Here is a 54,110-nt window from a genome sequence, read left to right as displayed (position 1 = left end):
AGCTTCGCCGCCTTGCATCGCCAGCGCGTTGGCGATGCAAGGCAATCACCGGAGATCAAGTAGTCTCCACAACCTTGGACTCGCCAACTCAACACTGGCACGTCTAAAGGGGCAGGTCAGTGCGGGCGCAATCCGCGTCCGGTGCAAAGTAGCACCTGGGTAGCACCAATAAAAAAGCCCTACCCGATCTCTCAGGTAAGGCTCTGTTTTATATGGTGGGCCCCCTCGGACTCGAACCGAGGACCAAGGGATTATGAGTCCCCTGCTCTAACCGACTGAGCTAGAGGCCCGAAACGTTGCATTACATTATTCGATATCGAGGAAACTCTTCAGCTGTTCGGAACGGGAGGGATGGCGCAGCTTGCGCAGCGCCTTGGCCTCGATCTGGCGGATGCGCTCGCGCGTGACGTCGAACTGCTTGCCGACTTCTTCCAGCGTATGGTCGGTGTTCATGTCGATACCGAAACGCATGCGCAGAACCTTTGCCTCGCGCGCGGTAAGGCTGGCGAGAATCTGCTGGGTACTTTCCCGAAGACTGGCAACAGTGGCATGTTCGATTGGCGACATGACGCGGGAGTCCTCGATGAAGTCCCCGAGATGCGAATCCTCGTCGTCGCCGATCGGCGTCTCCATCGAAATCGGCTCCTTGGCGATCTTGAGGACCTTGCGCACCTTGTCCTCCGGCATTTCCATGCGCACGGCCAGTTCGTCGGGCGTCGGCTCGCGCCCCATCTCCTGCAGCATCTGACGGCTGATCCGGTTCAGCTTGTTGATGGTCTCGATCATGTGCACCGGGATGCGGATGGTGCGCGCCTGGTCGGCGATCGAGCGGGTGATGGCCTGACGGATCCACCAGGTCGCGTAGGTCGAGAACTTGTAGCCGCGGCGGTATTCGAACTTGTCCACCGCCTTCATCAGGCCGATGTTGCCTTCCTGGATCAGGTCGAGGAACTGTAGTCCGCGATTGGTGTACTTCTTGGCGATCGAGATGACGAGGCGCAGGTTGGCCTCGATCATTTCCTTCTTGGCGGCACGAGCCTGCGCCTCGCCGATCGAGACGCGCCGGTTGATGTCCTTGATGTCCTTGATGGAGATCAGGTTTTCCTTCTCGACCTGCGCCAAGCGCGCCTGCGCCGCCTTGATGTCTTCCGCGTGGGCTGCCAGTACCTTGCTGTACGGCTTGCCTGCCTCGCTCCAGGGCGTCAGCCAATCGGCATTGCTCTCGTTGCCGACGAAGGAGGCGATGAATTCGGCCCGGGGGACACGGGCTCGGCCGACGACGATGTCCTGAATCAGGCGCTCTTCCTCGCGGATGCGTTCGACCGTACGCCGCAGAATTTCGGTCAGCTCCTTGAAAAACAGCGGCGTCTTCTTGAATTCCATGAAGGTTTCGGCAAGTGCGTCGAAAGCTTTCTGGGTTTTCTCGTGATGGGCCCCGTATTTGTTGTGCGCGTTGGTGGCGGTCTTGAGACGCTTGCTGAAGATCGCCAGCTTCTCCTTGGCGACCTCGGGATCCGGACCCGTCTCAGCTTCCTCGACGGCATCGTCGGCATCACCCTCGTGTGCCGCCTGGGCCTCAACCGGAGCAGCCTCGTCCGCATTGGGGTCATAGAAGTCGGAAATCAGCTCGGACAGGCGAATCTCGCCTTTCTCGACATTCTCGAAAGCCGACAGGAAATGGTGCATGGAGGCAGGGAAACGAACCAGCTCGTTGGCGGCGAGATTAAGGCCCTCCTCGATGCGCTTGGCGATCTTCAGCTCGCCCTCGCGGGTCAGCAACTCGACCGTACCCATCTCGCGCATGTACATGCGTACCGGATCGGTGGTCCGCCCCAGCTCGGTGTCGACGGAGGAAACCAGCGCTGCCGCCACTTCGGCAGCTTCCTCCTCGTCATCCTCGGTGACCACCGCCGTTTCGGCGATCATGTCGGTATCGGGCCGGTCCTCGTGGACCTCGATACCCATATCGTTGATCATGCAGATGATTTCTTCCATCTGCTCGGGGTCGACCACATCGCCGGGAAGATGATCGTTAACCTCGGAGTAGGTGAGGTAACCCTGCATCTTGCCCTTGGCAATTAACTCTTTCAACGATTGCTGTTGCTCGAGATCCATCGGTCTACTCCCGTGTCTACCCAAAAGTCGGGAACTGCGCAGTATAGCGCATTCGAGCCTTCATTAGAAGAATGGCAGGCGACGTCAGGGACTGGGAGAGGCGCTGGTCAGGGCGCGGAGTTCGGCACGTTCGGCGTCGCTAAGCGGTTCCCGGCGGGATTTCTGGATCAGCCATTCGAGACGGCTGGCGCGCGGCAATTCCACCGTGAGATGGCGCAGATGATCGAGGAAGGTAGGCTCGATGCCGTCGGCACCGACCTGGGTATCCCAGGCCATGAGCTTCGCCAGAACCCGGTGTTCGGGCATATCCCGGAACCCTTCCAGCAGGCCGGCCGGGCTGACGTCGGGATGCTCGGCGAGGTAGGCGATCAACCGGCTGAGCAAGGCGCCATGGCGGTCGAGTGCCGCCAACCGGGCCGCGCTCGCGGTGTCGATATGCTCGACCAGCCGTGGATGCTGGACCAGCAGCGCCAGGAAGGTGCGGATGGCGGAGGGGTGCCCCGCGATTTGAGTGCGATCCCGGCGCAGACGGGGGTCGCGGGCGCCGGGCGGTGTCGCCGGGGCGGCTTGTGCCGGCGACTGGTGACTCAAAGCGGCCAGATGCTGCTCGACCATGTCCCGAAAGACGCCGCCCGGAAGCTTCTGGATGTGGGGTTGGGCTCTGGCCACCAGCGCCGCCCGTCCCTCGATGGTGGCGATATCGAGCCCCGACAGCAGGCGATCGAAAAAATAATCGGAAAAGGTCTGTGCGGCCTCGATGCGGTGCCGGAAACCATCGACGCCCTCCTCCCGCACCAGGCTGTCCGGATCGTACCCCTCGGGCAGCAGGAGAAAACGCAGTTGCCGACCCTCGCGCAGATGCGCGAGGCTGGACTCCAGGGCCTTCCAGGCGGCCTTGCGGCCGGCTGCGTCGCCGTCGAAGCAGAAGACCAGCGTGGGGCTGTAGCGGAACAGCAGGCCGACCTGCTCCGCCGAGGTGGCGGTGCCCAGGGTGGCCACGGCTTCCTGCAGGCCGAATTGCGCCAGCGCGATGACATCCATGTAGCCCTCGACGACCAGAATGCCATCCGGCTTGCGGCGGCTCTCCAGCAGTTCGTAGAGCCCGTAGACTTCGCGATGCTTGTGGAAAACGTCCGTTTCGGGCGAATTCAGGTACTTGGGTTGCCCCTCGTCGAGGATGCGCCCGCCGAAGCCCACGGTGCGGCCGCGGCGGTCGCGGATGGGAAACATCACGCGATCCCGGAACCAGTCGCCGCCCCGATCCCGGGTCAGGCCGGCGCGTTGCAGCAGCTCGGGGGGCCACTCCGGCGGCAAACCGCGCGGACCGGGTGGCGCGAAGCCAAGCCGATAGCGGCGCGCAATTTCGCCGCTGACTCCGCGGCGACGCAGATAGGCCACCGCCCTCGCCGCGTCGGGGTGGGTCTTCAGCTGCTGCTGGTAGTGACGACTGGCCCGCTCCAGGATGTCATAGAGCGGCTCGATCGCCGCCGCGCCCGGCGGACGCGGTTCCCCGGCGCCCGATTCCCGGGGCACCGGCAGGCCGAGGTGGCCCGCCAGTTCCTCGATGGCCTCGGGAAAGGTCAGCCGGTCATAATCCATCAGGAAGCTGATGGCGGTGCCATGTGCGCCGCAACCGAAGCAGTAGTAGAACTGCTTCTGGCGATTGACGGAAAAGCTGGGGGTTTTCTCGTGATGAAACGGGCAGCAGGCCATGAAGTTGCTGCCCGATCGCTTCAGGGGAACCCGCGCGTCGATCAGGTCGACGATGTCCGTGCGGGCAAGAACATCCTGGATGAACTGTTCAGGGATTTTTCCGGCCATGTTTCCCCAAACGATAGGCCCTGCGAAAGGTGCGCAATGGCCGGAGGCAACCGGCGCCTGTCCGATCGAGGATCACCCGGGCATCCTGGTGGCAGGAGGACCACCCGGATGGATGCGCTGACGGGACGAGGCGGTGGACATCCGGGCGGGCCTGACGCCCGCCTGCCGCGTGGAGCGCGGCCCTAGACGCCGAGCAGGGCCTTAACGCGCGCGCTGACCCTGGACATGTCGGCCCGACCCTGCATGGGCGCCTTGATGACCGCCATGACCTTGCCCATGCCGCCGATGCCCTCGGCGCCCGTTTCGGCGATCGCCGCCCGGATCAGGTCGTCGATCTCGGCTTCTGAGAGGGGTTGCGGCAGATATTGCTGGATGACCTCAATCTCGGCCTTCTCGACCGCGGCCAGGTCGTCGCGGCCGGCCGATTCGTACTGGGCGATGGATTCGCGGCGCTGCTTGGTCATGCGGTCGAGCACGGCGATAATCTCGGCATCGTCAAGTTCGATGCGTTCGTCGACCTCGCGCTGCTTGACCGCCGCCATGATCAGCCGGATGACACCGAGCCGGTCCTTCTCGCCGGCCTTCATGGCCGACTTCATGTCAGCCTGCAACCGCGCCTTGAGCTCGCTCATCGCGGCTCAGCGCTCGGTCTGCGGACGACCCTTGCGGAGGTTCTGCAGCGCGAAACGCTCGCGGGAAAGCTTCTTCAGATGCCGTTTGACTGCCGCGGCGGCCTTACGCTTGCGCTCTTCGGTGGGCTTTTCGTAGAACTCGCAGCGACGAACCTCGGACAGGACGCCCGCCTTCTCACAGGCGCGCTTGAAACGGCGGATTGCGATTTCAAAAGGTTCGTTTTCTCTGATTTTGATCGAAGGCATGTAAGCTTTCCAAGGATTCCTTAAGGAATTCAACAAGTTGTAGATCCGGTCAAACCGGGGCCAAATAAAAGCCGATAATTATACCCTCCCACGCTGAGATGGCAAAAAGCATTTGTGTTGACCCTGGGCATAGAAACCTCCTGTGACGAGACCGGCGTAGCGCTCTACAACCACGGCCAAGGCCTGCTGGCGCACCGGCTGTACAGCCAGGTCGAAACCCACGCTGAGTACGGCGGCGTGGTGCCGGAGCTGGCCTCCCGCGACCACATCCGCAAGCTGACGCCGCTGATCCGGCAGGTGCTGGGCGATGCCGGACGGACTTTGGCCGACCTCGACGGCATTGCCTACACCAGCGGTCCCGGCCTGATCGGCGCGCTGCTGGCGGGTGCGTCGGTAGCCCGCAGCCTGGCCTGGAGCCTCGCCATCCCCGCCATCGGGATTCACCACATGGAGGGGCACTTGCTGGCCCCCCTGCTGGAGGAGAACCCGCCGGCCTTCCCCTTTCTCGCCCTGCTGGTATCGGGTGGGCACACCCAGCTGGTGCAGGTCGAAGCCCTCGGGCGCTATGCCATTCTGGGCGAATCCATCGACGATGCGGCGGGCGAGGCGTTCGACAAGACCGCCAAGCTGCTGGGACTCGGCTACCCCGGCGGTCCCCGGGTCGCCCGGCTGGCGGAACAGGGCGATGCCGGCCGCTTCCGTTTCCCCCATCCCATGACCGACCGGCCCGGCCTCGATTTCAGCTTCAGCGGTCTCAAGACGCACACACTGGTGACCCTGCAGGCCACCGGGGGATCGCCACAGGACCGGGCCGACGTCGCCGCCGGTTTCCAGGCCGCGGTGGTAGACACGCTTGTGATCAAGACGCGCCGGGCGCTGCGCCAGACCGGCCTGAAACGGCTGGTGGTGGCGGGCGGTGTCAGCGCCAATCGCCTGATGCGGCAGCGGCTGGAGACAATGGCGCGGGAAGAGAACGGCGTCGCCTATTTCCCGCGTCTGGACTTCTGCGGCGACAACGGCGCCATGATCGCCTACGCCGGCTGCCAGCGCCTCCTGGCCGGTCAGCGGGAGCCCGCCGAAATCATCGCGCGGCCGCGCTGGCCGATGACCGAACTCTGCCCGGCGTGACCGGGATGAGAGCACCGGCCCGCGGTTTCCGGCGGAATGGCCGGCAGCCATGACCCTGGCCAGCTTTCACCCCGTCGTTCGCGACTGGTTCGAGGCGAGTTTCGCCGCACCCTCCGCCTGCCAGCGGGGCGCCTGGGAAGCCCTGCGGACCGGGCGCCAGGTGCTGATTGCCGCACCGACCGGGTCCGGCAAGACCCTGGCGGCGTTTCTTTCCGCCATCGACGAGCTGGTCCGGGAGGGCGAGACGTTCGGCCTGCCGGACGAGACCCGGGTGCTCTACATCTCCCCGCTCAAGGCACTCGGCAACGACATCCACAAGAACCTGGAAACACCCCTGGAGGCCATCCATGCGCGCCTGTTCGAGCACGGCGCCATGTCGTGCGCCATCCGCACCCAGGTCCGTACCGGCGACACGCCCGCCCATGTGCGCGCCGGCATGGGCAAATGCCCGCCGCACATCCTCGTCAGCACGCCGGAATCGGTCTACATCCTGCTGACCAGCGAGAGCGGCCGGCGCATGCTGGCCACCGTGCGCACCGTCATCGTCGACGAGATTCATGCCCTGGTCGGCAGCAAGCGGGGCGCCCACCTGGCGCTCTCGCTGGAGCGTCTGCAACGCCTTGCCGCCCGCCCGCTCAACCGCATCGGCCTATCCGCCACCCAGCGGCCGATCGAGGCAGTGGCCGACTTCCTGACTGGCGGCGGCGATTGCCGCATCATCGACACCGGCCATCGACGGGCGCTGGATCTGGCCATCGAGCTGCCGGATTCGCCCCTGGAGGCGGTGCTGTCCGGCGACGCCGCCGGCGACATCCACGACCGCATGGCGGCGCTGATCGAAACCCACCGGACCACGCTGATCTTCGTCAACACCCGGCGGCTGGCCGAGCGGCTGGCGCGGGCGCTGAGCGAGCGCCTGGGGGAGGCGCAGGTCACCGCGCATCACGGCAGCCTGTCGCGGGAGCAGCGCCTGTCCGCCGAGCACCGGCTCAAGACCGGCCAGCTCAAGGCCCTGGTCGCCACCGCCTCGCTGGAACTGGGCATCGATATCGGCGACGTCGACCTGGTCTGCCAGCTTGGCAGCACCGGTTCCATCGCCGGTTTCCTGCAGCGGGTCGGGCGCTCCGGCCACTTTGCCGGCGGCCTGCCCAAGGGACGCCTGTTCCCCACCAGCCGCGACGATCTCATCGAGTGCATCGCCATGATCGACGCCGTCCGGCGCGGCGAGCTGGACCGGCTGGAGATCCCCGCGCAGCCGCTGGATGTACTGGCCCAGCAGATTGTCGCCATGGTCGCCGGCGAGGATTTCGGCGAGGACGAGCTCTACGAGCTGGTGCGGCGCGCCTGGCCCTATCGCGACCTGCCGCGGACGACCTTCGATGCCGTCGTCCGCATGCTGGCGGAAGGCTATGCCACGCGGCGCGGCCAGCGCGGCGCCTACCTGCACCGCGACGGCATCCACCGGCGGTTGCGGGCACGCAAGGGCGCACGCCTGACCGCCATCACCTGTGGCGGCGCGATACCCGACAACGCCGAATACCGGGTGATCCTCGAACCGCAGGGAGAATTCATCGGCACCGTGGACGAGGACTTCGCTATCGAAAGCATGGCGGGTGACATCTTCCAGCTGGGCAATGCCAGCTGGCGGGTGCTGCGACTGGAGGGCGGCACCCTGCGGGTCGAGGACGCGCACCACCAGCCGCCGAGCATCCCGTTCTGGTTCGGCGAGGCACCGGGGCGAACCTGGGAGCTGTCCGGCGCAGTCGCGCATCTGCGCCAGACGCTGGCACCGCGCCTGCCGGAGCCAGCCGATGGCAACGCGCCGATCGACACCCGCGCCGCGCAGGCATGGCTGGTCGACGAGGTCGGCATCGATGCCGGCGCCGCCCGGCAGGCGGTGGATTACCTAGCGGCCGCCAAGCTGACCCTGGGCGTCCTGCCGACGCTGGACACGGTGGTGTTCGAGCGCTTTTTCGACGAATCGGGCGGCATGCAGTTCATCATCCACGCGCCGTTCGGCAGCCGCGTCAACCGCGGCTGGGGCCTGGCGCTGCGCAAGCGCTTCTGCCGCTCGTTCAATTTCGAGCTGCAGGCGGCCGCCACCGAGAATGCCCTGATCCTGTCGCTGGGTGGCTCGCAGAGCTTCGAGCTGGCCGATGTCGCCGCGTATCTCAAGGCCGGGACGGTGCGCGACATTCTCGTCCAGGCCCTGCTGGATGCGCCCATGTTCACCGTGCGCTGGCGCTGGAACGCCGTCTGCTCGCTGGCGCTGCGGCGCTTCCAGGGCGGCCGTAAAACGCCGCCCTATCTGCTGCGCATGCAGGCCGAGGACCTGGTGACGGCGGTGTTTCCCGACCAGCTCGCCTGCCTGGAGAACATCGTCGGCGACCGCGAGATTCCCGATCATCCGCTGGTCAACCAGACCATCCACGACTGCCTGACCGAGGCCATGGACATCGACCGGCTGACCCGCATTCTCGGCGCCATCGAGCGGGGCGAGATTCGCGTGGTCTGTCGCGACCTGACCGAACCGTCACCGCTGGCGGCGGAGATCGTCAACAGCCGGGTCTACAGCTTTCTCGACGGCGCGCCGCTGGAGGAGCGCCGCACCCGTGCCGTCGCCAGCCGCCGCTGGCTGGACCCGGCCGAGGCCGGCGACCTGGCCCGTCTCGATCCCGCCGCGATCGACCGGGTGCGGCAGGAGGCCTGGCCGGCAGCCGGCAGCCCGGACGAGCTGCACGATGCCCTGATGACGACCGGCTTCCTGGCGCCCGAGGAAGGCGGATCGGCTTGGCCGGCATGGTTCCAGGCACTCGCCCGGCAGGATCGGGCGGCGGAGATCCGCTTCGGCATGGGCGCGCGCCTCTGGGTGGCGGCGGAGCGGCTGCCGCTGTTCGGCGCGATCCATCCCGGCATCCGCAGCGACGCGCCCCGCGATCCTGGGCACGCAAACGGATCGCCCGGCGGGCCGCGGCTGGCGAACCCGGGGCTCTGGGCACACCTGCCAGCCGAATATCTCGCGCCATCCTGGACGCCCGAAGAGGCCTTGCGGGAAATCCTGCGGGGCCGGGTGGGCTGTTCCGGGCCGGTCGCGGCCGACGAACTGGCCACCCGCCTGCACCTGCCCGTGCGGCAGATCGAGCAGGCACTGCTGGCGTTGCAGGCCGACGGCTACCTGCTGCGCGGCGCCTATAGCGGAGCCGGAGCGGACCAATGGTGCGAGCGGCGCCTGCTGGCCCGTATCCACCGCTACACGCTCAACCGCCTGCGGCAGGAAATCGAGCCGGTCGCCACCGGTGACTTCATGCGCTTCCTGTTCCGCTGGCAGCGGGTACATCCCGAAACCCGGCAGCAGGGCGCGCAGGCCCTGGCGGCACAGCTGGCGCAACTGGAGGGGTTCGAGGCAGCCGCCAGCGCCTGGGAGGGCGACATCCTGCCGGCTCGCTTGCAGGACTACGACCCGGCCTGGCTGGACAGCCTCTGCCTGGCCGGCAAGGTGGTCTGGACCCGGCTGAGTGCGCCGGGCAGCGGCCCGGGTCCGATCAAGGCCTCGCCGCTGGCCTTCCTCGGCCGGCGTCATCTGGCGACCTGGCGGCGGCTCGCGACGACCGCCGGGCCACCCGGACTCGGCCCGGGCGCCCAGCGGGTAGCCGAGATTCTGGACCGGCGCGGCGCCCTGTTCTTCGAGGAGCTGGCGGAGGCCAGCGGAATGCTGAAGACGCCGCTGGAGGCCGCGCTGGCGGAGCTGGTGGCGCGCGGCCTGGCCGCGTCCGACAGCTTCGCCGGCCTGCGCGCCCTGCTGGTACCGGAACAGAAGAAGCAGCGCTACCGCCATCTGGCGCTGGGCATGGAGGAGGCCGGCCGCTGGACGCTGCTGCGACCGCTGGCGGAACTGGCGGCCGCAACGGATGCGGCGGCCCGCCAGGAGGCTGTCGAGCATGCCGCCGGCACGCTGCTGCGACGTTACGGCGTCATCTTCCGCGCCCTGCTGACGCGGGAGCCGACCGCGCCGCCCTGGCTGGAGCTGCTGCGCAGCTATCGCCGCCTGGAGGCCCGTGGCGACCTGCGCGGCGGCCGGTTCGTCGCCGGGCACTTCGGCGAGCAGTTCGCGCTGCCGGTAGCGGTCGAGCTGCTGCGCACGGTGCGCCGGCAGACCGTCGACGACACGCTGATCACCCTGAGCGCCGCCGATCCGCTCAACCTCGCCGGCATCGTCACCCCCGGCAGCCGGGTGCCGGCACTGGCCGGCAACCGGTTGCTCTACCGGGGCGGCACACCCGTCGCCGTGCTGGCCGGCCGGCAGGTCGACTTCCTGATGGAGCCGGGCGAGTCAGCCTGGGACTACCGCAACCGGTTGCTGCGGCGCCCCATCCCGCCCGGCTTGAAGGCCTACCTCGGCGGCTAGCGGGAGCGAAACCGCGGCCGTCACAGGCCCAGCTCGCCCAAGCCTGGATGGTCCGCCGGCCGTGGACCGGACGGCCAGTGGAACAGGCGTTCACGCTCCGCAATCGGACGGTCGTTGATGCTGGCATGCCGGTGGCTCATGAGGCCGTTGTCGGCGAAGGCCCAGTTCTCGTTGCCGTAGGAGCGGAACCATTGCCCGCCGTCATCGTGCCATTCGTAGGCAAAACGCACGGCGATGCGGTTGGCGGTGAACGCCCACAGCTCCTTGATCAGCCGGTACTCCCGTTCGCGCGCCCACTTGCGGGTCAGGAAGGCAACGATCTCCTCGCGCCCGCGGGGAAATTCGGCGCGATTGCGCCAGACGCTGTCGGCCGTGTAGGCCAGGGCCACGCGCTGCGGGTCGCGACCGTTCCAGGCGTCCTCGGCCATGCGCACCTTGCGCAGGGCGGTTGCCTCGGTAAACGGCGGAAACGGCGACCGGGGCTCGGCCACCAGGGACGGGTTCGGCATCATAGGCAGTCCTCCAGGCTGGGGTTGTCGGTGGCGCGCGAGGTATCCTGCGCCAGTCGTGCCAGATCCTCGGGCGTGTTGAGATTGGCCAGGGCACCGGGCCGATCCGAGAAGTCGGCCGTTGCCCAGGAGTGGCGCCGCATCCAGGACTCGACCTTGCGCTCGCCCGCCGCCAGGCAAGCGGCCAGATCGTCGGCCAGCCGGGTCTCCGCCAGCATGATGACCGGGTGCAGCCGCGCGCCGTCGCCGGCCACGACGATGGCCGCGCCGCTGGTCGAGGCCGCCCGGAGCAGGCGTTTCAGCAGCGCCCCGGTCAGCAGGGGCGTGTCGCAGGGGACGGTCAGGACATAGGGGGTCCGGGCGCTGCGCAGGGTGGCCAGGATCCCCGCCAGGGGGCCAGCGAAGGCGGGACCGGCATCGCGGATGACCGGACAGCCCAGAGTTTCGTAGTCGGCGAGGTTGCGATTGGCGCTGATCAGCTGGCAGGCCGTCACCTCGCGCAGGGCGGCCAGCAGGTGGCCAACCAGCGGCTGGCCGCGGAACGGCAGTAATCCCTTGTCCGCCCCGCCCATGCGCTGCCCGCGGCCGCCGGTCAGCACCACCCCGGTGATGGCGGCGCGCGGGATCGGCGGCGGCATCCGATCGATGGCCGGCCGGTCCATTGCCCTCCTCCGGTCGCAGGACATGTGTGCCGGGCGAGATCGCTAGGCGAGCGTCGCCAGCAACCGCCGGGCCTCGCGCTGCAGGGACCCGCGCATGAACAGCAGCTTCCAGCGGACGCCACCGGCCTGGCGCCACAGCAGCGCGGAACGCACGCCGGCCAGCAGCAGGGCGCGAATCCGGTCGCCGTTGCGGGCGTCGGCGAGGTGGGCCTGTTCGCCGGAGACGATCACCCGCGGCTTCAGCTGGCTCAGGGTCTGCTGATACCCGTAGGCCAGAGCGTCCAGCACCTCGTCGTCAAGCAGTTCCCCGGTCCGCTCGAAGGCGGCCTGGGCGCGCCGCAAGGCGACACCGATGGCCTCGACCATGCCGGGCTGGCGCATGACCTGGCGTTCCAGGAATACCAGGGTCGAGGCATAACGCGCCAGTTCGGGATCGACATGCCGAGGCTCGGACAGCTGCTGGACCAGCAGCTCGAGGCCACTCCTGATGGCCGTCAGGCCGCCATAGACATCGAGGATGTCGTCCGCGTCGACCTTGAGTGCGCTGTGGATGCTAGCCGCCATGGCGGCACGGTCAGCCTGGCCGCGGCGGGCGATTTGCTGGACCAGGGACACCGCCTGGGTCAGGCCGGCCAGGGCGATGGTCTGATGGGTCAGGTTCTTTTCCATTGCTATGTCTCGAAGGAACACGCGAGGCCGGCGGCAGACCCGCCGGCCGCTGTGCGCGGCGCGGGAGATCGGCTCAATACGGGCGCTCGCGCAGGCGCAGCCGGAACAGCAGCCGCGACAACGCCAGCTCCAGCACCAGGAACAACAGCACGCCGGCTGCTATGGCGGCGACGCCCAGGCCGAGACTGTCGCGCGCGAGCAGGAGTGGCAACAGCGACTCGGGAATCTGATCCAGTCCCAGCGCCATGGCCCCGGACGCCAGCCCCAGCCGGCGTTTCAGCAGGGATGACAGCAAGTCTCCGGCCATGGCGGCGAGGCCGATCCAAAAGCCGAGCATGACCGGCAGCGACACCAGCCAGGCCATCAGCATGGTGGCGACAAGGGCCGCCGCGACGCCTCGCCAGGTCTTCGAGGGTCCCAGCCAGCGGCGACCGTCCACTGGCGAGGTCCGCCCGCCGTCCAGCGGCCAGGCGCCCCGGGCGCCCAGCCACCGATGCAGCAGCACCGGCGCACCGTTGGCCACCAGCAGCAACAGCATCAGGCGCGCGAAGTCCTCCGGCACCAGCATTGCGGTTGCGGGCAAGGCGGCTCAACGCGGTTTCAGGGCCTCGCCCTCGAAGTGGATTCCGGCCCAGCCGTCCTGCATGAAGTGGCGGATGTTCCGATGGTCGTGACCCTCGGGATGCGGCAGGACGTCATCCCGGTAGTAGGCACCGAAGAGGGCAAGTGTCTGCGCCTCGCTCAGGCCATTCAGCCGCGCAAAGGCGAATATCCGGCACGAGCCTTCGTTGGTGCCAGCCTCGTTGCGCAATGATCGCTCGCCGAGCCCGTTGCCGAAGGCCGTCGGCCTGTAGTGGTAATGCTCGCCGATGACCGCCAGGGTATCCTGGAATTCCACCGGCTCGCCGCGTTTCACGCGCTCGAGGAAGGCTTGCAGGGTCGTACTCATGGAAACGTCTCCTCCTGGAATGGGGTGGCTGTCCCTGGCGTCTTTCGGGGATGGCCGGCGGCGGCAGGACAGCCTAATCCCGCCGTCCGGCCGGAACGGCAGCCGTGGCTTGCAGCAGCGGCTCGAGCGACGTCATGACCTGTTCGAGCAGCAGGGGTTGCGCCTCCGCATTGGGATGGATGCCATCGGCCTGCATCAGGCTGTCGTGTCCCCCCACCCCTTCGAGCAGGAAGGGCACCAGCGCCACACGCTGCCGCCCGGCGACCTCGCCATAGACACGCTGGAACATTTCCGCGTAACGTTTGCCGTAGTTCGGCGGGATGCGCATGCCCAGCAGCAGGACCTCGGCGCCGGCCTGGCGGGCCTTGCCGATCATGGCGGTGAGGTTGTCGGCCATCTGCGCGGGCGTGAGCCCCCTGAGCCCATCATTGCCGCCGAGCTCGATCAGCACCCAGCGCGGGTGCACCCGCTGCAGCAGTTCGTCGATGCGCGCCAGGCCGCCCGCGGTGGTGTCGCCGGAAATGCTGGCGTTGACCACCACGATGTCGCGTGGCTGCAGGGCCCGCTGGAGCAGCGAGACCCAGCCCTGGTCGATACGCGCCAGGCCGTAGCCGGCGCTGATGCTGTCGCCCACCACCAGCAGTGTCTGCGCCTGCGCGAGCAGCGGTGTCAGGCACAACAGGACGAGAACAAGGATTCTGGACATGACCGAACCGTTGCAGGACGAACGTGAAACCGTGGCCGAGTGGGTCATCTGGGCCGCGGGCCTGGGCAAGCAGGTGACAACCGCCGATGGCCGGCTCGATATATTGACAGCAGTGAACCTGGCGATCAAACCGGGGGAAACCGTCGCCATCGTCGGCGCCTCCGGCTCGGGGAAGTCCACCCTGCTCGGGTTGCTGGCGGGACTGGACCTGCCCTCGGAAGGCCGGGTCTGGCTGGCCGGATCATGCCTGAACGATTTCGACGAGGACGGCCGCGCCCGCATCCGCGGCCGGCAGGTGGGCTTCGTGCTCCAGTCCTTCCAGCTGCTGCCCCACCTCACCGCCCTGGAGAACGTCATGCTGCCGCTGGAACTGGGCGGCGCGCGCGACGCCCGCGAGCGGGCCAAGGACTGGCTGGTGCAGGTGCAACTGGGCGCGCGGATACGCCACTACCCCCGCCAGCTGTCGGGCGGCGAGCAGCAACGGGTGGCCCTGGCCCGCGCCTTCGTCACCCGGCCGTCCATCCTGTTCGCCGACGAGCCGACCGGAAACCTGGATACCCAGACCGGCCGGACCGTCATCGACCTCCTGTTCGAACTCAACCGGACCCAGCGCACCACGCTGGTGCTGGTCACCCATGATGCCTCGCTGGCGGCGCGCTGCGAGCGCGTCATCCGCCTCGACAGCGGCCGCATCGTCCCGGAGGCCGCGCCATGAGGCGGCTCGCCTGGCTGGCATTGAAGCTGTTGCAGCGCGACTGGCGCAGCGGCGAACTCGGCATCCTGGCCGCGGCCCTGTTCATTGCCGTGGCCACGACCACGGCCGTCAATCTGCTCGGCGACCGCCTGCAGCGCAGCATGACGCTGCAGGCCGGCGAGTTCCTGGGCGCCGACCTCTCGGTCGACAGCCATGCGCAGCCACCCGAGGCCTGGCTGGCGGAAGCCCGCGGCCACGGCCTGGATGCCGTGCTGACCACGGAATTCTCCAGCGTGCTGGTCGAGCACGAGGACATCCTGCTGGTAGGCGTGAAGGCCGTGCCCGAGGGCTACCCCCTGCGCGGCGCGCTGAAAATCCAGGACCGGCGCGACGGTGAGGCGTATGCGACCCATGCCGTGCCGGCCGCCGGCGAGGCCTGGGTGGAGCCGCATGTGCTGCATGCGCTGCGGCTGGATCTGGGAGACAGCGTCACCGTGGGCGAACAGCCCCTGCGCATCACCCGCCTGATCGCCCACGAGCCGGACCGGCGCGGCGAGCTCTCCAGCCTGTCGCCACGGGTGATCATCAACCAGGCCGACCTGGAGGCCACCCGCGTTCTGCAGCCGGGCAGCCACATCCATTTCCATGCCCTGTTCAGGGGCCCCGAAGCGACGCTGCTGGCCTACAAGCGCTGGCTCAAGCCCCGCCTGCAGCCCGGGCAGCACATCACCGACATCCACGAGGACCGGCCCGAGCTGGGCAAGGCGATCGAGCGGGCCGAGCGCTATCTCGGGCTGGCCAGCATCGCCGTCGTCCTGATCGCCGGTGTCGCCATCGCCATGAGCGCCCGCCGCTACACCGAGCGCCATTTCGACCTGACCGCCATTCTGAAATGTCTCGGTGCCAGCGAGCGCGACGTGCTGACGCTGGCGGCTGTCCAGTTTCTTGCCCTGGGCCTGGCGGTCGTCACGCTCGGCTGCCTGGCCGGCGGACTGTTGCAGGCGGTGGTGGTGGAAATCGTGCAGCCGCTGCTGCCGTCGCGCCTGTCGCCGGCGCCGCCGCTGGCCTGGCTGCTGGGCGCCGGCATGGGGCTGCTGATCCTGCTCGGCTTCACGCTGCCGCCCATCCTGCGCCTGAAGCGCCTGCCGCCCCTGCGCGTCCTGCGCCGCGACCTAGAACCCCTGCCCTCCAGCGCCCGGCTGGTTTACGGGCTCGCGACCCTGACCCTGGCCCTGCTGATGTGGCGCCATACCGGCGACTGGAAGACCACCCTGACGGTCTGCGCCGGCAGCGGGCTGCTGATCGCGGCCTTTGCCAGCGCCGGTTATTCCCTGCTGGGCCTGGGCCGCCGGCTGATGCCGCGGGTACCGCTGCCGGCCCGGCTGGGCCTGCAACAGCTGACGCGCCGGCCACGCCTGGGCATCACCCAGATCCTCGCCTTCAGCATCACCCTGGTGGCCATGCAGATCATCCTGCTGGTCCGGACCGAGCTGATCGAGCAATGGCGACAGCAGCTGCCCGAGGATGCGCCCAATCACTTCGCCCTGAATCTCTTCGATGCCGACCTGGGACCGTTCCGGGATTTCCTCGGCCAGGCCTCCATCCGCGCCAGCGCCAGCTACCCGGTCGTGCGCGGCCGGCTGGTGGCCATCAACGGCGCGGACGTGTCGCGGCAGATCGGCCAGGATGCCCGGATCGAGGGCGCCATCAATCGCGAGCTGAGCCTGACCTGGACCGATACCCTGCCACCCGACAACCGGATCGTGGCCGGCCAGTGGCCCGATCCGGCTCCGGACAGGAGTGTCTCCATGGAGCGGGATCTGGCCGAGCGCCTGGGCGTGCAACCGGGCGACCGGCTGCGCTTCCACATCGGCGGGCAGGACCTCGAGGTCCGGGTCGGCAGTCTGCGCAGCGTCCGCTGGGACAGCATGACGCCGAATTTCTACATGATCTTCGCACCAGGCGTGCTGGACGCCTTTCCGCACACCTGGCTGACCAGCTTCCACCTCGCCCCGGCGCAGAAGCCTCTGCTGACGCAGATGGCCAAGCGCTTTCCGAGCCTGACCCTGCTCGACGTCGGCAAGCTGCTGGGACAGTTCCAGGCCATCCTGCGGCAGATTTCCCTGGCCATCGAATTCGTCCTGGTGCTGGCGCTGGCGGCGGGCTTCACCGTGCTGTTCGCAACCGTGCGGGCGACGCTGGACGAACGGCTGCACGAGGACACGCTGATGCGGGCGCTGGGCGCCGACAGCCGCCTGTTGCGGGGCGCGCAGTGGATCGAGTTCCTGGCACTGGGCCTCATGGCCGGCCTGCTGTCGGTGCTGGTTACGGAGATCGTGCTGTGGATCGTCTACCGGAACGTGTTCGACCTGCCGTTCCGGCCGCACTACTGGACCTGGCTGGCGACACCGCTGGCTGCGGGACTGGCGGTGGGCTGTGCCGGTTACTGGAACACCCGCAGGGTAACGCGGGAAAGCCCGATGCGGGTATTGAGGAGTCTGTGAAGGGAGAGCGGGATACCCCGGCGCAGGCCGCCATCGGCCTGCGCCGGGATGCGGCGTCGATTATTGCGCGCCCTTGATGTTGATTTTGGAGGTCCAGCCGGTCTTGCCCTGGCAGTTGCCGTCGGTGATCTTGACCTTGACGAAGGGCAGCAGACCGACCACCTGTTCCTCTTCCACTACACCACGGGTACCGGCCGGGGCGGTGCAGACATCCTGATCCTTGTCCTCCTCGGAATCCGAGGCGCTCATGAGGCCCGGCGCCATGGTCAGGTGGGACAGACCGCCATTGGGATTTTCGAGCACCACCGCCTGACCGCTGCTGACGGCGGTCTTGACCTCGACCTTGCCGCTGCCGCCACCGGTCAGCGCCATGGTCAGGGAACCGACGGCAATCGCGCCGATCAGGGCATAGAGTGCCTTGGGATTGGTCTTCAGGGTGTTGATGACGTTCTGAACGGCATTCCCGGCCGCTGCACCCGCATTGTTCTCGTTTTCGGACATCAGGTTACCTCCTCGTTCTGTTCTAGTTCTTGATGGTATTGGGTATTGGAATCAGGCGTCGCAAGGTCCATCCCGCGGCAACTTATCATGTTGGCCTGCCGATGCAAACAGGTAATTGGCATGGCGGTAACCCGCTCGCGCCCGGCCCTGACGGCGGGCCCGGGATGCCGGCCTGGCGAACATTGGCGCTTCCGACCAAGTCCCGATAAGCTAAGTTCCGGAACGAGGCGCGCCTCCCGAGCCCACCCTCCCTGCACACTCCAGCCATGAGCGATTCCGGCAAGGCCCTGCCCGCAGGCCGCAAGGATACCGTCGACAGCTTCCTCGCCAAAGTCGCAAGCGTGCCGGCCGCCGCAGCGGCCGGACAACGCGGCAAGCTCATCTTTGCCCTGGACGCCACCGCCAGCCGCGAACCGACCTGGCGCGAGGCCCAGCGCCTCCAGGCCGGCATGTTCGATGCCGCCGCCCAGAGTGGCGGGTTGCGCATCCAGCTGTGCCATTACCGCGGCCAGCACGACTTTTCGGTCTCCGGCTGGCTGGACGATGCCCGCGCGCTGAAGGCCCGCATGCGCGAGGTGGCCTGCCTCGGCGGTCTGACCCAGATCGGCCGGATGCTCGAACATGCCCTGCAGGAAGCCCGCCGCCAGCGCATCCAGGCGGTCGTCTTCGTGGGCGACTGCGTAGAGGAAGCCGCCGACCCCCTCTGCCATCTGGCTGGCCAGCTCGGGATTCTGAACACGCCGCTGTTCCTGTTCCAGGAAGGCGACGATGCCGCGGCCGACCGCGTGTTCCGCCAGCTGGGCGAACTGCTGGGCGCCATCGCCGCCTATGCGGCGGGCGGCCGCGCGGCTCTCGAGCGCTATGGCGAGACACATGGCGAGCGGGTCCGGCAACTGACGCACCAGCTGGACCGCCGCCGATGACCCAGCTGGTCGTCATCGGCCTGGTGCTGCTGGCGACATTCGGCATGCGGCGCCTGCTGCGCAACACCCGCATCGCCGGCTACCGCCCGCTGCAGCAGTCGCTCATCGCCCTGGGCGTCATCCTGTTCCTGCTGCTGACCCTGACCGGTCGCCTGGGGCTCCTGGTCCCGGTCCTCGGCGCCGTTCTCGCGGCTCTGCTGGCCACCTTCACCCGGCTGCTGCCGCTGCTGATCCCGCTGCTGCTCCAGTATCTGCCGCTGTGGCGGCGCCACCGGCAACAGGGCGCACCGGCGGACAAGCCTGGCGGCGGCATCTCGACGGTGGAGTCGCCATTCCTGCGCATGCACCTGCATCACGATAGCGGACAGCTGAGTGGCGACATCCTCGCCGGTGACTACGCCGGACAGTCGCTGGATGCGCTGGATCTGGCGCAGCTGACGCGGCTTTACCAAACCTACACACAAAGGGACCCGGAATCCGCTAGACTGCTGGCAGCCTATATCGAACGCGTCCACGGCAACGACTGGCAGACCACCGGACCGCGGGGACAGCGCGCCGACGCCGCACCACCGTCCCTCGACCGGACGGAGGCATTCGAGATACTCGGCCTGAAGCCGGGCGCCAGCCGCACGGACATCGTCGCGGCGCACCGCCGGCTGATCCAGAAGCTCCACCCCGATCGTGGCGGCTCCGATTATCTGGCGGCGAAGATCAACCAAGCCAAGGACCTGCTTCTCGGCGACTGACAGCAGCGAGCGACCATGAGCGAACCGCGACGGCCCGATCTCACGCAACCGGCGGATCTGCTGCGGCACGGCAAGGGCACCGGCCCCCTGCGCAGCCGGCGGCCGCTGTACGTCGATCTGCTGCCGCCCTGCAACAACGCCTGCCCCGCCGGCGAGGACATCCAGGCCTGGCTGGCGCTGGCCCAGGCCGGCGCCCATGAGCAGGCCTGGCAGGCCCTGCTGCGGGACAATCCGATGCCGGCCGTGCATGGCCGCGTCTGCTACCACCCCTGCGAATCGGCCTGCAACCGCGCCGAGGTCGACACGGCCGTGAGCATTCATGCCATCGAGCGATTCCTCGGCGACCTGGCCCTGCAGAATGGCTGGACGCTGAGCCCTGATGCGCCGCCCAGCGGCCGGCGCGTCCTGATCGTCGGCGCCGGTCCCAGCGGCCTGTCGGCCGCCTACCACCTGGTGCGGCGCGGCCACGCGGTCGAGATTCACGAGGCTGGCCCGGTACCGGGCGGCATGATGCATTTCGGCATCCCGGCCTATCGGCTGCCGCGCGACATCCTGATGCAGGAGATCCGCCGTATCGAATCCCTGGGGGTGGTCATCCGCCTCAATCACAAGGTCGAGGATCTCCTCGCCGAACAGCGTGCCGGTCAGTTCGACGCCGCCTTCGTGGCGGTGGGCGCGCACCTCAGCCGGCGGGTCGACATCCCGGCCCGCGATGCCGGCCAGATACTCGACGCCGTTTCCTTCCTGCACGACGCCAACCTCGGCGAAGCGCCGTTGCTGGGCCGCCGGGTGGCGGTCTATGGCGGCGGCAACACCGCCATGGACACGGCCCGTACCGCCCTGCGGCTGGGCGCCGAGGACGCCATGATCATCTACCGGCGCGACCGCGAACACATGCCGGCGCATCCGTTCGAGGCCGACGAGGCACTGGCCGAGGGCGTCAGGATCAACTGGCTGCGCAGCATCTCCGCCATCGAGCAATCCCGCATCACCGTGGAAATCATGGCCATCAACGCCCAGGGCTACCCGGAGCCGACCGGCCGGTTCGAGACGCTGGAGGCCGACACCCTGATCCTGGCGCTGGGTCAGGACACCGAGACCGGTTTCCTCAAGGCCATTCCCGACATCCAGTTCAAGCCGGACGGCACGGTACTCGTGGATGCCGGCATGATGACCGGCCATCCCGGCATATTCGCCGGCGGCGACATGGTGCCGAGCGAACGCACGGTGACGGTGGCGGTCGGTCACGGCAAGAAGGCGGCGCGCTGCATCGATGCCTGGCTGCGCGGCGAGACCCGTGCGGCGCCGCCCAGACAACCCCTGGTCCACCACCAGCAGTTGCATCTCTGGTACTTCACCGACGCCGAGCAGCGCCGGCAGGAGGAACTGCCCGCGGCCGAGCGTCAGCGCGATTTCCGCGAGGTGGTGGCGGGCCTGGATGAAGCCGAGGCCGTCTTCGAGGCGCGCCGCTGCTTCTCCTGCGGCAACTGTTTCGAGTGCGACGGCTGCTATGGCGCCTGCCCGGAAAACGCCATCATCAAGCTCGGCCCCGGCAAGCGCTATCGCTACGATTACGAACGCTGCACCGGCTGCGCCGTCTGCTACGAGCAATGCCCCTGCCATGCCATCGAGATGATCCCCGAACCGGAGCGCGCGCCATGAGCCAGCCCCGCGTCGTCATCCTGGACGGCAACGAGGCCGTCGCCTACACCGCCTACCGCATCAACGAGGTGTGCGCGATCTACCCGATCACGCCATCCTCCACCATGGCCGAGCTGGCCGACCAGTGGGCCGCGGCCGGCAGGACCAACCTCTGGGGCGAGGTTCCGCAGGTGGTGGAGATGCAGAGCGAGGGCGGTGCCGCCGGGGCGGTGCACGGCGCCCTGCAGACCGGCGCCCTGACGACCACCTTCACCGCCTCGCAGGGCCTGCTGCTGATGATCCCGAACATGTACAAGATCGCCGGTGAGCTGACCCCGACGGTCTTTCATGTCGCGGCCCGCTCGCTGGCGGCGCAGGGACTGTCGATCTTCGGCGACCATTCCGACGTTGCCGCGGTGCGCGGCACCGGCTTCGCCCAGCTGGCATCGGCCTCGGTGCAGGAGGCCCACGACCTGGCGCTGATCGCGCAGGCAGCCACGCTGGCGTCGCGGATTCCCTTCGTGCACTTCTTCGACGGTTTCCGCACCTCGCACGAGGTCAACAAGCTCACGCTCATCGACGACGAGCAGTTACGCGCCATGATCGACGACGATCTGGTGCGCGCCCACCGTGGGCGGGCGCTCAACCCGGACCGCCCGGTCATGCGCGGCACGGCGCAGAATCCCGACGTCTACTTCCAGGGGCGGGAAAGCGTCAATCCGTTCTATCTCGCGCTGCCGGACCGGGTCGCCGAGGCCATGGCCCGCTTCGCCGCGCTGACCGGCCGGACCTACCGGCTGTTCGACTACGCCGGCCACCCGGAGGCCGAACACATCGTCGTGGTGATGGGCTCGGCCGCCTGCACGGTGCGGCAGACCGTGCGCCACCTGGAAAGACAGGGCGAGAAGGTCGGCGTCGTCCAGGTGCGGCTGTGCCTGCCGTTTTCGGCCGAGCATTTCCTTGCCGCGCTGCCGCGCACGACACGGGCCATCGCCGTGCTCGACCGGACCAAGAACCCGGGCGGCAGCGAGCCGCTCCATGGCGATGTGCTCACCACGCTCGCCGAGGCCCTGGCCAACGGCCGGATCGACCATCTGCCGCGCATCATCGGCGGTCGTTACGGGCTGTCGTCTAAGGAATTCACCCCGGCCATGGTCAAGGCCGTCTTCGACGAACTGGCCCGGGAGCAGCCCCGGCAGCGCTTCACGGTCGGCATCCAGGACGATGTCACCCACACCAGCCTGGATTACGATCCCGGTTACGACATCGAGCCAGCCTCGGTGGTCAAGGCGATTTTCCACGGCCTCGGCGCCGACGGCACGGTGGGCGCCAACAAGAACAGCATCAAGATCATCGGCGAGTCAACCGACCTCTACGCCCAGGGCTATTTCGTCTACGACTCCAAGAAATCCGGTTCCCGCACGGTCTCGCACCTGCGCTTCGGGCCCGAGCCCATCGAATCGCCCTACCTCATCGCCGCGGCGGATTTCATCGCCTGCCACCAGTTCGGTTTCGTCGAAAAGCTCGACCTGCTGGCGCCGGCGCGTCCGGGCGGCACCTTCCTGCTCAACAGCCCCCATGGCCCCGACGAGGTGTGGGATCGCCTGCCGCGCGAGCTGCAGGCCGGCCTGATCGGGAAGCGGCTGCGCTTCCATGTCATCGACGCCAGCCGCGTCGCCCGGGACTGCGGCATGCCGGGCCGCACCAACACCATCATGCAGACCGCCTTCTTCGCGCTGGCCAATGTCCTGCCCCGCGCGGCGGCCATCGCCAAGATCAAGGAAGCCATCCGCAAGACCTACGGCAGCAAGGGCGAGGAGGTGGTGTGCAGGAACTGCGAGGCGGTCGACCAGGCCCTGGCCCATCTGCACGAGGTCAGCCTGCCCGCCGCCGTCAGCAGCCACCTCACCCGGCCGCCGGTGGTGCCGGCCGGGGCTCCGGCCTTCGTGCGCGAGGTCACGGCCCTGATGATGGCCGGCCGCGGCGATGAACTGCCGGTCAGCCGCATGCCGGTCGACGGCACCTTCCCGACCGGCACCACGCGCTGGGAGAAGCGCAACATCGCCGAATCCGTGCCGGTATGGGAGCCGGATCTCTGCATCCAGTGCGGCAATTGCAGCTTCGTCTGCCCGCACAGCGTCATCCGCGCCAAGTTCTACCCGGCGGCGGCACTGGTCGACGCGCCAGCCAGCTTCAAATCGGCGCCCATCAGTGCGCGCGGCTTCCCCGAGACCCGCTACACCTTGCAGATCTACAGCGAAGACTGCACCGGCTGCGCGCTGTGTACCGAGGTGTGCCCGGCCCTGAGTCCCCGCGAGCAGGGCGTCAAGGCCATCAACATGCAGCCCAAGCCGGCGGACCTCGACGCCGACCGTGCGTCGCTGGGCTTCTTCGAACAGCTGCCGGTCAACAACCGCTCGCGGGTGGATTTCTCCTCGGTACGCGGCACGCAATTCCTGGAACCGCTGTTCGAATTCAGCGGCGCCTGCGCTGGTTGCGGCGAGACGCCCTATGTGCGGCTGCTGTCGCAACTGTTCGGCGACCGCCTGCTGGTGGCCAACGCCACCGGCTGCTCCTCGATCTACGGCGGCAACCTGCCGACCACGCCCTGGACCCGGAATGCCGAGGGTCGGGGGCCCGCCTGGTCGAACTCGCTGTTCGAGGACAACGCGGAGTTCGGCCTCGGCTTCCGTCTCGCCGCCGACCAGCACCTGAGCCTGGCCAGGCGCCTGACCCAGACGGTGCAGGGCAGCCTGAGCGACCCGGCCGTGGGCGAGACGATCCTGTCGGCACCCCAGCTCAGCGAATCCGACATCCGCCGCCAGCGCGAGCGCGTGGCCCGGCTCAAGGCGGAACTGCTGGCGCGCGACGATGAGACCGCGCGGGAGCTGCTGTCGGTCATCGACCATCTGGTGCGACGCAGCATCTGGATCGTCGGCGGCGACGGCTGGGCCTACGATATCGGTTCCGGCGGGCTGGATCATGTGCTGGCCTCGGGCCGCGATGTCAACGTGCTAGTGCTGGACACCGAGGTGTATTCCAATACCGGCGGACAGTCGTCCAAGGCCACGCCGCTGGGCGCGGTGGCCAAGTTCGCCGCCGCCGGCAAGGCCGTCGCCAAGAAGGATCTGGCGCTGCAGGCCATTGCCTATGGCAGCGTCTATGTGGCCCGCGTCGCCATGGGCGCCAATCCGCAGCAGACGCTGCTGGCCTTCCGCGAGGCCGAGGCCTACCCGGGCCCCTCGCTGATCCTCGCCTACAGCCATTGCATCGCCCACGGCATCAACATGCAGAAAGGGCTGCGGCAACAGGACCTGGCCGTCGCCTCGGGTTACTGGCCGCTGATCCGCTACAATCCGGCTCTGAGGCAGACGGACGCCAATCCGTTCGTGCTCGATTCACCGCGCCCGCGCATCCCGTTCCAGCGCTACGCCGAGAACGAGCTGCGCTACCGATTGCTGAGCCGCACCAACCCCCGGGAGTACGAGCATCTGATGAACATGGCCCAGGAAGTGGTGCGGCAGAAATGGGACACCTACGAGGACATGGCGATGCGCCAGCAGCACCGCTTCCATCCGGACGCCGCGGTCAAGGCGCCCTCCTGAGCCGACGAGCACAGCCGCATGGACCTACGCACACGCTACATGGGCCTGGAACTCCGGCACCCGCTGGTCGCCTCGGCCTCGCCCCTGTCGGAAACGCTGGACGGCATCCGCCGGCTGGAGGACGGCGGCGCGGCAGCGGTGGTGCTGTTCTCGCTGTTCGAGGAACAGATCCAGCGGGAGCAGGCGGCCCTGCTCCAGGCCCTCGATCAGGGCACCGACAGTTTCGCCGAGTCGCTCAGCTACTTCCCCGCCATGCCCCTGGCGGAAAGCTTCGCGGCCACCCCGCACGACTACCTGAACCTGATCCGCCGGGCCGTGGAGAGCACCGACCTACCGATCATTGCCAGTCTCAACTGCGTCAGCAGCCAGGGCTGGACCGATTACGCCCGGCAGATCGAGCAGGCCGGTGCCCATGGCATCGAGATCAACCTGTTCGCCATCGAGACCGATCTCGACACCGACGGCCGGACCGTGGAGCAACGCTACCTGGACAGTCTGCGCCAGGTGAAGGCGGCGGTGAGCCTCCCGGTCGCCATGAAGCTGAGTCCCTTCTTCAGCGCCATGGGACACATGGCCAGGGAACTGGTCGCTGGCGGCGCCGACGCCCTGGTGCTGTTCAACCGCTTCTACCGGCCGGACCTCGACATCGAGACACTGGACGTGACGCCGACCCTCACGCTCAGCCATCCCGGCGAGATGCGCCTGCCCCTGCAGTGGATCGCCCTGCTGCACGGCAAGCTGGAGGTTTCGCTGGGCGCCACCCGCGGGGTGGCGTCGGCGGTCGAGGTGATCAAGTACCTCCTGGCCGGCGCCGATGCGATCATGACCACCTCCGCGCTGCTGCGCCAGGGCCCCGGCTACCTGGGAGAACTTCGCCAGGGTCTGGAGCGCTGGATGGAAGCCCGCGGCTTCGACTCCGTCACCGATTTCCGCGGCATGCTCAGCCATGCCCGGGTCCGCGATCCCCGGCCCCTGGAGCGGGCCAACTACATCCGCATGCTGGAAAGCTACGGCTGAAAACCCCCATTCCGTCCCGACCCGCACCACCGTCCCATGCATTCGCCACCACCCGATCCGTCCGGCGAGACCGCCGGCCACCTGGCTGCGGACGCCGACAGCGCCGCCTATGAAGAGAACCTGGCCCCGGTCATTCCCGAGGCCGAGGTCGACGAGCCCGATGTCGCCATCGTCGAGGAGACCGGCGAGGCGGTCCAGCTCGACCCCACGCGCCTGTACCTGAAAGAGATGGGCCGGGCACCGCTGCTCAACGCCGACGAGGAGAAGCACTACAGCCGGCTGGCCCGCCGCGGCGATCTGGCGGCCCGCCAGCGGCTCATCGAGTGCAACCTGCGGCTGGTCGTCACGCTAGCGCGGCACTATCAGAACCGCGGCCTGCCGCTGCTGGACCTGATCGAGGAAGGCAACCTGGGGCTGATCCATGCCGTGGAGAAGTTCGACCCCGAACGCGGCTTCCGCTTCTCCACCTACGCGACCTGGTGGATACGCCAGAACATCGAGCGAGCACTGCTGAACCAGAGCCGCACCGTGCGTTTGCCCATCCATGTCGCGCGCCAGATCAGTCTTTGCCTGCGGGCCTACCGGCAGCTGACCACGGAGCTGGCGCGGGAGCCCCGCAATGCCGACATCGCCGAGCGGCTGCACGAGAGCCCCGCCAAGATCGACCGGCTGATGTCGCTGTACGAGCTCCCCGGCTCGCTGGATGCGCCGTTGAAGGCGGACCCCGACCTGACGCTCGGCGATTGCCTGCCCGACAGCCAGGCCATGCCGGTGGCCGAGCGCCTGCAACAGGCCGCCATGGCCGCGATCGTCGACCGCTGGCTGGCCCAGCTGCCCGACCGGCAGCGCGATATCGTCATCCGGCGCTACGGCCTGCACGAGCAGGACACCGAGACCTTGGACGCGATCGCCCATTCGCTCAAACTGACCCGGGAACGGGTACGACAATTGCAGGTGGAAGCCTTGAAGCGTCTGGGGCACATCCTCGAGAAACAGGGCTATACCCTCGAGGCGTTGCTGGACGCCTGAGTCGCGGCGCGCAGGCCACCGGCGGCACGGGTACGAACCGCCCCGGAGCACCGCGGCACGCGCTCCGGAACGGGCATCGGAAAGGCCGAAGCCGGTGGAAAGTCCGGTAAAATCGGCGACTCGACCGGCCCGCTTAGCCACTTTCACCCATCGCAGCGTCGCAGGAGACACCATGAAACTGATCACCGCCATCATCAAGCCGTTCAAGCTGGACGACGTCAGGGAGTCCCTGTCCGAACTCGGCATCAGCGGCATCACCGTCACCGAGGTCAAGGGCTTCGGTCGCCAGAAAGGGCATACCGAACTCTATCGCGGAGCCGAATACGTGGTCGACTTCCTGCCCAAGGTCAAGCTGGAAGTCGCCGTGTCCGACACGCTGCTCGATGCCGCCATCGAATGCATCATCAAGGCGGCCAACACCGGCAAGATCGGCGACGGCAAAATCTTCGTCACCAACCTGGAGCAGGTCATCCGCATTCGCACCAGCGAGACCGGCGAGCAGGCGCTCTGACCGTTTCCAGGCGGTCTGGCCACCCTTTCCCCGTCTCCGACTTCACGATCACCCATCATGGCTTTTGACGGCTCGGTCGATCTCGCCAGCTCCGACGCCACCGTCGAGCGCTTGCGGGAGATTCCCTACAACTACACCTCCTTTTCCGACCGCGAGATCGTCATTCGCCTGCTGGGCGAGGAACTGTGGGCCATCCTCGACAGCCTGCGTGGCGAGCGCGTCACCGGGCGCTCGGCGCGCATGCTGTTCGAGGTACTGGGCGACATCTGGGTGGTGCAGCGCAACCCCTATCTGGAGGACGACCTCATCGACAACCCCGGCCGCCGCAGGGCGCTGCTGGGCGCGCTGCGGCACCGCCTGCGGCAGATGGAGGAGCGCCGCGCCAGGCTGGAACCGGAGCATGCCAGCCGCGCGGCCAAGGTCGCCGAGCTCATCGAGGCCGCGGCCAGAGCGGTCGACGATTTCGAGGCACGGCTGGATCAGACCCGCGAGCTTCGCCGGCAGGCCCGGGTGCTGCTGTCGCGGCACACCCGCCGCGACAACATCTGCTTCGACGGTTATGCGCGGGTCACACATGTCACCGACGCGACCGACTGGCGCGTGGAGTATCCCTTCGTGGTCCTGTATCCGGATACCGAGGAGGAAGTCGGGCATCTGGTACGCGACTGCATCGAGCTGGGGCTGACCATCATTCCCCGCGGGGGCGGCACCGGCTACACGGGCGGCGCCATTCCGCTGTCACCACTGTCCGCGGTCATCAATACCGAAAAGCTGCTGGAACTGGAACCGGTCGAGCGCAATGTCCTGCTGCCCGGCGCCAGCGGTCCCTGCGCCACCTTGCGGACCGGCGCCGGCGTGGTCACCCGGCGAGCCATGGAAGCCGCCGAGGCGGCCGGACTGGTGTTCGCCTGCGACCCGACCTCCGCCGACGCCTCCTGCATCGGTGGCAACATCGCCATGAACGCCGGCGGCAAGAAGGCAGTGCTGTGGGGCACGGCCCTGGACAATCTGGCATCGTGGCGCATGGTGACGCCGGACGGCAACTGGCTGGACGTCGAGCGCCTGGATCACAACCTCGGCAAGATCCACCTGCAGCCCGAGGTCCGCTTCCGCCTGCGGCGCCTGGGCCCGGACGGCCGTGAACTGCTGGGCGAGGAAATGCTCACCCTGCCCGGCGAGCGCTTCCGCAAGCGCGGACTCGGCAAGGATGTGACCGACAAGTTCCTGGGCGGCCTGCCCGGCATCCAGAAGGAGGGCTGCGACGGTCTCATCACCTCCGCCCGCTGGATTCTGCACGAGATGCCGGCGCACACCCGTACCGTGTGCCTGGAATTCTTCGGCCAGGTGCGGGAGGCCGTACCCACCATCGTCGAGATCCGCGATCATCTCGACAGCCTGCCGAAAACCGGCACCGGGCGGGTGATGCTGGCCGGCCTGGAGCATCTGGACGAGCGCTATGTCAAGGCGGTCGGCTACGCCACCAAGGCCAAGCGGCATGGGCGCCCCAAGATGGTGCTGATCGGTGACATCGTCGGCGACGACGAGCAGGCGGTCGCCCAGGCGGCCAGCGAGGTGGTGCGTCTGTGCAATGCCCGTGGCGGCGAGGGTTTCGTCGCGGTCAGCGCCGAGAGCCGCAGGACCTTCTGGCTCGACCGCGCCCGCACGGCGGCGATCGCGCGGCATACCAATGCCTTCAAGATCAACGAGGATGTGGTCATCCCGCTGCCGCGCATGGGGGAATACTGCGATGGCATCGAACGCATCAACATCGAGCTCTCGCTGGGCAACAAGCTGCGGCTGTGCGACAGGCTGATCGGGCTCCTCCGCGGGGAACTGCCATTGCGCGACCTGGAGGAGGGCCTGGACCGCGACACCCTGCTGGAGCAGCGCCGGGTGCGGGCGCTGGAGTGCGTGGAAACCGTCCGGTCACGCTGGCAATGGGTCGCCTCGCGGCTCGACCTGCCGCTCGGGGAGGCCGACGCGATGCTCCGCGAGCGGGGAATGGCCGTAGGGGAACTGTGCAGCCGGGTCGAGCAACCCCGCCTGTTCCACCGGCTGCAGGATCATTCTCTGCGCATTTCCTGGAAGACCGAGCTTCGCCAGCCGTTGCTGGAGATATTCGAGGGCGACACCTTCCGGCCGGTCATCGAGCGCATCGAGGCCCTGCACCGGGAAACCCTGCGCGGACGGGTCTTCGTCGCACTGCACATGCACGCCGGCGATGGCAACGTGCATACCAACCTGCCGGTGAACTCCGACGACTATCACATGCTGCAGGAGGCCAATGCCGCAGTCGACCGCATCATGGCGCTGGCGTGCTCGCTGGGCGGGGTGATTTCCGGGGAACACGGCATCGGCATCACCAAGTACGCCTTCCTGACTGCCGAGGAGGTGGCGCCCTTTCATGCCTACAAGGCCCAGGTCGACCCCGAGGGCCGTTTCAACCAGGGCAAGCTGATGCCGGGCTCGGGACTGGCGCGCGCCTATACGCCATCGTTCAGCCTGATGGGTTTCGAGTCCCTGATCATGCAGCAGAGCGATATCGGCGCCATTGCCGATTCGATCAAGGACTGCCTGCGCTGCGGCAAATGCAAGCCGGTGTGCTCCACCCATGTGCCCAAGGCCAACCTGCCCTACTCGCCGCGCAACAAGATCCTCGCCACCTCGCTGCTGATCGAGGCCTTTCTCTACGAAGAGCAGACCCGGCGCGGCGTTTCCATCACTCACTGGAAGGAATTCGAGGAGGTCGCGGATCACTGCACGGTCTGCCACAAGTGCTACAGCCCCTGTCCGGTCGACATCGACTTCGGCAACGTCTCCATGGCCATGCGCAACCTGTTGCGCAAGATGGGCAAGCAAAGCTTCAATCCGGCCAAGGGCGCGGCCATGCTGTTCCTTAACGCCACCCAGCCGCGCACCATCAAGGCGCTGCGCACCGCCATGATCGACTGGGGCTATCGCGGCCAGCGGCTGGGCAATCGTCTGCTGGGCGGGCTGGCCCGGGCGCAGACGCGGCAGCCGCCGGCCTCGCTGGGCAAGGCGCCGGTCCGCGAGCAGGTCATCCACTTCGTCAACAAGAAGATGCCGGGCAAGCTGCCCAGCAAGACCGCCCGCGCCCTGCTGGGGATCGAGGACAACCAGATCGTGCCGGTGATCCGCGACCCGGCCCGCACGCGCGTCGACTCCGAGGCGGTGTTCTACTTCCCCGGCTGCGGTTCGGAGCGGCTGTTCTCGCAGGTGGGGCTGGCGACCCAGGCCATGCTCTACGAGATCGGCGTGCAGACCGTGCTGCCGCCCGGCTATCTCTGCTGCGGCTTCCCGCAGCGTGCGGCCGGCCAGTTCGACAAGGCCGAGAAAATCACCACCGACAACCGGGTGCTGTTTCACCGCGTCGCCAATACGCTGAACTATCTCGACATCAAGACCGTGATCGTCAGCTGCGGGACCTGCCTGGACCAGCTGGCGGACTATGAATTCGACAGGATCTTTCCCGGCTGCCGGCTGATCGACATCCACGAATATCTGCTGGAAAAGGGCGTGCGGCTGGAGGGCGTGAGCGGCGCGCGTTATGTCTATCACGATCCCTGCCACAGCCCGATGAAGCTGCGCGACCCGCTGAGAACCGTCAACGGCCTCCTCGCCACGGCGGACGGCACGCGCATCGGCAAGTCCGACCGCTGCTGCGGCGAGTCCGGCACCCTGGCGATCGGCCGGCCGGACATCTCCACCCAGGTCCGCTTCCGCAAGCAGGAGGAGTTGCAACGGGATGCCGGCAGGCTGCGGGCCGACGGCTACGAGGGGCCGGTCAAGGTACTGACGTCCTGCCCTTCGTGCCTCCAGGGGCTGCAACGCTACCAGGATGACGTCGACCAGCTGGATGCCGATTACATCGTGGTCGAGATTGCCCGGCACGTGCTGGGCGAGAACTGGCTGCCGGATTATCTCGGCAAGGCCGGCAAGGCCGGCAAGGGCGGCATCGAGCGGATTCTGGTCTGAGGGGTAGCCGGCCGCCCCGGCGTCACGGCCGGCCCCGGGGCCGGCGTGATGGCGCTGTCCCTGCCAGTCTGCGGTTCAGGGCGGCGGCAGGTGTTCGCGGCAGATCTTCTGGGCGTCGCCATCGCTCAGCATCTCGCGGGTCAGGCCGCAGCGGCGCTCGGCCCCGCCAAGATGCTGATGATGCACGCAGGTCCGGCAGGGCCCGAAGGTCTTGAGGCCATTGGCCCGCTGCAGGCTGAGCAGGAGACGCTCGATGGAGCGCTCCATCTGTACCCGCTCGCCCTCGGGCAGGACCGTCAGGGCCGAATTCAGGACCGTGGGCGGTATGGAAGACTGCAGAACGTCCTCGCCCTCATGCGTGAGATGCAGATGGACGACACGGCGGTCGCGCGAATCCGTCTCCTTCTTGACCAGCCCGTTCGTCTCCAGCACGCCCAGGGTCTGGGATACCGTACCCTTGGTCAGCCCCAGGAATTCCGCCACCGCGACCGGGGTATTGCTGTAGCGATTACAGCGGCTGAGATAGTGCAGTGCCTCCATCTGCACCGGCTGCAGGCCGCTCGCGAGACCGGTCTTGCGGACACTGGTGCGGATCAGGTTGGCAATCCGCTCCACGTATTCATACATTTCATTGGCGTTCATGGAACCTCGGGAACCGTCCTTCATTATCGTGATGAGCCGCAAGCATCGGGCCCCGGCGTTATTCGCAGTCATCGTATCCGGCAGGGAACTGCCGTTTGCGCGTGCAACAGACATTGACAATCCGTGTGTGTTCAGGGCGTGTTTGCATCATAATAACTCAGTATTGAGCCGCTAACACTTCACCCCATCCCAGGAGTCCGCCATGAGCACCGCCGACAGCCAGCCCCGAACCCAACAGCCCATGCATGTTTTCGACGTCTATGCACGCAGCGAACAGGGCCGCATCCTGCATTTCGACGTCATCCTGCCCGTCAACGATCCGGAGCGGGCACTGGCCTCGGCGCGCACCTGGCTGCAATCCATTGGCCACGAAAACGCCAGCGTGCAGGCCGAGAACTGCGCCTTCTGCCATACCGAGGCGGAAACGCCGCCCCAGTTCGAGGAAGAAATCCGCGAACGCGGCTATGCCATCTACAAGATGGAGGGCTGCCCCCGCTGACCGCCGGCAAACGGGGGAGAAACCGGCACGGATCCGGCGCTATTCGGATTTTGCCGGGGCGGCCGGTTCCGGAGCCTCGGCTGCCGGCGCCGTGCGGTGGCCATCGCTCTCGGCATTCTCGATGGCCTTGCCCATGCAGGTCATCTCGTGATCGACGATGCTGGTGGCCGCCTGCCGCGCCCTCTGCGTGGAACCGAACAGCTGCTCGAACTGCTTGATGGCCTGCTCGGCATCCGCCGACGACTTGACGCTCAGGAAGCGCGCGTAGGCATCGAAAAACTGGGCACGCCGCGGGTCGCCGGCGAAACCGGGAAGGCTGCTGGCGATCTCGTCCACCATGCAATCTGCCACCGTCTCGGGGCTCAGCTTGTAATCCTTGAGATCCTGGTCATCCTTGAAGCGCTCTATCAGCACCTCGCGCAGACCGGTTTTCTCTTTCTTGGCACAGCCGAACATGGCCACGGCGCTGCAGGCGATCAGGAGCAGTTTCTTCATGGGTATGGGTCTTGAGGAAGGTGGTCTGGAAAATCGCGGCGTCATTATATAGGGCGACGGGTCTCTGCCGTGAGACCCGGGGAATCGGGACGGCCGTACGCGCCTAGTTCTGTCGCCTACCGGACATCGCCGGCTTCAGCGTACCGAGGACATCCTCGGCCCTGGGCAGGTCGGCGCCCAGGCTGATGATGAACGAGGAGACCTCCTCGATGCTGAGCTGCGAGCGGATCACCTTCGATTCGTCCACCAGGATGGTGAAACCCGAGGTGGGGTTGGGCGAAGTCGGCACATACACGACCAGCATATTGTCCACCCGGTTGGTGATGTACGCCGGCACCCAGAGATCGGGGCGCGGGTATTCGATGAAGACAACGTCGGTGATCTTGTTTTCGTCACCGTCATGGAAGAGCTTCAGCAACTTCTGCGAAACCCGGTAGATCGAGCCGAGCAGGGGAATGCGGTTGATGACCTTTTCCAGGAAATACAGCACATAGGCCTTGTCCTGCTTGAGCAGATAGCCGACGTAGACCACCACAGCAACCGCACCGACGAACAGCAGCACCGGAATCAGGATGTTCTCGTAGCGGCCATAGATCCCGAGCACGGTATCCCGCAGCAAACCCTCGATGTAGAGGACGATCTGGACGATGATGACGATGGGCAGCAGCCCAAGCACGCCAATCAGGAAATACTCGAAGAATTTCTGTATCTGGCTCTTCATGCAGGGTCTCCAGGCGCATTGACAGGCAAGCGGGCATTCTACGAACCTAAGGCGGATTCTCAAGCGCCCCACGCACGCCGCGAACCGCTTACCTCACCCATTCCCTGACGAGACGCTCACGATGAACAACGTCCTGATGTACACCACGGCCCTCTGCCCCTACTGCGCGATGGCCGAGCGGCTGCTGCAATCCCGGGGCGTGACCCGGATCGAGAAACGCCGGGTGGACCTCGACCCGGCCCTGCGCGAGGAAATGCTCGCCCGCACCCGTCGCCGGACGGTGCCGCAAATCTTCATCGGCGATACCCATGTCGGGGGATTCGACGACCTGGCCCGGCTCGACCATGCCGGCAAGCTCATGGAGCTGCTGGAGGGCGCCACCCCGTCACCGGCCACCGGAGCCCTCAGTCCCTAACATCGACGACCTCGCCGCGGGCATCGAGCACGAACAGGCGGCTCTGGGTGGCGACCTTGCCCAGGACATTCTTCGAGCGAAAGGTGCAGCGCACCTGATAGCCACCCGACGCTGCCTGCACCTTGCCCCACTCGATGAATTCGATCGAATCCGGGTCATGCGTGCGGCGCTTCAGGTAGCGCTCGACCTGCTCCACCGACTGGTCCCAGGGACTGTTGAAGACGACCGGCTTGCCGCCTGGCGGCAGCGGGGGGGCCGGCCCCGCCACGGGCGCCTGGGCAGCCCGGCCTGCGCTCGCATTGCCGGTGTTGCCCGCAGCAGCAGCAGCGGCGGGCCTGCCGGTCCGGGGCGGTGCAGTCGACGTCCCCGCGGGCGGCGACTCGGTCCGGGGCACGGACTTGCCGGATGCGGATGCGGTCGTCGCCGCCGCGGAGTCCTTGGACGCAACCGGCGTCACGAACCTCTCGAACGCCGCCCATGCACTGCCGAGCACCTCCGACACACGGGCGCCGGATTCCACCGGTACGGTCTTGCCGGCCGACTCGCCCGGTCTGGGGGCGGGCGGCGCGGAACGCTCCCTGGCGCTGGCCGGGGGCTTGGCGGTCGCCGCCGGTTTGCCGGCGCGCTGGCCGGCTTCACCCTGCCCTTTCGCCGCGGCGGCCGGGGCAGGATCGCCGCCGCCCGGCGCCCGGTGCGGCAGAAACTTGCCGGCGGTGGCCACCAGCAGGAACAGCACGACCAGCGTGCCGCAGCCCAGATGCGGCCTCGGCGCTGTCGCGGCCGCCTCGTCCCGGACAGCCGGCCTCTGTGAACGTCCCGTCTCGGCCGGCGGCTTGCCCGCCATCAACCGCCGAGGCTCGCGAAGGCCAGCTTCAGGCGCTCCCGATCCAGCAGCTGTCGGTCCACCTTGAGGTAGGCGACGCCATCCTCCGCCACCACCACGGCTTCCGCCACGCCCGGCACCGCCAGGAGCCGCTGGCCCAGGGCCTCGGACTGCGCCGCGCCGATGCCCTCGACGTTGACCAGCAGGCTGCTCAGATGACGCGGCGCCTGCATGAAGGCCGCCACCGCCAGCCAGGCAAAGGCCACCACGGCTGCGTACACGAAGACCGCCGTTGCGCCGGTATGGCCATAGATCCAGCCGGCCCCGGCGCCGCCGGCGAAGGCGCCGAGGAATTGCGCGGTGGAGTAGACCCCCATGGCGGTGCCCTTGAGATCCGGCGGCGCGATCTTGGAAATCATCGACGGCAGGGTTGCCTCCAGCAGGTTGAAACCGGTGAAGAAGGCCGTCAGCAGGACAAACATGCCCCAGAAACTCTCGCCCAGTCCGATGAAACCCAGGTTCGCCAGGCCCACCAGCGCGACGAAAGCCAGGAAGACCGGCTTCATCCTGCGCTTCTTCTCGGCCAGGATCACGAACGGCACCATGCCCAGGATCGCGATCAGGAACACCGGCAGATAAAGATGCCAGTGGTCCTCGGTCGGCAGGTGCAGCCGGTCCTTGATGATCAGCGGCACCACGACGAAGGTGGCGGTCAGGATCAGGTGCAGGCAGAAAATGCCGAAATCCAGTCGCAGCAGTTCCGCGTCCCGCAGCACCCGCGCCAGCGAGGCCGAACGCAGCTGGGTGTCGCGGTGCGAGCGGCTGGCAGGCGGATTCGGCACCACCGCAAACAGGACCACCAGGCTCAGCGTGGCCAGGGCGGAGATCAGCCAGAACAGCCCCTGCAGCCCCATCCAGCGGGACAGTACCGGTCCCGCCACCATGGACACGGCGAAGGACATGCCGATGCTGATGCCGATCAGGGCCATGGCCTTGGTCCGGTGCTCCTCGCGCGTCAGATCGGCCGCCAGGGCCATGACCACGGCCGCCACGGCACCCGCGCCCTGCAGGGAACGGCCGGCGATGATGCCGAGAATCGAATCGGACAGGGCCGCGACCACGCTGCCCAGCACGAACAGCACCAGTCCGGCGGCGATCACCGGCTTGCGCCCATAGCGGTCGGACCAGAGTCCGAAGGGAATCTGGAACAGCGCCTGGGTCAGGCCATAGGCACTGATGGCCAGCCCCACCCGGAATGGCGTGGCATCGGGCAGATCCCGCGCCAGCACGGCGAAGACGGGCAGTATCAGGAACATCCCCAGCATGCGCAGCATGTAGATCGCCGCCAGCGAGAGACTCGCGCGCAGCTCCGCTCGCGTCATCGGGGTATCGAATTCGAGCACGGGGGTCACGATCGGAATTCCAGCATCAGAGTTGTGGGGAGATACAGGGGTTGCCCGGACCGGCGGCCGGCGCCCGGGCCTGCGCGGCCCCATCCGGCGGTGCGCATCAGACCTCGATGAGCACCTTCATGCCCACCGGCACCCGCTCGAACAGGTCCAGCATATCCGGACTGCGCAGGCGCACGCAGCCATGCGAGGCCGGGATGCCGGTCACACCGTGATCCGGACTGCCATGGATGTAGACATAGCGCCAGGTGGTATCGACGTCGCCATAGCGGTTGAAGCCGGGCTCCAGCCCGCCCAGCCACAGGATCCGCGTCAGGATCCAGTCGCGGCCGGGATGACGGGCTGCCAGCGCCTCACCGTAAAGCTCGCCGGTCGGCCGGCGGCCGCGGAAGACGGTGTTCAGTGGCTGACCCTCGCCGATGCGTGCCCGGACACGGTGCCAGCCCCGCGGCGTGCACTCGCTGCCGCGCCGCTCGCCCGGGCCGTTGCGCGCCGTGGAGACCGGCCAGCACCGCAGCGATCTCGCATCCATCATCCATTCGAGCGTCTGCCGGGACAGACTGACGCGCAGGTAGGATTCTCCGGCAGCCACCCCGGTCATCGTTCGAACACGGCGATCGACTCCACATGGGCGGTCTGCGGGAACATGTCCATGACGCCGGCGTGGACCAGCCGGTAACCGTAGCGATGCACCAGGAGACCCGCGTCGCGGGCCAGCGTGGCGGGATTGCAGGAGACGTAGACGATGCGGCGCGCGTCCCACTCCGGTACGCCCGCGAGCACGGCCTCCGCCCCCGCGCGCGAGGGGTCCAGCAGAATCCTGTCATAGCGGCCCGCGGCCCAGGGCTGGCCGGCGAACGGCTGGGTCAGATCGGCGACGTGAAACTCGACATTGCCGATGCCGTTGGCGGCCGCGTTCTCCCGTGCCCGGGCGACCGCCTCGGCCCCGCCCTCGACGCCGACCACATGCCCCGCGCGGGTCGCCAGCGGCAGGGTGAAATTGCCGATCCCACAGAAGAGATCGAGGACGCGCTCGTGCGGCTCCGGCGCCAGCAGCTCCATGACCCGGCTGACCATCCTGCGGTTGATCTCGAGGTTGACCTGGGTGAAGTCGGTCGGCTGGAAGCGGAAGGTGACGCCCTGTTCCGGCAGCGCATAGGTCAGCGGCGCCGGCGCGGCGGGATGCAGCGGTGCCACCGAGTCCGGCCCCTGCCGCTGGGTATAGATGTCGAACCCGGAACGCTCGCCGAACGCCACCAGGCACGCCCGGTCGGCCTCGCTCAGGTCCTCGAGGATACGGAACACCAAGGCCGCCCGGCCGTCGCCCACCGCCACCTCGATCTGCGGCACGCGGTCGCGAATGCCCAGCTCGCCGATCATGGCGGCGAGCTCCGGCAGGTGCTCGCCGATGGCGGGATGCAGCACCGGGCAGGTGTCGAGATCGGTAATGAAGGCGCTGGCCCGCTCGCGGAATCCGACCAGCACCTTGCCCTTCTTGGCCACATGCTTGACCCCGAGTCGCGCCTTGTGGCGATAGCCCCAGCTGGGCCCGGTCAGGGGCGGCAGCAGCGGTACCGACGCCAGCCTGGCGATGCGCTGAAACTGCTCGACCAGCAGTGCTTGCTTGTGGCGGATCTGCTCGCCGTCGGCGACATGCTGAAAGCTGCATCCGCCGCAGATGCCGAAACTGGGACAGCGCGGCGGTACCCGGCCGGGCGCCGCCACGTGCAGGCTTTCCAGCCGGCCCTCGGCATAATCGCGGCGGCTGTCGGTGTAGACGAAACTGACCTCCTCGCCCGGCAGCGCGCCGTCGACGAAGACCGGCTTGCCGTCCACGCGGGCGATGCCGCGGCCGTCGTGGGTCAGGGACTCGATGGCGACCCGGACCGGCTCGCTCGGCAAGCTGCGTTTCCTGCGGGGATGGGCCATCGTCGCGGGTCAGGCCGGAAAGACGCCGGTGGAAAGGTAACGGTCGCCGCGGTCGCAGACGATGACCACGATGACGGCCTCGCGCACCTCGGCAGAGAGCTGCAGCGCCGCCGCAACGGCGCCACCGGAGGAAATGCCGGCAAAGATCCCCTCTTCGACCGCCAGCCGGCGGGTCATGTCCTCGGCCACCGCCTGATCCAGGTCGATGATGCGGTCGATGCGGCTGAAGTCGCAGATTTTCGGCAGGTACTCGGGCGGCCAGCGGCGGATGCCGGGGATGCGCGACGCCCCGGCCGGCTGCACCCCGACGATCTGTACGGCGGGGTTCCGCTCCCTGAGGTAGGCCGACGTGCCCATGATGGTGCCGGTGGTGCCCATGGCGCTGACGAAATGCGTCACGCGCCCCTGGGTGTCGCGCCAGATTTCGGGACCGGTACCCTCGTAATGGGCGCGCGGATTGTCCGGATTCGAGAACTGGTCGAGGATGCGGCCTTCGCCCCGGGCCTCCATGGCGCGCGCCACATCGATGGCGGCCTCCATGCTGCCCTCGGCCGGCGTCAGGATGAGCTCGGCACCATAGGCCTTCATCGAGGCGCGCCGCTCGACACTCATGTTTTCCGGCATGACCAGGGTCATGCGATACCCCATCAGCGCCGCCGCCATCGCCAGGGCAATGCCGGTGTTGCCGCTGGTGGCCTCGATCAGGCGGTCGCCCGGGCGGATATCACCCCGCCGCTCGGCATGCTCGATCATGCTCAGCGCCGCGCGATCCTTGACCGAACCCGCCGGATTGTCGCCCTCCAGCTTGGCCAGGATCAGGTTGGAGGTCGCACCGGGCAACCGCTGCAGGCAAACCAGGGGCGTATTGCCGACGCATTGCTTGAGGGTCTGGAAGGCCGGGGCGGTCTGCATCGGGGACGGCTATACCTGAGCGTAACAGTCAACTTAACGGTAGAATCGCGGCGATTCTATCACCGGACAACCAGGCCCATGAACACGCCGGAGCTGCTCTCGCCCGCCGGAACCCTGAAAAACATGCGCTACGCCTTCGCCTACGGGGCCGATGCCGTCTACGCCGGGCTGCCGCGCTACAGCCTGCGCGTGCGTAATAACGACTTCCTGGAGCAGAACCTGGCGCTGGGCATCGCCGAGGCGCACCGCCTGGGCAAGGCCTTCTTCCTGGCCACCAACGTGCTGCCCCACAACCGCAAGGTCCGTACCTTCATCCGCGATCTCGCGCCCATCGTCGCGATGGGCCCGGATGCCCTGATCATGGCCGATCCCGGTCTGATCCTGCTGGCGCGGGAGGCCTGGCCGGACATGCCCATCCATCTCTCGGTGCAGGCCAACACCGTCAACCATGCTGCCGTGCGCTTCTGGCAGCAGATCGGCATCCGCCGCATCATCCTCTCGCGCGAACTGTCGCTGGAGGAAATCGCCGAGATCCGCCAGGAATGCCCGGACATGGAGCTGGAAGTCTTCGTCCATGGCGCGCTCTGCATCGCCTATTCCGGCCGCTGCCTGCTGTCCGGCTATTTCAATCGCCGCGATCCCAACCAGGGCACCTGCACCAATGCCTGCCGCTGGAAATACGACCTGCAGCCCGCCACCGAGACCGCCGAGGGCGACTACCTGCCCGGCCAGCTGCGGCTGTCGCTCGACGACCTGAACGGCACGCTGGCGGATTGCGGCGACCAGACCCGCCACCCCCTGGCCGATGCCGTGTACTTCCTCGAGGAAGAGAACCGCCCGGGCGAGCTGATGCCGGTGATGGAGGACGAGCATGGCACCTACATCATGAACTCGAAGGATCTCCGCGCCATCGAGCATGTGCACAGGCTGGTGGCGATCGGTGTCGACAGCCTGAAGATCGAGGGGCGCACCAAGTCCTTCTATTACGTCGCCCGCACCGCCCAGCTCTACCGGCAGGCCATCGACGACGCGGTGGCGGGACGGCCGTTCGATCCGTCCCTGCTGGGCAAGCTCGAGAACCTCGCCCAGCGCGGCTACACCGACGGCTTCTACCAGCGTCACCGCACCGAGGAGTACCAGAACTACCTGCAGGGCCATTCCACCAGCCATCGGCAGCAGTTCGTCGGCGAGATCACCGGCTTCGATCCCGCCAGCGGCGAGGCCTGTGTCGAGGTCAAGAACAAGTTCGCCGTCGGCGACCGGCTCGAGCTGATCCTGCCCGAGGGAAACCGCGACATCGTGCTTGAACGCATGGCCGACAGGCATGGCGCCAGCCTCGCCGAGGCACCGGGCAGCGGCTGGGAAGTACGCATCCCCCTGCCGATCGGGCAAAATGGCGAACGCGGCCTGCTGGCCCGCTACCTCTGAGCCTGAACCATCGACGCTCCCGGCTGTCGCAGGCGCTTCCCGGGGAAATCCCGACGAACCCAACCGAGACATGCCCATGACATTCAAGACAGCGGATCTTTGCGACCGGTTCGGCGACCGGCATCACCTGCAGATCGGCGAGCCCATCTTCAAGAGCTTCGGCGGCCACAGCGCTTTCTGCGGACAGGTCACCACCCTGAAGGTCTTCGAGGACAACGTGCTGATCCGGGCGACGCTGGAGGAGAAGGTCACCGGGCGGGTCCTGGTCATCGACGGCGGTGGCTCGCACCGCTGCGCCCTACTCGGCGGCAACCTTTCGCGGCTGGCCTGCGACAATGGCTGGGTGGGCATCATTGTCTACGGCTGCGTCCGCGACTCGGTCGAACTCAGCCAGCTGCCCATCGGCATCCGCGCCCTGCACAGCCACCCGCTGAAGAGCCACAAACGGGGCAACGGCGACCGCGACAAGCTGATCAGCTTCGCCGGCATCAACTTCCGCAGCGACTACCACGTCTACGTGGACGAGGACGGCATCGTGGTCTGCGAACAGCCGCTGGTGTGAACATGGGCAACCGGCTCACCCGCATCTACACACGCACCGGCGACGCCGGCACCACCGGCCTCGCCGACGGTTCGCGGCTCCGCAAGGACGCGCTGCGCATCCACCTGCTGGGCGAACTCGACGAACTGAACTGCCACCTCGGCGTTCTGCTGACCCAGCCCCTGCCGGGACCGCTGGCCGCGTGTCTCGGTGAAATCCAGCAGCTGCTGTTCGATCTGGGCGGCGATCTCAGCATCCCCGGCCGCCGCACGGTCGAAGACCGGCATGTCCAGTGGCTGGAACAATGGCTGGACCATTGCAACGCCCAGTTGCCCCCGCTGCGGGAATTCGTGCTGCCCGGCGGCAATCCGGCGGCGGCGCAATGCCACCTCGCGCGGACGGTCTGCCGGCGGGCCGAGCGCACGGCCGTGGCCATGGCGGCCGGCGAGGATCCGGGTCCGGCCACGCTCGCCTTCCTCAACCGCCTGTCGGATCTGCTGTTCGTCGTCTGCCGGGTACTGGCGCGCCAGCACGGCGGGCAGGAAGTGCTCTGGCAACCGGGGCGGCAGGCGCCGGAAGCCGCATTGATTCCCGGGCCGGCGCATGACAGAATTTCCCAGTAATTCACTCAGAGAAATCACGCCCATGGACATACTGCTCTCCAACCCTCGCGGATTCTGCGCCGGCGTCGATCGCGCGATCGAGATCGTCGACCGTGCCATCGAGGTTTTCGGCGCCCCCATCTACGTGCGGCACGAGGTGGTCCATAACCGCTATGTGGTGGACGGGCTGCGCGATCGCGGCGCGGTGTTCGTGGAGGAGCTGTCCGAGGTGCCGGAAAATTCCACCGTGATCTTCAGCGCCCACGGCGTGTCCAAGACCATCCAGGAGGAAGCCAGACAGCGCGGCCTGCAGGTCTTCGACGCCACCTGCCCGCTGGTCACCAAGGTGCACATCGAGGTCCATCATCACGCCAGCCAGGGCCGCGAGATCGTCTTCATCGGCCATGCCGGCCATCCGGAGGTGGAGGGCACCATGGGCCAGTACGACAACCCGGCCGGCGGCATCTACCTGGTCGAGTCGCCCGAGGATGTCGCAACGCTGACCGTCAAGAACCCGGACAACCTGGCCTGGGTCACCCAGACCACCCTGTCCATCGACGATACCCAGGCCGTCGTCGATGCCCTCAAGACCCGGTTCCCGAACATCTGCGGACCGAAGAAGGACGATATCTGCTATGCCACGCAGAATCGCCAGGACGCGGTCAAGAAACTGGCCGACCAGTGCGATGTGATCCTGGTGGTCGGCTCGCCCAACAGTTCCAACTCCAACCGCCTGCGCGAGATCGCCGAGAAGCTCGGCTGCGCGTCGTACCTGATCGACGACGCCCGGCATGTCGAGAAGTCCTGGGTCGAGAATGCCCGTTGCGTGGGCATCACCGCCGGTGCCTCGGCCCCCGAGGTACTGGTTACCGAGGTCATCAACCGGCTCAAGGAATGGGGTGCCAGGACCGCCGTCGAATCCCGCGGCATCGAGGAGAAGGTGGTCTTCTCGCTGCCCAAGGAACTGCGCAAGTCCGCCTGATCCCCCTCGCCGAACCGGGGGGACGCTATCCGTCCCTCGGCTCCGCGCCCAGGAACCGCCGCGGGCTGAAGCCCAGGTCCTGCTGGGCATCATGATTGTCGAAATACATATCATGGTTGATGCGGGTGGCCATCTCCGGGTTCAGATGACCGAAGCGCGGCACCAGCGCCACCAGCTGAATGACTGTCTTGAGCAGTGACAGGGGGATGTCGACCAGCCGGCAGCGCACGCCGATGGCTGTCGCCGTCCGCACCACCATGTCCCGGTAGGTCAGGATTTCCCCGCCGCTGAGGTTGTAGGCCTTGCCGAAGCTGCGCGGGTTGTCGATGGCCGCCAGCGTGGCCCTAGCGAGATCCTCCGCATGCACCGGCTGCCGCAGGCCGGACGATCCATTGACCAAGGGGAAGAAACCGAACCGGCGCAGAAATTCCGCGATGGTGGTGACGTTCTTGTCGCGCCCCAGATGGTAGACGAGGGTCGGGCGGAACACGGTCCAGGCGATCCCATGCGCCGCGGAAAAATCGGCGATCCGCTCTTCCGCCGCCCGCAACCCCGCGGACAGCTGCCGTTCCTTCTCCAGGGCGGAGTCGACCTTGGTGAAGACGCTGGTCGAGCCGAAGCCGATGATGCGGCGCGGACAACTGTCGCCCAGGGCCTCCATCAGCGGCGGCAGGGTCGCCAGGGGCGCCAGGTGAATCAGGACATCGAAGCCGGGCCCCCGTTCCGGACGGGCGCGGGCGATATCCAGATGATGCCAGTGGATGCCCGCCTTGCGGCCATAGTCCGGCGGATTGCGGCTCAGGGCATGTACCTCGAAGCCGGCATTGGCCAGCAGCGGGAGCAGATAGTCGCCGATCAGGCTGGTCGCGCCGGTCACCATCACCCGCCGGCGGTCGCCCGGGGATAGGGCCACCGGATAGGGCGCGCACTGCCGCGCCACCTGGCTGGCCAGCACCTGTGGATGCCGTCGCGGCTTCACGCCCAGCCAGCCCAGCCCATGCACCGCCAGGCGCCAGGCAAACCGGGTAAGGATGGCGGGCGCCAGCACCACGCTCATCAGCAGATAATGGCTGTCCTGGAAAAACTTCCGGTAGAACCGCGCCATGCCGAGATGCTTGTGATACTCGACGCGCATGGGCCGGGTGGAGGAGCAGACACCGCCGACGTGCAGGATCTCGACCTGCGGCACGAAGACGATCTGCCAGCCCTGCCGCTGGAAGCGCAGGCACCAGTCGAGATCCTCGAAGTGCATGAAGTACCCCTCGTCCATGGGCCCGACCGTCTCGATGGCCGCCCGCCGTACCATCATGAAGGCGCCGGAAATGGCCTCCACCGGCGCGGGTCCGGCGGGCAGGGGCTGATTAGTGAGCAGATAGCTGCGGAAACGTGAATCCCGTGTCTGGAACCGGTCGAGCCCGGTGACCTGGACGAAGGTGCGCCAGGGCGTCGGGATGCTGCGCCGGCAGCCGGGCTGCTCACTGCCATCCGGGTTGCGGATCAGGCAGCCGGCCATGCCGATCGCCGGATCCTGCGCGAACACCGCCAGCATGCTGGCCAGGGTGTCGGGCGCCACAAGACAGTCGGGGTTCAGGAACAGGACGTAGCCATGCCGCGAGCGGGCCAGGGCGCGGTTGTTGGCCCGGGCAAAGCCGAGATTGGCGGGACTTTCCAGAATCGTGAGGCGCGCGTCGCCGCCGCCGGCCAGGCGCAGCTCGATCAGGCTGGTGTCGGTCGAGGCATTGTCCGCCACCAGAACCTCGACCGGCACCGTGGAGGCCAGCACCGAGCGCACGCATTCGGCCAGCAGCGGTCCGCCGTTGAAATTGACGATGATGACGGATACGGCTGGCTGCACGGCGTCCCCCAGCAACCGCGCTCAGGCGACCGTGCGCGCGCGCAGGCGTTCGGCGGCCCTCTGATGGATGCCGCCGAAACTGCCGTTGCTCATGAACAGGATGTGATCGCCGGCGGTGGCTGTCGCCAGCAACCAGTCGACGATCGCCTCGAGCGAATCGCAGACGCTGGCATGCGGATGACCGGACAATGCCCGGGCCACATCCCAGCCGAGGTCGGGAGCCTGATAGAGACAGGCCAGATCGGCGCTCGCCAGCGAACCGCCCAGGGCATCCGCGTGCACGCCCATGCGCATGGTGTTGGAGCGCGGCTCGAGGACGGCGATGATGCGCGCCCGACCCACCCGTGCCCGCAGGCCCTCCAAGGTACTGGCAATGGCGGTCGGGTGATGGGCGAAGTCGTCATAAAGCGTGATGCCGTCGATCTCGGCCTTGACCTCCAGCCGCCGCCTGACGTTCCTGAACTTGCACAGGGCTTCCGCGCTGCGCTCAGGAAACAGGCCGACGTGGTGGGCCGCGGCGATGGCCGCGAGACCGTTGTGGACATTGTGCAAGCCACTCAGGCCCCAGTCGACGATGCCGGCCGGCTGGCCGTCGTGGATGACCTGGAAGCGGCTGCCGTCGGCGGCGAGGAGATGGTAGGCCCAGGTGGCCGGCTGGCCGGAATGCTCCCGGGTGGTGTGCTCGACCGGTGTCCAGCTGCCCAGCTGCAGCACCTCGTCCAGCGCCGGTTCCCAGTTCGGAGCGATGATCAGCCCATGACCGGGGACGGTCCTGACCAGGTGATGGAACTGCCGCTGGATGGCGGCCAGATCCGGAAAAATGTCGGCGTGATCGAATTCCAGGTTGTTGAGGATGGCGGTACGGGGCCGGTAGTGGACGAACTTGGAGCGCTTGTCGAAGAAGGCCGTGTCGTACTCGTCGGCCTCCACCACGAAGTACCGCCCCCCGCCCCGGCGGGCGGAGATGCCGAAATTGAGCGGAACGCCGCCGATCAGGAAGCCGGGCTCCAGCCCCCCCTGCTCGAGTATCCAGGCCAGCATGCTGCTGGTGGTGGTCTTGCCGTGGGTACCCGCCACCGCCAGCACCCAGGACGAGCGCAGCACCTGGTCGTAGAGCCATTCCGGCCCCGAGACGTAGGGCAGGCCGGCATTCATCACTGCCTCCATCTCCGAATTGCCGCGGGAGATGGCGTTGCCCACCACCACCAGGTCGGGGCGACGATCCAGGTTGCTGGCGGCATAGCCGGACATCAGCGCGATGCCCTGCTCCTCCAGCTGCGTGCTCATGGGCGGATAGACATTCTGGTCGGACCCCGTGACCTCGTGGCCCAGCTGGCGGGCCAGGATGGCCAGCCCGCCCATGAATGTGCCGCAAATCCCCAGGATGTGGACGTGCATCGATAGTGACTCCGCGATCGGTTTGATTGAACTGGCCGGCCGGCCCGCTGTCCGGCCAGGCGATATTCCACCGGTCTACGCCGGTGGAAGCTTGTGGTTAAATGCGCGTCCCTGAAAAATTCGTTGTGCCGTTCCGATCCGCATGCACATCCAGCCCACGATCCAGATCGAAAGCCAGATCCAGTACCTGGAATCCGAATCCGACCCCTCGGCCAGTCGTTACGTCTTCGCCTACACCATCACCATTCGCAACCGGGGAACGGAGGCGGCGCGGCTGCTGTCCCGGCACTGGGTGATCACCGATGCCGACGGCAAGGCGCAGGAGGTGCGCGGCGCCGGGGTGATCGGCGAAACGCCGCGCATCGCGCCGGGCGGAGCCTTCCGCTACACCAGCGCCACCCAGATCGCGACCCCGGTCGGCAGCATGGGCGGGGAATACCTGATGCGCACCGACGGCGGCGACCTGTTCGAGGCGCCGATCCCCCCGTTCACGCTGGCCATCCCCCGCATCCTGCACTGACCGCGCATGGCCATCTACGCCATCGGCGATGTCCAGGGCTGCCACGACGAACTCGTCGCGCTGCTGGAGCGGCTGGATTTCGATCCGTCCCGGGATCAGGCCTGGCTGGTCGGCGATCTCGTCAACCGCGGCCCGAAGTCGCTGGAGACCCTGCGCACCCTGCGCTCGCTGGGCGAGGCGACCGTATGCGTGCTGGGCAACCACGACCTGCACCTGCTGGCGGTCGCGGCGGGCGTCACGCGCACCAAGCACCGCGACACCTTCGCCGATGTCCTCGGCGCGCCGGACCGGGACGAACTGCTGGACTGGCTGCGGCGGCGGCCCCTGCTGCATCACGGCGAGGGATTCTACCTGATTCACGCCGGCCTGCCTCCCCAATGGAGCGTGGCACAGGCGGCGGCCCTGGCGCGGGAAGCCGAAGCGGTCCTCCAGGGTGACAGCCCCGGCGAATTCCTCTGGCACATGTACGGCGACGAGCCGGACCGCTGGGACGAGGGGCTCGGCGACTGGGAGCGCCTCCGCTTCATCACCAACTGCCTGACCCGGCTGCGCTACTGTACCCTGGATGGGCGCGTGGACTTCCGCCAGAAAGGCCGACCCGGCACCCAGCCGGCGGGACTGGTGCCCTGGTTCGCGGTACCGGACCGGCGCAGCGCCGGCGCCCGGATCGTCTTCGGGCACTGGTCCACGCTGGGCTATCACGTCCGCGATGGCGTCTGCTGCCTAGATACCGGCTGCCTCTGGGGCGGGGAACTCACCGCGTTGCGGCTGGATGGCGAACGCCGCGAGCGCATCGCCGTACCGAACCGGCAGGGACGCTACCAGACTCCGGCACGCGCATGAGCACCCTGACCCGGCGCCTGCCGCTGCTGCTGTTCCTGGCCGGACTCGCACTGCTGGTGTACCGGATACTCGGGCCGCTGCTGGAACCGCTGCTGTGGGCGGTCATCCTGGCCTACGCAACCTGGCCGGCCTACCGGCACCTTCTCGCCCTGCTCGGCCGCCGCAATACCCTGGCGGCGCTGGTCATGGTCAGCCTGCTGGGCATCGCGGTGCTGCTGCCCCTGGCCGGCCTGACCACGGTCATCCAGCGCGAGATGACCAGCGTCATCCACCAGCTGCCGCTGTGGCTGGAGCAGCGCAGCGTGCTGCAGGAACAGCTGGCGCGCATCCCCTATGTCGGCGACGAACTGAGCCAGCATGTCGAGCAATGGGCCGACGTCGGCGAGCTGATCCGGCAACAGCTGCTGCCGCAGGTACGCGGGCTGAGCCGGCGCTTGCTGGACGTGCTCGGCAATGCCGGACTCCTGGCCGGCCAATGGTCGCTCAGCCTGTTCCTGATGTTCTTCCTCTACCGTGACGGCGAGAGCCTGACCGCGGAGGTCCGCCACGGCCTGCGCCTGGGTCTGGGCGCGCGGGCCGACAACTATCTCGACATCGCCCAGCGGACCTCGCGGGCCGTGCTGTACGGCATCGTCCTCACGGCCATCGTCCAGGGCAGCGTCGCCGGCCTCGGTTACTGGGGCGTCCGGCTGCCCAGCCCGGCCCTGCTGACCCTGCTGACCATCGTCATGGCCCTGATCCCATTCGGCGCCGTGGTGGTATGGGTGCTCTGCTGCCTGTGGCTGTTCTTCCAGGGCGAGACCTGGCGCGCCCTGGCCCTGCTGGCCTGGGGTTCGCTGATCGTCAGCTGGGTCGACAACCTGGTGCGGCCGCTGGTCATCAGCCAGGCCACCCGCATCCCGTTCGCCCTGGTCGTGCTGGGCATCATCGGCGGCCTGCTCGGCTATGGTTTCCTGGGCCTGTTCCTGGGGCCCGTGATCCTCGCCATTGCCCATGCCGCCTGGGAGGAATGGCTGAGGACCCGCCACGCGCCAGCGGCCTAATCCTCCCGCGCCGGCGACTCACGCCGGCCAGGACGACAGCTTCCGCTCGAGATCGTCCAGCACGGCCCTGAGCTGCTCCCGCAGCCAGCGGTGTGCGGGGTCCGCCGTCATCTCCCGGTGCCAGACCAGATGGCAGCGGATCGGCGGCACGTCGATTGGCAGCCGGTAATAGCGGACGCCATGGATTTCCCGGAACCGCTCGGCCAGCCGGCGATGCGTGATCACCAGCAGGTCGGTCCGGCCAACGGCGTGGATGAACGCCAGCGGGGTCGGGATTTCAAGCACCGTGCGCTCCCGAATCTCGTCGAGAAAGTTGTTCAACGCAGCCTCGTGGGCCCGGTGCAGTAGATTGAAGGAGCAGACGAAGCGCTCCTTCAGGCAGGCCTCCAGGGTCGGCATCGAACGGATGCGCGGATGGTCGGCCCGCACCATGATGACCAGTTCGTCCTCGGCAAAAACCGGCTGTTCCAGCTGCGGATCCTCGAAACGGGCATGACACAGGGCCAGATCCAGCCGATGCTCGCGCAGCAGCGCGGGAACCCCCGCCTCCGGGTCGATGCTGCGCACCTTGAGCCGGGCATGCGGCGCCTCGGCCTGCATGCGCTCGTACAGGAGCGGACCATAGAGCAGCCCGGAACTGGACGAAACGCCGACCACGAAGGGGCGGTGACAGCCGGCCGGGTCGAAGGCCAGCCTTTCGACCAGCACCCCGCGAATGCCGTCCAGCGCCCGGTGCAGGTCCTCGTAGAGCCGCTCGGCCCGGGGCGTCGGCACCAGCCCCCGGGTACGCCCGCGAAACAGCGGATCGTCGAACAGATGCCGCAGGCGGGCCAGGGCATTGCTGACGGCGGGCTGGGTCATGCCCAGGCGCTCGGATGCCCTGACCTGGCTGCGCTCCTGATAGACAGCCTCGAAAACGGTCAGGAGGTTCAGATCGATGCCGCGCAGGTTCACGAGAGTCTCGCCGGAAAAGGGGGATGATCGGCGCCAGGCCGCCGCAAGATCCATCTTATGATTTTGTCATTGGACCCGGACAGGTTTCCGCACTACCGTGCGGCGGGTCGGCGGCCTGCTCCCAGCGGGGCAACAGCCGTCCGCAGCATCGCACGCACACCCTGTCCAACCCCGCAAGGAGGTCCCCATGCACACCCATCGCGGCACCTGGCCCCTGCTGGCCCTGATCCTGGCTGCCGGAACGGCGGAAGCCTACACCGTCGAGCAGGGCACCCTGCGCGACGGCAACAGCCAGCCGCTCACGCTGCGCGGCGTCAACTGGTTCGGCTTTGAAACCTCCGACCACGTCGTCCACGGCCTGTGGGCCCGCAACTGGAAGGACATGATCGCCCAGATCAAGGCCGCCGGCTTCAACGCCGTGCGCATTCCGGTCTGCCCCGGCACCCTGGCCGGCAGCCGGGTGAGCAGCGTCAACACGACGCTGAACCCGGACCTGGCCGGCCGGACCTCGCTGGAGGTGCTCGACAGGGTGCTGGGCGAATTCGACCGCCAGGGGTTGCACATACTGCTCGACCATCACCGCCTGGACTGCAACGGCGGCATCAGCGAGCTCTGGTACGACCCCGGCCATGGCGAGCAGGACTGGATCGACGATCTGGTCTTCATGGCGCGGCGCTACCGGAATCTGCCCCATTTCCTGGGCATTGACCTGAAGAACGAGCCTCACGGCACCGCCACCTGGGGCCTGGGCCGTCCCGCCACGGACTGGAATTCCGCCGCCGAAAGGGCGGCCCGGGCGGTGCTGGAAGCCGCGCCGGACATCCTGATCTTCGTCGAAGGCATCCAGGACAACCCGTCGTGCAGTGGCCCCGTCCCCCACTGGTGGGGTGGCAACCTAGAACCCCTGGCCTGTCACCCGCTGGCGATACCGGCCAACCGGCTGGTCCTGTCCCCGCATGTCTACGGACCGGACGTGTACGACCAGCCCTATTTCAACGCCACCGACTTCCCGCGCAACCTGCCCGCCATCTGGGATGCCCATTTCGGGCGTTTCCGGGCCACCGGCCATGTCATCGCCATCGGCGAGGCCGGCGGCCGCTATGGCCATGGCGGCAATCCCGGGGACAAGACCTGGCAGGATGCCTTCATCGCCTATCTCGGCCAGCGCGACATCCGGCACCTCTTCTACTGGGCCTGGAACCCCAACAGCGGCGATACCGGCGGCATCCTCCAGGACGACTGGAAGACGGTCTGGCAGGACAAGCTCGACCTGCTCGGCCGGCTCTGGGGTGCGGCCCCGCCACCACCGGGTCCGGCCTGCGCCGACGGGCAGGACAACGATGGCGACGGCTTGGTGGACCACCCGGCCGATCCCGGCTGTACCACACCTGGCGACAGCGACGAAAACGATCCGCCGCCTCCGCCGGCGGCCTGCCAGGACGGCCGCGACAACGATGGCGACGGCCGCGTCGACCACCCCGCCGACCCCGGCTGCGCATCGCCCACCGATACCGACGAATACAATCCGCCGCCCCCGCCGACGGAGCTGGAACTGCCGGCCCGCATCAGCCTCGGCTCGGACTGGGGCAGCGGCTACTGCGCTGACGGCAGCGTTACCAACACCAGCCACGACACCGTGATCTGGCGCGCCAGCTTCCCGTTCCAGGGCCGCATCAGCCAGCTCTGGAATGCCCGCTACCAGCAGCAGGACGGCGACCGGTTAACGGTGGCCGGCCTGGACTGGAACCGGCAACTGGCGCCGGGCGCCTCGGCCAGCTTCGGCTTCTGCGCCGAACGCCCGCCCTCGAAGCCTGCCTGTCGCGACGGGCGCGACAACGACGGCGACGGCAAGACCGATTACCCGGGCGATCCAGGCTGTTCGGACAGCGATGATGGCGACGAAACCGATCCCGGCGGGACCGCGCTCGACACCCGGCTGCTGATCCGCTCCGACTCGGGGCGGGGCTACTGTGCCGATGTGGAGGTCAGGAACGGCAGCGGCCAACCCGTCGAATGGCAGGTCCGGCTGACGATCGCGGGACGCATCGCCAACCTCTGGAATGCCATCTGGACGCAAACCGGCAGCACCCTGAGCGCCCGGGGCCTCGACTGGAATCGCCAGGTGCCCGCCAACGGCAAGGTCGGTTTCGGGTTCTGTGCCGACCGCTGATGGCGGGCGCAGGCGACCGCTGTCCCACCCCGGTGGCAAATGCCACCGGGGTGGCCACTCTCAGGCCGGCAGATCGGCCTTTTCCGCCGTCGCGGCATACGCCGGCAACTGGTCGAAGTTCATGTAGCGATAGGTAGCGTCCGCCTGCCTGTCGAGGTTGGCCAGATAGGCGCTGTACTCGGCAAGGGTGGGAATGCGACCCAGCACCGAGCAGACCGAAGCCAGTTCCGCCGAGGCCAGGTACACGTTCGCGCCCGCGCCCATGCGATTGGGGAAGTTGCGGGTGGACGTGGAAACCACCGTGGCATTGTCCGCCGTGCGCGCCTGGTTGCCCATGCACAGCGAGCAGCCCGGCACCTCGGTACGGGCGCCGGCCTTGCCGTAGATGCCGTAATAGCCCTCCTCGGTCAGTTCCATCTGGTCCATGCGCGTCGGCGGCACCACCCACAGCCGCCCCGGCACCTGTTTCCCGAACTGGTCGAGAATTTTCCCCGCCGCCCGGAAATGGCTAATGTTGGTCATGCAGGACCCCAGGAACACCTCGTCGATCTTGACCCCGGCCACCTCGGACAGTGGCTTGACGTCGTCCGGATCATTGGGGCAGCACAGCAAGGGCTCGCTGATCTGGTCGAGATCGATCTCGATGACCTCGGCATACTCCGCATCGGCGTCCGGCGCCATCAGCAGGGGATTGGCCAGCCAGTCCTCCATGGCCCGGATGCGCCGCGCGAGCGTGCGCGCATCGCCGTAACCCTCGGCGATCATCCACTTCAGGAGGACGATGTTGGAGCGCAGGTACTCGGTCACCGGCTCGGGATTGAGCCGCACGGTGCAGGCAGCGGCGGAACGCTCGGCCGAGGCGTCGGCCAGCTCGAAGGCCTGCTCGATCTTGAGATCGGGCAGGCCCTCGATCTCCAGGATGCGACCATTGAACACATTTTTCTTGCCCTTCTTTTCCACTGTCAGCAGCCCGCGCTGGAGCGCCGCGTAGGGAATCGCATGCACCAGGTCACGCAGCGTGATGCCAGGCTGCATCCTGCCCGTGAAGCGCACCAGCACCGATTCCGGCATGTCCAGCGGCATCACCCCGGTGGCGGCGGCGAAGGCCACCAGCCCTGAGCCGGCCGGGAACGAGATGCCGATGGGGAAGCGGGTATGCGAATCGCCGCCGGTGCCGACGGTGTCGGGCAACAGCATGCGGTTGAGCCAGGAATGGATGATGCCGTCGCCCGGCCGCAGCGAGACGCCACCGCGGTTCATGATGAAGTCCGGCAGGCTGTGGTGCACCTTCACGTCCACCGGCTTCGGATAGGCCGCCGTGTGGCAGAACGACTGCATGACCAGGTCGGCGGAAAAACCCAGGCAGGCCAGATCCTTGAGCTCGTCGCGGGTCATGGGGCCGGTGGTGTCCTGGGAGCCGACGGTGGTCATGTGCGGCTCGCAGTAGGTGCCGGGACGGACCCCCGCCACGCCGCAGGCCTGGCCGACCATCTTCTGCGCCAGGGTGTAGCCCTTGCCGCTGTCCGCCCGCGCCTGCGGGCGGCGGAAGACGCCGGACACGCCCAGGCCCAGCACCTGCCGGGCACGGTCGGTCAGTCCCCGGCCGATGATCAGCGGAATGCGGCCGCCGGCCTGGACCTCGTCGAGGAGGATGTCGTTCTTCAGGGCGAAGGTCGTGACGATCTCGCCGGAATCGTGGCGAACGATGCAGCCCGCGTAGGGAAGAATGTCGATCACATCGCCGCTATTCAGGCCGGACACATCGCACTCGATCGGCAGCGCCCCCGAGTCCTCCATGGTGTTGAAGAAGATCGGCGCGATCTTGCCGCCGATGCAGACGCCGCCATCGCGCTTGTTGGGCACGTGCGGAATGTCGTTGCCGATGTACCAGAGCACCGAGTTGGTGGCCGACTTGCGCGAGGAGCCGGTCCCGACCACATCGCCGACGAAGGCGACCGGAAAGCCCTTCCGCTTGAGCTCGGCGATCTGCTGCGGCGCATGGCTCACGCCTTCGCGCGGCAGCTTGAGCATGGCCTGGGCATGCAGCGGGATGTCGGGGCGCGACCAGGCATCCTGGGCCGGGGACAGGTCGTCGGTGTTGATCTCGCCCGGCACCTTGAACACGGTGACGGTGATCGTCTCGGGAACTGCCGGGCGGCTGGTGAACCAGTCCGCCGCCGCCCAGGATTCCAGCACCGCCCGGGCCTGGGCATTGCCCTGCCCGGCCTTCTCCTGGACATCGTGGAAGGCATCGAAGATCAGCAGCGTGTGCGAGAGGGCGCGGACGGCGGCCGGCGCCAGCTGCGGATGGTCGAGCAGCTCGATCAGCGGCGCCACGTTGTAGCCGCCCAGCATGGTACCCAGAAGCTCCACGGCACGCTCGGGCGCAAGGATCGGCGAGTGCGCCTCGCCCCGGGCGATGGCGGCCAGGAAGCCGGCCTTCACATAGGCCGCCTCGTCGACGCCGGCCGGCACGCGATCGGCCAGCAGTTCGAGCAGAAACGCCGCCTCGCCGGCGGGTGGGTTCTTGATCAGCTCGACCAGCGCGCTGGTCCATTCCGCGCTCAGGGGCTGCGGCACCAGCCCCTGCTCCGCCCGTTCCGCCGCATGTTTCCGATACGCTTCAAGCATGTTGATAACCTGACTGATGGTAAAAGCCGGGGCCCGATACGGGCCGATGAGGGTTATGGGCTATTTTAACCGCTGCCCTGGCCGATTCCGCTTGCAGGATGGACGCCAAGGCTGGCGGACGGAGCGGAACGCCCCCGAGCGGGCGGCGACTGGCCGGCACGATCAGGGATGCCCGCACAAACGGGGCAACACCCGGAACCCTGAGGTCCGGGACGCGCCGCCGCGACGCGGCGATCGCTGAAATCGGCCCTTGACCGGCTTGAACCACTTCAGGGCAGCGCGTGCCAGC

General features: G+C 67.6%; 45 protein-coding genes and 1 tRNA gene. 22 read left to right on the top strand and 24 right to left on the bottom strand.

What is annotated here, in order from left to right:
* Positions 1-213 precede the first annotated feature (213 nt).
* The 5 genes from ACYQ1H_RS07915 to rpsU all read right to left on the bottom strand — a co-directional run bounded on the left by ACYQ1H_RS07915 (position 214) and on the right by rpsU (position 4,814).
* Positions 214-290: transfer RNA gene (locus ACYQ1H_RS07915), tRNA-Ile, on the bottom strand.
* A gap of 16 nt (positions 291-306) precedes the next feature.
* Positions 307-2,115 carry an RNA polymerase sigma factor RpoD gene (rpoD, locus tag ACYQ1H_RS07910; RefSeq protein ID WP_460027505.1) on the bottom strand — a complete coding sequence of 603 codons (1,809 nt, stop codon included), beginning with the start codon at positions 2,113-2,115 and terminating at the stop codon, positions 307-309.
* Positions 2,116-2,199: 84 nt separating this feature from the next.
* Entirely contained in the window at positions 2,200-3,936 is a 1,737-nt protein-coding gene (gene dnaG / locus ACYQ1H_RS07905; RefSeq protein ID WP_460027504.1) for a DNA primase, read from the bottom strand.
* 182 nt (positions 3,937-4,118) lie between these two features.
* A complete protein-coding gene (locus ACYQ1H_RS07900) occupies positions 4,119-4,568 on the bottom strand; it encodes a GatB/YqeY domain-containing protein (RefSeq protein ID WP_460027503.1) in 450 nt (149 codons plus the stop codon).
* Between the two features lie 6 nt (positions 4,569-4,574).
* On the bottom strand, positions 4,575-4,814 hold the full coding sequence (gene rpsU / locus ACYQ1H_RS07895) for a 30S ribosomal protein S21 (protein WP_460027502.1): 240 nt from the start codon (positions 4,812-4,814) through the stop codon (positions 4,575-4,577).
* 114 nt (positions 4,815-4,928) lie between these two features.
* On the opposite strand from rpsU, the gene tsaD reads away from it, so the two are divergent.
* Both tsaD and ACYQ1H_RS07885 read left to right on the top strand, forming a co-directional pair.
* Positions 4,929-5,942 carry a tRNA (adenosine(37)-N6)-threonylcarbamoyltransferase complex transferase subunit TsaD gene (tsaD, locus tag ACYQ1H_RS07890; RefSeq protein ID WP_460027501.1) on the top strand — a complete coding sequence of 338 codons (1,014 nt, stop codon included), beginning with the start codon at positions 4,929-4,931 and terminating at the stop codon, positions 5,940-5,942.
* A 49-nt stretch (positions 5,943-5,991) separates the two neighbouring features.
* On the top strand, positions 5,992-10,347 hold the full coding sequence (locus ACYQ1H_RS07885) for a DEAD/DEAH box helicase (protein ID WP_460027500.1): 4,356 nt from the start codon (positions 5,992-5,994) through the stop codon (positions 10,345-10,347).
* 20 nt (positions 10,348-10,367) lie between these two features.
* Here ACYQ1H_RS07885 and ACYQ1H_RS07880 read toward each other — a convergent pair whose 3' ends face one another.
* The 6 genes from ACYQ1H_RS07880 to ACYQ1H_RS07855 all read right to left on the bottom strand — a co-directional run bounded on the left by ACYQ1H_RS07880 (position 10,368) and on the right by ACYQ1H_RS07855 (position 13,842).
* Complete coding sequence (locus ACYQ1H_RS07880) at positions 10,368-10,859, bottom strand: nuclear transport factor 2 family protein (RefSeq protein ID WP_460027499.1); 492 nt, start codon at positions 10,857-10,859, stop codon at positions 10,368-10,370.
* Positions 10,856-11,518, bottom strand: coding sequence for a molybdenum cofactor guanylyltransferase MobA (gene mobA, locus ACYQ1H_RS07875; RefSeq protein WP_460027498.1), 663 nt, complete (start codon positions 11,516-11,518; stop codon positions 10,856-10,858). Before mobA ends, ACYQ1H_RS07880 begins: the two co-directional genes overlap by 4 nt.
* Positions 11,519-11,560: 42 nt before the next feature.
* Positions 11,561-12,187: a high frequency lysogenization protein HflD gene (gene hflD, locus ACYQ1H_RS07870; RefSeq protein WP_460027497.1), complete on the bottom strand. Its 627-nt coding sequence runs from the start codon at positions 12,185-12,187 to the stop codon at positions 11,561-11,563.
* Positions 12,188-12,260: 73 nt separating this feature from the next.
* Positions 12,261-12,770, bottom strand: a complete 510-nt coding sequence (locus ACYQ1H_RS07865; protein WP_460027496.1) for a CDP-archaeol synthase — start codon at positions 12,768-12,770, stop codon at positions 12,261-12,263.
* 6 nt (positions 12,771-12,776) lie between these two features.
* Entirely contained in the window at positions 12,777-13,136 is a 360-nt protein-coding gene (locus tag ACYQ1H_RS07860) for a HopJ type III effector protein (protein ID WP_460027495.1), read from the bottom strand.
* 73 nt (positions 13,137-13,209) lie between these two features.
* Complete coding sequence (locus ACYQ1H_RS07855; protein ID WP_460027494.1) at positions 13,210-13,842, bottom strand: arylesterase; 633 nt, start codon at positions 13,840-13,842, stop codon at positions 13,210-13,212.
* On the opposite strand from ACYQ1H_RS07855, the gene ACYQ1H_RS07850 reads away from it, so the two are divergent.
* Both ACYQ1H_RS07850 and ACYQ1H_RS07845 read left to right on the top strand, forming a co-directional pair.
* On the top strand, positions 13,841-14,557 hold the full coding sequence (locus ACYQ1H_RS07850; RefSeq protein ID WP_460027493.1) for an ABC transporter ATP-binding protein: 717 nt from the start codon (positions 13,841-13,843) through the stop codon (positions 14,555-14,557). The genes ACYQ1H_RS07855 and ACYQ1H_RS07850 overlap by 2 nt on opposite strands.
* Entirely contained in the window at positions 14,554-17,040 is a 2,487-nt protein-coding gene (locus ACYQ1H_RS07845) for an ABC transporter permease (RefSeq protein ID WP_460027492.1), read from the top strand. Before ACYQ1H_RS07850 ends, ACYQ1H_RS07845 begins: the two co-directional genes overlap by 4 nt.
* A 60-nt stretch (positions 17,041-17,100) precedes the next feature.
* Here the strand turns inward: ACYQ1H_RS07845 and ACYQ1H_RS07840 are convergent, their stop codons facing one another.
* On the bottom strand, positions 17,101-17,541 hold the full coding sequence (locus ACYQ1H_RS07840; protein WP_460027491.1) for a hypothetical protein: 441 nt from the start codon (positions 17,539-17,541) through the stop codon (positions 17,101-17,103).
* Positions 17,542-17,807: 266 nt separating this feature from the next.
* Here ACYQ1H_RS07840 and ACYQ1H_RS07835 point away from each other — a divergent pair, with 266 nt between their 5' ends.
* From ACYQ1H_RS07835 to ACYQ1H_RS07800, 8 genes are all read left to right on the top strand, one after another.
* Positions 17,808-18,464 (top strand): hypothetical protein, encoded by a 657-nt coding sequence (locus tag ACYQ1H_RS07835; RefSeq protein ID WP_460027490.1) that lies wholly within the window; start codon positions 17,808-17,810, stop codon positions 18,462-18,464.
* Positions 18,461-19,210 (top strand): J domain-containing protein, encoded by a 750-nt coding sequence (locus tag ACYQ1H_RS07830; RefSeq protein ID WP_460027489.1) that lies wholly within the window; start codon positions 18,461-18,463, stop codon positions 19,208-19,210. The genes ACYQ1H_RS07835 and ACYQ1H_RS07830 overlap by 4 nt, the downstream gene beginning before the upstream one ends.
* Positions 19,211-19,225: 15 nt before the next feature.
* The gene (locus ACYQ1H_RS07825; RefSeq protein WP_460027488.1) at positions 19,226-20,872 is read left to right on the top strand and encodes an NAD(P)-binding protein; all 1,647 of its coding nucleotides are present in this window, start codon (positions 19,226-19,228) and stop codon (positions 20,870-20,872) included.
* Complete coding sequence (gene nifJ, locus ACYQ1H_RS07820) at positions 20,869-24,456, top strand: pyruvate:ferredoxin (flavodoxin) oxidoreductase (protein WP_460027487.1); 3,588 nt, start codon at positions 20,869-20,871, stop codon at positions 24,454-24,456. The genes ACYQ1H_RS07825 and nifJ overlap by 4 nt, the downstream gene beginning before the upstream one ends.
* Before the next feature lie 18 nt (positions 24,457-24,474).
* The gene (locus ACYQ1H_RS07815; protein ID WP_460027486.1) at positions 24,475-25,473 is read left to right on the top strand and encodes a dihydroorotate dehydrogenase-like protein; all 999 of its coding nucleotides are present in this window, start codon (positions 24,475-24,477) and stop codon (positions 25,471-25,473) included.
* 36 nt (positions 25,474-25,509) lie between these two features.
* Positions 25,510-26,502 carry an RNA polymerase sigma factor RpoS gene (rpoS, locus tag ACYQ1H_RS07810; RefSeq protein WP_460027485.1) on the top strand — a complete coding sequence of 331 codons (993 nt, stop codon included), beginning with the start codon at positions 25,510-25,512 and terminating at the stop codon, positions 26,500-26,502.
* Positions 26,503-26,674: 172 nt separating this feature from the next.
* Positions 26,675-27,013, top strand: a complete 339-nt coding sequence (gene glnK, locus ACYQ1H_RS07805) for a P-II family nitrogen regulator (protein ID WP_460027484.1) — start codon at positions 26,675-26,677, stop codon at positions 27,011-27,013.
* 57 nt (positions 27,014-27,070) lie between these two features.
* Complete coding sequence (locus ACYQ1H_RS07800; RefSeq protein WP_460027483.1) at positions 27,071-31,009, top strand: DUF3683 domain-containing protein; 3,939 nt, start codon at positions 27,071-27,073, stop codon at positions 31,007-31,009.
* 75 nt (positions 31,010-31,084) lie between these two features.
* Here the strand turns inward: ACYQ1H_RS07800 and ACYQ1H_RS07795 are convergent, their stop codons facing one another.
* Positions 31,085-31,651: a MarR family winged helix-turn-helix transcriptional regulator gene (locus ACYQ1H_RS07795; RefSeq protein ID WP_460027482.1), complete on the bottom strand. Its 567-nt coding sequence runs from the start codon at positions 31,649-31,651 to the stop codon at positions 31,085-31,087.
* A 202-nt stretch (positions 31,652-31,853) separates the two neighbouring features.
* On the opposite strand from ACYQ1H_RS07795, the gene ACYQ1H_RS07790 reads away from it, so the two are divergent.
* Positions 31,854-32,150, top strand: a complete 297-nt coding sequence (locus ACYQ1H_RS07790; RefSeq protein ID WP_460027481.1) for a DUF2024 family protein — start codon at positions 31,854-31,856, stop codon at positions 32,148-32,150.
* A gap of 39 nt (positions 32,151-32,189) precedes the next feature.
* On the opposite strand, the gene ACYQ1H_RS07785 is transcribed toward ACYQ1H_RS07790, so the two are convergent.
* On the bottom strand, positions 32,190-32,645 hold the full coding sequence (locus ACYQ1H_RS07785; protein ID WP_460027480.1) for a hypothetical protein: 456 nt from the start codon (positions 32,643-32,645) through the stop codon (positions 32,190-32,192).
* 103 nt (positions 32,646-32,748) lie between these two features.
* A complete protein-coding gene (locus ACYQ1H_RS07780; RefSeq protein WP_460027479.1) occupies positions 32,749-33,366 on the bottom strand; it encodes a DUF502 domain-containing protein in 618 nt (205 codons plus the stop codon).
* Between the two features lie 121 nt (positions 33,367-33,487).
* Between ACYQ1H_RS07780 and grxC the strand changes: the two genes are divergently transcribed.
* Complete coding sequence (gene grxC, locus ACYQ1H_RS07775) at positions 33,488-33,781, top strand: glutaredoxin 3 (protein WP_460027478.1); 294 nt, start codon at positions 33,488-33,490, stop codon at positions 33,779-33,781.
* Here the strand turns inward: grxC and ACYQ1H_RS07770 are convergent.
* The 5 genes from ACYQ1H_RS07770 to cysM all read right to left on the bottom strand — a co-directional run bounded on the left by ACYQ1H_RS07770 (position 33,771) and on the right by cysM (position 38,854).
* A complete protein-coding gene (locus tag ACYQ1H_RS07770) occupies positions 33,771-34,625 on the bottom strand; it encodes a hypothetical protein (RefSeq protein ID WP_460027477.1) in 855 nt (284 codons plus the stop codon). The genes grxC and ACYQ1H_RS07770 overlap by 11 nt on opposite strands.
* Complete coding sequence (locus ACYQ1H_RS07765; RefSeq protein ID WP_460027476.1) at positions 34,625-36,016, bottom strand: MFS transporter; 1,392 nt, start codon at positions 36,014-36,016, stop codon at positions 34,625-34,627. The genes ACYQ1H_RS07770 and ACYQ1H_RS07765 overlap by 1 nt, the downstream gene beginning before the upstream one ends.
* 97 nt (positions 36,017-36,113) lie before the next feature.
* A complete protein-coding gene (locus tag ACYQ1H_RS07760) occupies positions 36,114-36,614 on the bottom strand; it encodes a L,D-transpeptidase family protein (protein WP_460027475.1) in 501 nt (166 codons plus the stop codon).
* On the bottom strand, positions 36,611-37,942 hold the full coding sequence (gene rlmD / locus ACYQ1H_RS07755) for a 23S rRNA (uracil(1939)-C(5))-methyltransferase RlmD (protein ID WP_460027474.1): 1,332 nt from the start codon (positions 37,940-37,942) through the stop codon (positions 36,611-36,613). The genes ACYQ1H_RS07760 and rlmD overlap by 4 nt, the downstream gene beginning before the upstream one ends.
* 9 nt (positions 37,943-37,951) lie before the next feature.
* Positions 37,952-38,854, bottom strand: coding sequence for a cysteine synthase CysM (gene cysM, locus ACYQ1H_RS07750; protein WP_460027473.1), 903 nt, complete (start codon positions 38,852-38,854; stop codon positions 37,952-37,954).
* A gap of 78 nt (positions 38,855-38,932) precedes the next feature.
* On the opposite strand from cysM, the gene trhP reads away from it, so the two are divergent.
* The 4 genes from trhP to ispH all read left to right on the top strand — a co-directional run bounded on the left by trhP (position 38,933) and on the right by ispH (position 42,407).
* Positions 38,933-40,282, top strand: coding sequence for a prephenate-dependent tRNA uridine(34) hydroxylase TrhP (trhP, locus tag ACYQ1H_RS07745; protein WP_460027472.1), 1,350 nt, complete (start codon positions 38,933-38,935; stop codon positions 40,280-40,282).
* 76 nt (positions 40,283-40,358) lie between these two features.
* A complete protein-coding gene (gene rraA, locus ACYQ1H_RS07740; protein ID WP_460027471.1) occupies positions 40,359-40,844 on the top strand; it encodes a ribonuclease E activity regulator RraA in 486 nt (161 codons plus the stop codon).
* Between the two features lie 2 nt (positions 40,845-40,846).
* Positions 40,847-41,446, top strand: coding sequence for a cob(I)yrinic acid a,c-diamide adenosyltransferase (locus tag ACYQ1H_RS07735; RefSeq protein WP_460027470.1), 600 nt, complete (start codon positions 40,847-40,849; stop codon positions 41,444-41,446).
* Positions 41,447-41,468: 22 nt separating this feature from the next.
* Positions 41,469-42,407: a 4-hydroxy-3-methylbut-2-enyl diphosphate reductase gene (gene ispH, locus ACYQ1H_RS07730; protein ID WP_460027469.1), complete on the top strand. Its 939-nt coding sequence runs from the start codon at positions 41,469-41,471 to the stop codon at positions 42,405-42,407.
* 25 nt (positions 42,408-42,432) lie between these two features.
* On the opposite strand, the gene ACYQ1H_RS07725 is transcribed toward ispH, so the two are convergent.
* Both ACYQ1H_RS07725 and mpl read right to left on the bottom strand, forming a co-directional pair.
* On the bottom strand, positions 42,433-44,277 hold the full coding sequence (locus tag ACYQ1H_RS07725) for a glycosyltransferase (protein WP_460027468.1): 1,845 nt from the start codon (positions 44,275-44,277) through the stop codon (positions 42,433-42,435).
* Positions 44,278-44,283: 6 nt separating this feature from the next.
* Positions 44,284-45,660: a UDP-N-acetylmuramate:L-alanyl-gamma-D-glutamyl-meso-diaminopimelate ligase gene (gene mpl, locus ACYQ1H_RS07720; protein ID WP_460027467.1), complete on the bottom strand. Its 1,377-nt coding sequence runs from the start codon at positions 45,658-45,660 to the stop codon at positions 44,284-44,286.
* A 142-nt stretch (positions 45,661-45,802) separates the two neighbouring features.
* Here mpl and apaG point away from each other — a divergent pair, with 142 nt between their 5' ends.
* From apaG to ACYQ1H_RS07705, 3 genes are read left to right on the top strand one after another with little or no spacing between them, the layout of a single operon-like run.
* Complete coding sequence (gene apaG, locus ACYQ1H_RS07715; protein WP_460027466.1) at positions 45,803-46,180, top strand: Co2+/Mg2+ efflux protein ApaG; 378 nt, start codon at positions 45,803-45,805, stop codon at positions 46,178-46,180.
* A 6-nt stretch (positions 46,181-46,186) separates the two neighbouring features.
* Positions 46,187-47,023 carry a symmetrical bis(5'-nucleosyl)-tetraphosphatase gene (locus ACYQ1H_RS07710; protein ID WP_460027465.1) on the top strand — a complete coding sequence of 279 codons (837 nt, stop codon included), beginning with the start codon at positions 46,187-46,189 and terminating at the stop codon, positions 47,021-47,023.
* Complete coding sequence (locus ACYQ1H_RS07705; RefSeq protein WP_460027464.1) at positions 47,020-48,066, top strand: AI-2E family transporter; 1,047 nt, start codon at positions 47,020-47,022, stop codon at positions 48,064-48,066. The genes ACYQ1H_RS07710 and ACYQ1H_RS07705 overlap by 4 nt, the downstream gene beginning before the upstream one ends.
* An 18-nt stretch (positions 48,067-48,084) precedes the next feature.
* On the opposite strand, the gene ACYQ1H_RS07700 is transcribed toward ACYQ1H_RS07705, so the two are convergent.
* A complete protein-coding gene (locus tag ACYQ1H_RS07700) occupies positions 48,085-49,020 on the bottom strand; it encodes a LysR substrate-binding domain-containing protein (protein ID WP_460027463.1) in 936 nt (311 codons plus the stop codon).
* A 187-nt stretch (positions 49,021-49,207) separates the two neighbouring features.
* On the opposite strand from ACYQ1H_RS07700, the gene ACYQ1H_RS07695 reads away from it, so the two are divergent.
* Positions 49,208-51,190: a cellulase family glycosylhydrolase gene (locus tag ACYQ1H_RS07695; RefSeq protein ID WP_460027462.1), complete on the top strand. Its 1,983-nt coding sequence runs from the start codon at positions 49,208-49,210 to the stop codon at positions 51,188-51,190.
* Positions 51,191-51,250: 60 nt separating this feature from the next.
* Here the strand turns inward: ACYQ1H_RS07695 and acnB are convergent, their stop codons facing one another.
* Positions 51,251-53,821, bottom strand: a complete 2,571-nt coding sequence (gene acnB, locus ACYQ1H_RS07690; protein WP_460027461.1) for a bifunctional aconitate hydratase 2/2-methylisocitrate dehydratase — start codon at positions 53,819-53,821, stop codon at positions 51,251-51,253.
* Positions 53,822-54,110: the final 289 nt, after the last annotated feature.

The organism is Methyloparacoccus murrellii, from assembly GCF_054657115.1.
The sequence above is the reverse complement of the archived record's forward strand: the minus strand, read 5'-3'. Positions and strand labels throughout refer to the sequence as shown.

Bases quoted from the DNA above. Each gene is read 5' to 3' on its own strand.
- ACYQ1H_RS07790 (WP_460027481.1), top strand. From the start codon at position 31,854: ATGAGCACCGCCGACAGCCAGCCCCGAACCCAACAGCCCATGCATGTT.
- ACYQ1H_RS07735 (WP_460027470.1), top strand. From the start codon at position 40,847: ATGGGCAACCGGCTCACCCGCATCTACACACGCACCGGCGACGCCGGC.
- ACYQ1H_RS07760 (WP_460027475.1), bottom strand. From the start codon at position 36,614: ATGACCGGGGTGGCTGCCGGAGAATCCTACCTGCGCGTCAGTCTGTCC.
- cysM (WP_460027473.1), bottom strand. From the start codon at position 38,854: ATGCAGACCGCCCCGGCCTTCCAGACCCTCAAGCAATGCGTCGGCAAT.
- rlmD (WP_460027474.1), bottom strand. From the start codon at position 37,942: ATGGCCCATCCCCGCAGGAAACGCAGCTTGCCGAGCGAGCCGGTCCGG.
- mpl (WP_460027467.1), bottom strand. From the start codon at position 45,660: ATGCACGTCCACATCCTGGGGATTTGCGGCACATTCATGGGCGGGCTG.
- rpoS (WP_460027485.1), top strand. From the start codon at position 25,510: ATGCATTCGCCACCACCCGATCCGTCCGGCGAGACCGCCGGCCACCTG.
- ACYQ1H_RS07780 (WP_460027479.1), bottom strand. From the start codon at position 33,366: ATGAAGAGCCAGATACAGAAATTCTTCGAGTATTTCCTGATTGGCGTG.
- ACYQ1H_RS07900 (WP_460027503.1), bottom strand. From the start codon at position 4,568: ATGAGCGAGCTCAAGGCGCGGTTGCAGGCTGACATGAAGTCGGCCATG.
- rraA (WP_460027471.1), top strand. From the start codon at position 40,359: ATGACATTCAAGACAGCGGATCTTTGCGACCGGTTCGGCGACCGGCAT.
- apaG (WP_460027466.1), top strand. From the start codon at position 45,803: ATGCACATCCAGCCCACGATCCAGATCGAAAGCCAGATCCAGTACCTG.
- trhP (WP_460027472.1), top strand. From the start codon at position 38,933: ATGAACACGCCGGAGCTGCTCTCGCCCGCCGGAACCCTGAAAAACATG.
- ACYQ1H_RS07855 (WP_460027494.1), bottom strand. From the start codon at position 13,842: ATGTCCAGAATCCTTGTTCTCGTCCTGTTGTGCCTGACACCGCTGCTC.
- ACYQ1H_RS07850 (WP_460027493.1), top strand. From the start codon at position 13,841: ATGACCGAACCGTTGCAGGACGAACGTGAAACCGTGGCCGAGTGGGTC.
- rpoD (WP_460027505.1), bottom strand. From the start codon at position 2,115: ATGGATCTCGAGCAACAGCAATCGTTGAAAGAGTTAATTGCCAAGGGC.
- nifJ (WP_460027487.1), top strand. From the start codon at position 20,869: ATGAGCCAGCCCCGCGTCGTCATCCTGGACGGCAACGAGGCCGTCGCC.
- ACYQ1H_RS07800 (WP_460027483.1), top strand. From the start codon at position 27,071: ATGGCTTTTGACGGCTCGGTCGATCTCGCCAGCTCCGACGCCACCGTC.
- hflD (WP_460027497.1), bottom strand. From the start codon at position 12,187: ATGGAAAAGAACCTGACCCATCAGACCATCGCCCTGGCCGGCCTGACC.
- ACYQ1H_RS07840 (WP_460027491.1), bottom strand. From the start codon at position 17,541: ATGTCCGAAAACGAGAACAATGCGGGTGCAGCGGCCGGGAATGCCGTT.
- ACYQ1H_RS07885 (WP_460027500.1), top strand. From the start codon at position 5,992: ATGACCCTGGCCAGCTTTCACCCCGTCGTTCGCGACTGGTTCGAGGCG.
- ACYQ1H_RS07695 (WP_460027462.1), top strand. From the start codon at position 49,208: ATGCACACCCATCGCGGCACCTGGCCCCTGCTGGCCCTGATCCTGGCT.
- ACYQ1H_RS07825 (WP_460027488.1), top strand. From the start codon at position 19,226: ATGAGCGAACCGCGACGGCCCGATCTCACGCAACCGGCGGATCTGCTG.
- ACYQ1H_RS07880 (WP_460027499.1), bottom strand. From the start codon at position 10,859: ATGATGCCGAACCCGTCCCTGGTGGCCGAGCCCCGGTCGCCGTTTCCG.
- ACYQ1H_RS07795 (WP_460027482.1), bottom strand. From the start codon at position 31,651: ATGAACGCCAATGAAATGTATGAATACGTGGAGCGGATTGCCAACCTG.
- ACYQ1H_RS07770 (WP_460027477.1), bottom strand. From the start codon at position 34,625: ATGGCGGGCAAGCCGCCGGCCGAGACGGGACGTTCACAGAGGCCGGCT.
- ACYQ1H_RS07860 (WP_460027495.1), bottom strand. From the start codon at position 13,136: ATGAGTACGACCCTGCAAGCCTTCCTCGAGCGCGTGAAACGCGGCGAG.
- ACYQ1H_RS07830 (WP_460027489.1), top strand. From the start codon at position 18,461: ATGACCCAGCTGGTCGTCATCGGCCTGGTGCTGCTGGCGACATTCGGC.
- acnB (WP_460027461.1), bottom strand. From the start codon at position 53,821: ATGCTTGAAGCGTATCGGAAACATGCGGCGGAACGGGCGGAGCAGGGG.
- ispH (WP_460027469.1), top strand. From the start codon at position 41,469: ATGGACATACTGCTCTCCAACCCTCGCGGATTCTGCGCCGGCGTCGAT.
- ACYQ1H_RS07785 (WP_460027480.1), bottom strand. From the start codon at position 32,645: ATGAAGAAACTGCTCCTGATCGCCTGCAGCGCCGTGGCCATGTTCGGC.
- ACYQ1H_RS07705 (WP_460027464.1), top strand. From the start codon at position 47,020: ATGAGCACCCTGACCCGGCGCCTGCCGCTGCTGCTGTTCCTGGCCGGA.
- rpsU (WP_460027502.1), bottom strand. From the start codon at position 4,814: ATGCCTTCGATCAAAATCAGAGAAAACGAACCTTTTGAAATCGCAATC.
- ACYQ1H_RS07845 (WP_460027492.1), top strand. From the start codon at position 14,554: ATGAGGCGGCTCGCCTGGCTGGCATTGAAGCTGTTGCAGCGCGACTGG.
- ACYQ1H_RS07815 (WP_460027486.1), top strand. From the start codon at position 24,475: ATGGACCTACGCACACGCTACATGGGCCTGGAACTCCGGCACCCGCTG.
- ACYQ1H_RS07835 (WP_460027490.1), top strand. From the start codon at position 17,808: ATGAGCGATTCCGGCAAGGCCCTGCCCGCAGGCCGCAAGGATACCGTC.
- mobA (WP_460027498.1), bottom strand. From the start codon at position 11,518: ATGGACCGGCCGGCCATCGATCGGATGCCGCCGCCGATCCCGCGCGCC.
- dnaG (WP_460027504.1), bottom strand. From the start codon at position 3,936: ATGGCCGGAAAAATCCCTGAACAGTTCATCCAGGATGTTCTTGCCCGC.
- grxC (WP_460027478.1), top strand. From the start codon at position 33,488: ATGAACAACGTCCTGATGTACACCACGGCCCTCTGCCCCTACTGCGCG.
- ACYQ1H_RS07710 (WP_460027465.1), top strand. From the start codon at position 46,187: ATGGCCATCTACGCCATCGGCGATGTCCAGGGCTGCCACGACGAACTC.
- glnK (WP_460027484.1), top strand. From the start codon at position 26,675: ATGAAACTGATCACCGCCATCATCAAGCCGTTCAAGCTGGACGACGTC.